Source organism: Chlorobium ferrooxidans DSM 13031, assembly GCF_000168715.1.
In the GTDB taxonomy this organism is placed as follows: Bacteria; Bacteroidota; Chlorobiia; order Chlorobiales; family Chlorobiaceae; genus Chlorobium; species Chlorobium ferrooxidans.
In genome coordinates, this window is sequence record NZ_AASE01000004.1 from 112,859 (window position 1) to 158,802 (window position 45,944).

Annotated in this window: 44 protein-coding genes (1 of these 44 cut by a window edge); 35 read left to right on the forward strand and 9 right to left on the reverse strand. The window is 49.2% G+C overall.

All coding sequences use genetic code 11. The annotated features are described in order from the left end of the window. Positions 1-1,074, forward strand: partial view of a DNA recombination protein RmuC gene (locus tag CFERDRAFT_RS03865; RefSeq protein ID WP_006365903.1) — the 3' portion only. 240 nt of this gene lie to the left of the window's left edge; the window shows 1,074 of its 1,314 coding nt (coding positions 241-1,314); its start codon lies beyond the left edge, outside the window; it ends in the stop codon at positions 1,072-1,074. Positions 1,075-1,081: 7 nt separating this feature from the next. Here CFERDRAFT_RS03865 and CFERDRAFT_RS03870 read toward each other — a convergent pair whose 3' ends face one another. Further along, positions 1,082-1,390, reverse strand: a complete 309-nt coding sequence (locus tag CFERDRAFT_RS03870) for a HigA family addiction module antitoxin (RefSeq protein WP_006365904.1) — start codon at positions 1,388-1,390, stop codon at positions 1,082-1,084. A 406-nt stretch (positions 1,391-1,796) separates the two neighbouring features. Between CFERDRAFT_RS03870 and CFERDRAFT_RS03875 the strand changes: the two genes are divergently transcribed. The 4 genes from CFERDRAFT_RS03875 (at position 1,797) to CFERDRAFT_RS03890 (ending at position 8,066) form a co-directional block, all read left to right on the forward strand. After that, a complete protein-coding gene (locus CFERDRAFT_RS03875; protein WP_006365905.1) occupies positions 1,797-3,446 on the forward strand; it encodes an Ig-like domain-containing protein in 1,650 nt (549 codons plus the stop codon). 19 nt (positions 3,447-3,465) lie between these two features. After that, positions 3,466-3,873 (forward strand): hypothetical protein, encoded by a 408-nt coding sequence (locus CFERDRAFT_RS03880; RefSeq protein ID WP_006365906.1) that lies wholly within the window; start codon positions 3,466-3,468, stop codon positions 3,871-3,873. Between the two features lie 279 nt (positions 3,874-4,152). Next, positions 4,153-5,412, forward strand: a complete 1,260-nt coding sequence (locus CFERDRAFT_RS03885) for a metallophosphoesterase family protein (RefSeq protein WP_006365907.1) — start codon at positions 4,153-4,155, stop codon at positions 5,410-5,412. A 212-nt stretch (positions 5,413-5,624) separates the two neighbouring features. Further along, positions 5,625-8,066, forward strand: coding sequence for an AAA family ATPase (locus CFERDRAFT_RS03890; protein ID WP_006365908.1), 2,442 nt, complete (start codon positions 5,625-5,627; stop codon positions 8,064-8,066). 50 nt (positions 8,067-8,116) lie between these two features. Here CFERDRAFT_RS03890 and CFERDRAFT_RS03895 read toward each other — a convergent pair whose 3' ends face one another. From CFERDRAFT_RS03895 to CFERDRAFT_RS03905, 3 genes are all read right to left on the reverse strand, one after another. Continuing rightward, entirely contained in the window at positions 8,117-8,827 is a 711-nt protein-coding gene (locus CFERDRAFT_RS03895; RefSeq protein WP_006365909.1) for a cytochrome c biogenesis CcdA family protein, read from the reverse strand. A gap of 120 nt (positions 8,828-8,947) precedes the next feature. Next, positions 8,948-9,373 (reverse strand): thioredoxin family protein, encoded by a 426-nt coding sequence (locus tag CFERDRAFT_RS11655; RefSeq protein WP_198002391.1) that lies wholly within the window; start codon positions 9,371-9,373, stop codon positions 8,948-8,950. 231 nt (positions 9,374-9,604) lie between these two features. After that, the gene (locus CFERDRAFT_RS03905; RefSeq protein WP_006365911.1) at positions 9,605-10,195 is read right to left on the reverse strand and encodes a YdcF family protein; all 591 of its coding nucleotides are present in this window, start codon (positions 10,193-10,195) and stop codon (positions 9,605-9,607) included. A gap of 558 nt (positions 10,196-10,753) precedes the next feature. On the opposite strand from CFERDRAFT_RS03905, the gene CFERDRAFT_RS03910 reads away from it, so the two are divergent. The 6 genes from CFERDRAFT_RS03910 (at position 10,754) to CFERDRAFT_RS03935 (ending at position 19,619) form a co-directional block, all read left to right on the forward strand. Beyond that, entirely contained in the window at positions 10,754-12,838 is a 2,085-nt protein-coding gene (locus CFERDRAFT_RS03910) for a GAF domain-containing protein (protein ID WP_198002392.1), read from the forward strand. A gap of 367 nt (positions 12,839-13,205) precedes the next feature. Next, positions 13,206-14,945, forward strand: coding sequence for a type I secretion system permease/ATPase (locus tag CFERDRAFT_RS03915; RefSeq protein WP_006365913.1), 1,740 nt, complete (start codon positions 13,206-13,208; stop codon positions 14,943-14,945). A 29-nt stretch (positions 14,946-14,974) separates the two neighbouring features. After that, positions 14,975-16,687 carry a type I secretion system permease/ATPase gene (locus tag CFERDRAFT_RS03920; protein ID WP_006365914.1) on the forward strand — a complete coding sequence of 571 codons (1,713 nt, stop codon included), beginning with the start codon at positions 14,975-14,977 and terminating at the stop codon, positions 16,685-16,687. A 46-nt stretch (positions 16,688-16,733) separates the two neighbouring features. Then, positions 16,734-17,912, forward strand: coding sequence for an HlyD family efflux transporter periplasmic adaptor subunit (locus CFERDRAFT_RS03925; protein ID WP_006365915.1), 1,179 nt, complete (start codon positions 16,734-16,736; stop codon positions 17,910-17,912). 55 nt (positions 17,913-17,967) lie between these two features. After that, entirely contained in the window at positions 17,968-19,311 is a 1,344-nt protein-coding gene (locus CFERDRAFT_RS03930; RefSeq protein ID WP_232209754.1) for a TolC family outer membrane protein, read from the forward strand. Between the two features lie 62 nt (positions 19,312-19,373). Next, positions 19,374-19,619: a hypothetical protein gene (locus CFERDRAFT_RS03935; protein ID WP_006365917.1), complete on the forward strand. Its 246-nt coding sequence runs from the start codon at positions 19,374-19,376 to the stop codon at positions 19,617-19,619. 77 nt (positions 19,620-19,696) lie between these two features. Here the strand turns inward: CFERDRAFT_RS03935 and cysK are convergent, their stop codons facing one another. Next, complete coding sequence (cysK, locus tag CFERDRAFT_RS03940) at positions 19,697-20,650, reverse strand: cysteine synthase A (RefSeq protein WP_006365918.1); 954 nt, start codon at positions 20,648-20,650, stop codon at positions 19,697-19,699. 440 nt (positions 20,651-21,090) lie between these two features. On the opposite strand from cysK, the gene CFERDRAFT_RS03950 reads away from it, so the two are divergent. Beyond that, positions 21,091-21,324 (forward strand): hypothetical protein, encoded by a 234-nt coding sequence (locus CFERDRAFT_RS03950; RefSeq protein WP_006365919.1) that lies wholly within the window; start codon positions 21,091-21,093, stop codon positions 21,322-21,324. A gap of 91 nt (positions 21,325-21,415) precedes the next feature. Here CFERDRAFT_RS03950 and CFERDRAFT_RS03955 read toward each other — a convergent pair whose 3' ends face one another. Further along, positions 21,416-22,003 carry a PTS sugar transporter subunit IIA gene (locus CFERDRAFT_RS03955; protein ID WP_198002393.1) on the reverse strand — a complete coding sequence of 196 codons (588 nt, stop codon included), beginning with the start codon at positions 22,001-22,003 and terminating at the stop codon, positions 21,416-21,418. 96 nt (positions 22,004-22,099) lie between these two features. Further along, the gene (locus tag CFERDRAFT_RS03960) at positions 22,100-22,279 is read right to left on the reverse strand and encodes a hypothetical protein (RefSeq protein ID WP_006365921.1); all 180 of its coding nucleotides are present in this window, start codon (positions 22,277-22,279) and stop codon (positions 22,100-22,102) included. 245 nt (positions 22,280-22,524) lie between these two features. Here CFERDRAFT_RS03960 and CFERDRAFT_RS03965 point away from each other — a divergent pair, with 245 nt between their 5' ends. The 12 genes from CFERDRAFT_RS03965 to CFERDRAFT_RS04015 all read left to right on the forward strand — a co-directional run bounded on the left by CFERDRAFT_RS03965 (position 22,525) and on the right by CFERDRAFT_RS04015 (position 32,532). Further along, entirely contained in the window at positions 22,525-23,670 is a 1,146-nt protein-coding gene (locus CFERDRAFT_RS03965) for an ABC transporter substrate-binding protein (protein WP_006365922.1), read from the forward strand. 69 nt (positions 23,671-23,739) lie between these two features. Continuing rightward, positions 23,740-24,609 carry a branched-chain amino acid ABC transporter permease gene (locus tag CFERDRAFT_RS03970; RefSeq protein WP_006365923.1) on the forward strand — a complete coding sequence of 290 codons (870 nt, stop codon included), beginning with the start codon at positions 23,740-23,742 and terminating at the stop codon, positions 24,607-24,609. Continuing rightward, the gene (locus tag CFERDRAFT_RS03975; RefSeq protein ID WP_006365924.1) at positions 24,609-25,607 is read left to right on the forward strand and encodes a branched-chain amino acid ABC transporter permease; all 999 of its coding nucleotides are present in this window, start codon (positions 24,609-24,611) and stop codon (positions 25,605-25,607) included. Before CFERDRAFT_RS03970 ends, CFERDRAFT_RS03975 begins: the two co-directional genes overlap by 1 nt. After that, positions 25,604-26,332 (forward strand): ABC transporter ATP-binding protein, encoded by a 729-nt coding sequence (locus tag CFERDRAFT_RS03980; RefSeq protein ID WP_006365925.1) that lies wholly within the window; start codon positions 25,604-25,606, stop codon positions 26,330-26,332. The genes CFERDRAFT_RS03975 and CFERDRAFT_RS03980 overlap by 4 nt, the downstream gene beginning before the upstream one ends. Beyond that, positions 26,325-27,020, forward strand: coding sequence for an ABC transporter ATP-binding protein (locus tag CFERDRAFT_RS03985; protein WP_006365926.1), 696 nt, complete (start codon positions 26,325-26,327; stop codon positions 27,018-27,020). Before CFERDRAFT_RS03980 ends, CFERDRAFT_RS03985 begins: the two co-directional genes overlap by 8 nt. A gap of 63 nt (positions 27,021-27,083) precedes the next feature. After that, the gene (locus CFERDRAFT_RS03990) at positions 27,084-27,968 is read left to right on the forward strand and encodes an HlyD family secretion protein (RefSeq protein ID WP_232209755.1); all 885 of its coding nucleotides are present in this window, start codon (positions 27,084-27,086) and stop codon (positions 27,966-27,968) included. A gap of 130 nt (positions 27,969-28,098) precedes the next feature. After that, a complete protein-coding gene (locus tag CFERDRAFT_RS12305) occupies positions 28,099-28,245 on the forward strand; it encodes a hypothetical protein (protein WP_156777987.1) in 147 nt (48 codons plus the stop codon). After that, positions 28,242-29,183: an ABC transporter ATP-binding protein gene (locus CFERDRAFT_RS03995; protein WP_006365928.1), complete on the forward strand. Its 942-nt coding sequence runs from the start codon at positions 28,242-28,244 to the stop codon at positions 29,181-29,183. The genes CFERDRAFT_RS12305 and CFERDRAFT_RS03995 overlap by 4 nt, the downstream gene beginning before the upstream one ends. Next, positions 29,176-29,916: an ABC transporter ATP-binding protein gene (locus CFERDRAFT_RS04000; RefSeq protein WP_006365929.1), complete on the forward strand. Its 741-nt coding sequence runs from the start codon at positions 29,176-29,178 to the stop codon at positions 29,914-29,916. Before CFERDRAFT_RS03995 ends, CFERDRAFT_RS04000 begins: the two co-directional genes overlap by 8 nt. After that, on the forward strand, positions 29,916-31,022 hold the full coding sequence (locus CFERDRAFT_RS04005; protein ID WP_006365930.1) for an ABC transporter permease: 1,107 nt from the start codon (positions 29,916-29,918) through the stop codon (positions 31,020-31,022). The genes CFERDRAFT_RS04000 and CFERDRAFT_RS04005 overlap by 1 nt, the downstream gene beginning before the upstream one ends. 47 nt (positions 31,023-31,069) lie before the next feature. After that, complete coding sequence (locus CFERDRAFT_RS04010) at positions 31,070-32,191, forward strand: ABC transporter permease (protein ID WP_006365931.1); 1,122 nt, start codon at positions 31,070-31,072, stop codon at positions 32,189-32,191. Positions 32,192-32,340: 149 nt separating this feature from the next. Next, the gene (locus CFERDRAFT_RS04015; RefSeq protein ID WP_006365932.1) at positions 32,341-32,532 is read left to right on the forward strand and encodes a hypothetical protein; all 192 of its coding nucleotides are present in this window, start codon (positions 32,341-32,343) and stop codon (positions 32,530-32,532) included. Positions 32,533-32,623: 91 nt separating this feature from the next. Here the strand turns inward: CFERDRAFT_RS04015 and CFERDRAFT_RS04020 are convergent, their stop codons facing one another. Continuing rightward, positions 32,624-33,211, reverse strand: coding sequence for a chemotaxis protein CheB (locus tag CFERDRAFT_RS04020; RefSeq protein ID WP_006365933.1), 588 nt, complete (start codon positions 33,209-33,211; stop codon positions 32,624-32,626). Positions 33,212-33,259: 48 nt separating this feature from the next. Further along, positions 33,260-34,465 carry an ATP-binding protein gene (locus CFERDRAFT_RS04025; protein WP_006365934.1) on the reverse strand — a complete coding sequence of 402 codons (1,206 nt, stop codon included), beginning with the start codon at positions 34,463-34,465 and terminating at the stop codon, positions 33,260-33,262. A 490-nt stretch (positions 34,466-34,955) separates the two neighbouring features. Between CFERDRAFT_RS04025 and CFERDRAFT_RS04030 the strand changes: the two genes are divergently transcribed. The 11 genes from CFERDRAFT_RS04030 to CFERDRAFT_RS04085 form a co-directional block, all read left to right on the forward strand. Continuing rightward, positions 34,956-35,129 (forward strand): hypothetical protein, encoded by a 174-nt coding sequence (locus CFERDRAFT_RS04030; RefSeq protein WP_232209756.1) that lies wholly within the window; start codon positions 34,956-34,958, stop codon positions 35,127-35,129. Beyond that, entirely contained in the window at positions 35,126-35,332 is a 207-nt protein-coding gene (locus CFERDRAFT_RS12560) for a PIN domain-containing protein (RefSeq protein ID WP_040433071.1), read from the forward strand. The genes CFERDRAFT_RS04030 and CFERDRAFT_RS12560 overlap by 4 nt, the downstream gene beginning before the upstream one ends. A 66-nt stretch (positions 35,333-35,398) precedes the next feature. Next, positions 35,399-35,707, forward strand: coding sequence for a BrnT family toxin (locus CFERDRAFT_RS04040; RefSeq protein WP_006365944.1), 309 nt, complete (start codon positions 35,399-35,401; stop codon positions 35,705-35,707). Further along, the gene (locus CFERDRAFT_RS04045) at positions 35,679-35,951 is read left to right on the forward strand and encodes a BrnA antitoxin family protein (protein ID WP_006365935.1); all 273 of its coding nucleotides are present in this window, start codon (positions 35,679-35,681) and stop codon (positions 35,949-35,951) included. The genes CFERDRAFT_RS04040 and CFERDRAFT_RS04045 overlap by 29 nt, the downstream gene beginning before the upstream one ends. Positions 35,952-36,149: 198 nt before the next feature. Next, positions 36,150-38,555: an HsdM family class I SAM-dependent methyltransferase gene (locus CFERDRAFT_RS04050; RefSeq protein ID WP_040433072.1), complete on the forward strand. Its 2,406-nt coding sequence runs from the start codon at positions 36,150-36,152 to the stop codon at positions 38,553-38,555. Beyond that, positions 38,546-39,757, forward strand: coding sequence for a restriction endonuclease subunit S (locus CFERDRAFT_RS11880; protein WP_006365937.1), 1,212 nt, complete (start codon positions 38,546-38,548; stop codon positions 39,755-39,757). Before CFERDRAFT_RS04050 ends, CFERDRAFT_RS11880 begins: the two co-directional genes overlap by 10 nt. Before the next feature lie 539 nt (positions 39,758-40,296). Beyond that, a complete protein-coding gene (locus CFERDRAFT_RS12720; RefSeq protein ID WP_456297591.1) occupies positions 40,297-40,683 on the forward strand; it encodes an endonuclease NucS domain-containing protein in 387 nt (128 codons plus the stop codon). Between the two features lie 281 nt (positions 40,684-40,964). After that, positions 40,965-42,656, forward strand: a complete 1,692-nt coding sequence (locus tag CFERDRAFT_RS12310) for a cytidine/deoxycytidylate deaminase family protein (RefSeq protein WP_050770623.1) — start codon at positions 40,965-40,967, stop codon at positions 42,654-42,656. Positions 42,657-42,806: 150 nt separating this feature from the next. Next, positions 42,807-44,240 carry a hypothetical protein gene (locus CFERDRAFT_RS04075; protein ID WP_006365945.1) on the forward strand — a complete coding sequence of 478 codons (1,434 nt, stop codon included), beginning with the start codon at positions 42,807-42,809 and terminating at the stop codon, positions 44,238-44,240. Between the two features lie 487 nt (positions 44,241-44,727). Continuing rightward, on the forward strand, positions 44,728-45,168 hold the full coding sequence (locus CFERDRAFT_RS04080) for a winged helix-turn-helix transcriptional regulator (RefSeq protein ID WP_040433074.1): 441 nt from the start codon (positions 44,728-44,730) through the stop codon (positions 45,166-45,168). Between the two features lie 105 nt (positions 45,169-45,273). Then, on the forward strand, positions 45,274-45,944 hold a 671-nt coding region (locus CFERDRAFT_RS04085; RefSeq protein ID WP_040433075.1), incomplete at its 3' end, for a hypothetical protein.

Here is a 45,944-nt window from a genome sequence, read left to right on the forward strand (position 1 = left end):
GAAAAAACAGCGCTTATGCAGGAGTCGGAAGTTCGCCTGAAAAGTGAGTTTGAACATCTCTCGAACAGGATATTCGAGGAACGTGGACGGGCTTTCGGCCAGGAGAACCGTGAGCGTCTTGAGACGCTTTTACAGCCGCTCCGCGAGCAGCTTGATGCATTTCGCAAGCGGGTTGATGAGGTGCACTCTTCCGATACCGAACTGTCGGGACGCCTGATCGAACAGGTTCGTCAGCTCCAGGAGCTGAGCGGTCGGGTGAGCGATGAGGCCAACACACTGGCAAAGGCGATCAAGGGGGACTCAAAAACGCAGGGAGACTGGGGTGAGTTGATTATCGAACGGATATTTGAAGCTTCCGGTCTTGAAAAAGGGCGTGAGTATGTGGTGCAGGAGAGCTTTCGACAGGAGGATGGTCAGTTGAAACGACCCGATTTTCTGGTTATGCTTCCCGGCAACAAAGCGGTGATTGTCGATTCAAAAGTCTCCCTTACGGCGTACGAGCGATACTGCGCGCTTGATGACGAGCCGCAACGGGCTCAGGCACTCAGGGAGCATACACAATCGGTGCTTCGTCATATCGCCGAACTTCAATCAAAGGAGTACAGCGCTCTTGGCGGTAACCGGACACTTGATTTTGTTATCATGTGTATTCCCCTCGAACCCGCATGGCAGGCTGTGATGAAGGCTGACCCGGAGCTGATGTATGGTCTTGCCGGAAAGAACGTTGTGTTGTGCGGTCCGGCCACACTGATGATAACGCTCAAGCTCATTGCCCAGATCTGGCGTCGGGAGAACGAGAACCGTAACGCCGAGCTTATTGCGGAAAAAGCTGGCAGAATCTACGATCAGGTCCTGCTTGTGCTTGAGGCAGTAATGGATGGACGAAAAAAGCTCTCAGCACTCTCGGACTCCTTTGACCTTGCTCTCAAGCGGCTGAAAGAGGGGAGGGGTAATCTTGTCGGAAGGGTGGAGGAGATCCGGAAGCTTGGAGCAAAGGTCACTCGCCAGATACCTTCAGAGCTTGCGGTCGATGCTGAAACTGAAAGAGAAAACCGTGATGAAGAGAGCCGCTGACAGTCTTTTATGGCCTTGAGTCGTCATAAGCCTGGATATCACGGGCAATAATCGGCCCCATGCTGTTCATGGCTGTTTTAAGATCATAGTCCATCTGCAGGCCAAACCAGAACTGCGGAGGGGTTCCGAAATAGCGGGCAAGCCGCAACGAGGTCTCTGCGGTGATGCTTCGTTTTCCTGCGATGATTTCGTTAATGCGCCATACAGGAATATGGATATCCTCGGCTATCCGGCCTTCAGTCAGATTCATGGGAGTAATGTACTCCTCAAACAGAACCGTTCCGGGATGAAGCGGCAACATTATTTTGTCATTCATGGCTGAAAATTCCTCATGGTAAACCTGCATTGGACATCATGGAAGCGTAGAGGCAGATTACCATTATTTTATCGATTTCGCTGTTTTTATTCTTCTCTTTCCGCTTTTTGCCCCTCCTCTTTTCTTATAAACTCCAGGCACGGCAAGATCATGACCGGGTAACCGGTCAATAGTCATTTCCTTTTGCGGTATCCACTACCCGTCGCGATGATCTGATCGGGAGGAGGTAATTGCTGTTGGAAAGCGGTGAAGTGAAAAATCCGTAACCGCCTGTTTACAGTATTCTTACAGGCGTTGATGCATTGAATGGAACTTTTTTTAGCTTGTGCTTTACGGCAAACAGCGCTTTGCCGGGAGTGTGGTATTCGACAGCCTCCGTCTCCTTGATTGAACTATAGACGCCCTTATGCCGAGTCCCTCAACATCTTCTGCCATAAGTATATTCAGCGCGAGCGGTGTCAGTACGGTTGATCCGCTGCTCAATGAAGATCATGTGAAATGGCGTGCCGGATCCAGCGGTGTTGTATCGCTCTCCTACAGCTTTCCCTGGATCGATGGAGCAACAGCCTATTGGCAGAGTGATTACTCCAGAACAAACGAACCGGATGCATCATCGCATTTCGCTCTGACGGCAACCCAGATTGCTGCCGCGGGCAGTGTGTTTCAGTTATGGGCCGCAGTTGCCAATCTCTCCTTCACACAGGTTGCTGATACCGCAGGAAGTGTCGGTGACTTTCGTCTGGCATTTTCCTCCGCCGTAAGCGGATCCTGGGGATGGTGCTATTATCCGGATGACTACTGGGCCTCGGCCGCCGATGTCTGGATCAATCCCGCTTATGCCACCGGCAGTTCGTGGACGAACAGCTCCTTCAACTACTACTCACTGATTCATGAAATCGGTCATGGACTTGGTCTGAAACACCCGGGAAACTACTCCGGAACCAGCTCTTCCGGGCCCTATCTTCCTGCAAATCTTGATTACAGGCTCTATTCGGTTATGTCCTATAACGACTGGCATAAATGGTATGTGGATGCCAGTCAAACCATTGCCGTACTTCCTGAAACCCCTATGGTGTATGATATTGCCGCTATCCAGTATCTGTACGGGGCAAACAACAGCTACCAGACCGGTAACAATACCTACACCTTCGATCCCGCGGTTCCCTTTTACAAAACCATCTGGGATGCCGGAGGGACCGACACCATTGATATTTCGAACTTCACGACCGATTGCACGGTTGATCTGAGAGCGGGGAGCTACTCCTCACTTCACTACGTCAACAGGGGAAATTCGTCGAATTATGACGGTTCAAATAACCTTGGCATTGCTTTCGGAGTCACGCTTGAAAATGTCAAGGGAGGTACCGGCAGTGACACCATTACCGGTAACAGTGCGGCCAACACCATAACGGGCGGTGGAGGCAACGATACCATCAATGGCGGTGATGGATCGGATACAGCAATCTTCAGCGGTAACAGCAGTGACTATACCATCACCTATGATGCCTCAAGCGGAGTGTACACCATTACGGACAAGAGAGCCGGAGGTGAAGGCTCGGATCATCTGAGCGGCGTTGAACACTTCCAGTTTGCCGATACAACGCAGATCAATACCAACATTCCGACGGTTACCCTTTTCAGCCCCAATGACGGGGCGGTGGATGTCGGTCTTTCGGATGATATTGTCATCACCTTCAATGAAACGATACAGAAGGGAACCGGCAGTGCTGCTATTCATATCAATTCAGCGACAGGGACTCTTTTTGAAGCGGCCTATGAGATTTCGACAAGCTCAAACCTTGCGGTTTCCGGGAGCCGCCTTACGATAAACCCGACCTCATCGTTTGCATCCGGCACGCACTACTATGTTACCCTGGATGGCGGAGTGGTCAGGGACAGTGACGGAAACAGCTCCGAGGGCATTCAGACCTATGACTTTACTACAGCAAATCCCTATGTTGAGAGTGCGGCTGAAAGTTCCGGTTCCGGCTCGGGTGGAGCTGCTGTCGTCGCCGGGGTTGCCTCAATCGGCATTCTTGCCTGGGTCATACTCTAACAATAACTGCACGTAAGAGATGAAACAGTCGGTACACTCACTCAAGTTGTTCGGACTCTATATGAATCTGCTTGGCGCAGCCCTTATCGTGGTACCGAATCTCCTGCTCTCACTCTTCGGGATAGCGCCGACCTCGGAGGTCTGGGTCCGGGTTGCGGGCGTTCTTGTTTTCAATCTCGGTATCTACTACCGCTTTGCCCTGAAAAATCCTGACAAAGCCTTTATTCAGGCCTCGATTTATGCCCGAATGTTTGTACTGGCTGCATTTATTGCCTTTATTCTCTTCGGGTTCGCCACTCCCGTTTTTCTGCTCTTTGGTGCTGTAGATGCTGCCGGAGCGCTCTGGACCTGGATAGCCCTGAGAGGAGAAGAGAGAGAAGAAAGTGGACTCAGTGGACAGGGAAATGGTGGACAGAAGTGGACGTAGTGGAGAGGATTGAAACGATTTTGAGTTTTTGAATGACGAGGAAGATTATTGACCACGAAACACACGAAATCTCACAAAAAGAAGAGGTTGAAAAATTTTTAATGCTTGATTTTGGATTAAAAACAAGATAGTAAGGGCTTTTTTCTTAAAACGGCAGAGATGTCTCTCTTTGTTCGACATGACACCTTGCAGCGCGATTCCTGATTGTAAATTATTTTTCGTCCTTGTAGTCCCTGATATCCTTATTGTCCTTGCTTATTTTATCAGTTTCATGCTCTTATGACCATCCGCTTTATCCATACGGCTGACCTTCATCTCGGCAAAACCTATCGAACCGCATCCGCCGAGTCTCTGCGGTATGAAGATTTTTTTGTCATGCTTGATTCCATTGTGAAGCATGCCATTGATGAAGCTGTTGATTTTGTCCTGATTGCGGGTGACCTTTTCCACACCGGTCAGATACTCCCGCGCACCTTCGCCCGCACCATCGAGAGCCTTCAGCCCCTGAAGGAGGCCTCTATACCCTGTATTGCAGTTGAAGGAAACCATGACTGGATCCATCGCCGTGAGAGCATCTCCTGGATGGAGGCGCTCTCGGAGATGGGCTATATCCGCCTTCTTCGACCATCCCGGACCGAATCGGGCGGATACCGGTTTGAACCCTTCAGGAGTGAAGAGGGGATCGGAGGCTACATCGAAATAAAGGGGTTACATATCTACGGGCTCGGTTATATCGGTACACAGGCGGGCAGCCATGTTGAGCGTATCTGTGAATCGATTGCCACAACCGGAAATATCCTTCTCTTTCATGTCGGTATCTGGAGCTACTCTCCGGTGGAAATCGGCAACATGAAGCCCGAAGAGGCGCTGCCGCTCTCGGCAAAATTTGATTATGTCGCTCTTGGTCATGGACACAAGCCCTATGTTGTCGAGCGTGCTGATGGTCAGCCCTATGCCTATAATCCGGGCTCCCCTGAGTGTGTGAACTTCGGTGAAGAGCGGTTCGACAAGGGATATTACCTTGTTACCGTCGATGAAGGCATCTATCGGCACGAATTCCGTCAAACCTCTCCCCGGCCTATGATGGTGACCACCATCAATCTGGATGGAGCTGAAAATGCAGATGAAGCGCTTCGGCGTCTTTCAGAAGCGATACGCCCGAAACTTTTCAGGGGAGTTGATGACCGCAAGCTGCTTCTTGAGCTGAAATTGACCGGACGGGTCCGTTTTCATCCTTTTGAGCTTGGCAGGGAGCGGTTGCGCCTTCTGCTTGATGAACTCTGTCACCCTCTGCATGTCGAGATTAAAAACCATCTCTCACTCTTCACCAGGGAGGGAGGTCAGGAGCGGGAGCAGAAACATCTGGGGGAGATTGAAAAAGAGGTGGTTCGGGAGTTGATCACTGCCCGAAGCGAGTTCAAGGGAAGAGAGGAGGAGCTGCTCAGGCTTGCTCTTGCCATCAGGGATCAGGTAATGAAGGGGGAGTGTGAGGGGGACGATCTTCTTGGTATGCTCACGGCACCACAAAATCATCAATAAAAGATATGGGCACCTCTATTAATTGTCGTGAGCGGTTTGAAGATTTTTGAACCACGAAACAGACGAAATTACAAGAAATTATGCACAAAAAAACCATCAAGCTGTTCTTTTCGTCCTTGTAGTCCCTACAGTCCTTGTTGTCCTTGTTCTCTTTTCAGAGCACCGCCCAACGAAGCAATCAAATCGCGGAATAAATTAATAGAGATGCCAAGATGCAGATACTTTCCATACATCTCACTGACATAAAATCACATCGTGATACGGAACTCTCTTTTTCGTCAGGGATCAATGTGCTGTCGGGAGCAAACGGATCAGGCAAGAGTACCGTTTTTGAAGCGATAGGCTATGCGCTGTTTGGTGTCGATGCCCGTGACTTCGTCTCCAATGTTGATCGTTTCATTTCAATAGGTTCGAAAAGGGGAAGAATTTCAGTCACCTTCAAAAGTGATGATGGCCGGGAGTGGCAGGTGAGCAGAACGGTAGGCCCCGCATCAAAATGGCTGCTGGCAGAACGCAAGGGCGACACCTTTGAAGTTGAGGAACATTCGGGGATTGCCGAGACCGAAACCCGTATTGCCCAGCTGCTCGGGCTTCTCAATGGACGTTCTCTTTCCGAGCAGTTCAAGCTGGTTATCGGTCCCTTCCAGAACGATTTTCTCGGTCCTTTCATTATCCGTCAACCGACAAAACGCCAGGAGGCGTTCGATGAGATTCTTGGTATCGATACCTGGAGAAAAACGTACAAAGGAACTGCCTCGCTGCTTGCGCTTGTGCAGGAGAAGGTGAAAATTCTTGAGGTAGAGGTTGAGGGGCTTGAAGGTGTAGTGGCAATTCTTCCGGAAAAAGAGGCGGAGTTTGCTGCTACAGGAGCGCATGTTGAAGTGCAACAGCGTGTTTTGGCCGAAAGGAGTGCGGCGCTCTTTGATCTTGAAGCTCTCCTGAAAGATTTTGAGAGCAGGCAAAAGAGCATAACCACACTCGCCACTCAAATTCAGCTTCTTGAGGGGCGTATCCGGGACGGAGGGGAGAAGATCGCCACCCAGAAGCAGCGAGTCGATGAGGCGCTTCATGCCTTTGCTCTTGTTGAGGCCTCCCGATCAGGCAAGGAGTCCTTTGAGCAGGCCGAAGAGCAGCTGAGCGAACTTCGTAACATGGAGCTGATGCGAAGGGCGATTGAGCAGGATATTGCCAAGCTGGAGGTAAAAGCCCGCCTGCTCTCACAAGCGCTTGATCATGAAGAGCAGGAGATCGCAAAGGTTGATCGGGAGCAGGCGCTTGAAGATCGTCTTATTGGACAGACAAGGGAGGATATTCTGCTCAATAGCGCAAGCTTCACTGCTGCAGAGCAGCTTCAGGAGCGACGAAATGCAGCTGACCGGCTCAGGGCAGAGCGCTCGCTCCTGGAAGGCCGACGTATTGCCCTTGTTGAGGGAGAGGATACTCTGGCGGAAGGAATCTGCCCTTTCTTTCAGGAGCAGTGCCTGAATGTTGCCGGTCTTGCACCGGCTGATCACTTTTCCATGAAAATCGGCGATCTCGACCGGGCTATGGCCGATTTTGACCGCCGGATCGGTGATGCCGCCCGAAAGGTCGCGGAGGCTGAAGATGCTGAAAAGGAGCAGCATGCAAACCGGGTACGGTTACAGGAACTTGACCGCCGGGCTGCCGCCCTTGAGGAGGGGCGCCGCAGAAATCATGAACGGTTTGAACGGCTTGAAGCCAGCAGGGAGGAACACTCCCGGGTGGCTGCGGAGGCGGCTCTCCGGCAGAACGATCTCCAGCGGTTCTCCTCTCTTGATGCAGAAATCGAAAGATGTGAAGGGGAGCGAAAGCGGTTTCAGGCTGATCGTGACACCTATACCGCACAGCTCAAAGATGCCCTTGATCTTGATAATCGGCGTCAAACGCTTGGCCTGTGGGAGCGGGGACTCCGGGATTTGCAGCAGGAGCTTGCTGCATTTACCGATGAGCTTGCAGAGCTGCGTTTGCACTATGAAGCAGCAAAACCTCAAGAGCTGCATGCCGCAAAAGAGCAGCTTCTCATTGATGTGGCAACCTCTCGCCAGCAGATTGAGGAGAGCGGAAGAACCCTTGAACGACTCGGCAAAGAGATTGATGAGCTCAAGAAGCATCAGCTTGTGATGGCAGAAAAGCGGGTGTTGATCAGCACATTCCAGGAAAAAGAGCGGCTGGTCAGGTTTTTGCGAAACCAGGTATTCCGGAGTGTCTCGGCGCAGCTGTCCGACCGGTTTCGGGAGGAGATAACTCTTCATGCCGATCGTATTTACCGAACCATTGCCGAGTCTGATGAAGAGCTCTGCTGGGGAGATAACTATCAGATAATCCTTCGGGATATGGATGCCGGTGTTCTCCGGGAGCGAAGCGATGACCAGTTGTCCGGCGGGCAGACCATGAGCGCCGTCGTTGCTCTTCGGCTTGCGCTTCTCCAGACGATAGGGGCAAGAGTTGCATTTTTTGATGAACCGACCTCCAACCTTGATCTATCCCGCCGCGAGAACCTTGCAAAGGCTTTTCGCGCCATTGAAGTTGGTCGTGAAGAGGTGACTGAACATTGGTATGATCAGCTCTTTCTCATCAGTCACGATGTGGCGTTCACTGAAATTACCAATCAGATGATACCGATCGGTGAGTGAGGGGTTGCACGTCTCTATTCAATGTACCAACGCATCGAAACAAGGCACAGTTATCCCTGCGTGAGGGCCGTGTAGAGAAAATAGAGTCCTGTACCGAGCAGCACAAGTCCGAAGAACCGCTTTACCTGCTTTATCGATCCTGAACCGGAGGTCCAGTTCAGGTAGCGCTGTACCAGATGAGTCATTGTGCCGGCAGCAGCGATTACTGCGGCGTGACCGATACCAAAGGCGGCAATCAGCAGCACAGCTTCAAGCCAGCTCTTTGCCCCGATGGTGAAGACAACCCCGAGCACCGGGGCAAGAAAGGCGAAGGTGCAGGGGCCGAGTCCGATACCGAAGAGAAGTCCGAGGAGAAAAGCGCCCCGCAATCCTCCGCGCGGTTCATCTGCCAGTGGAATCCTTTTCCACTTCAAGGGGAGCAGCTCCATGAGGTAGAGCCCCATCAGCATAAAGAGAAGGGCAATAACATAGTTACCCCAATTGCCGGTATCTCCGAGCATCATGCCCATTGACGCGGTTATCAACCCGATCAAGGCAATGGTGAAGAGCGTGCCAACAGCAAAAGAGAGGGCAAGCCAGAGTGACCGCTTTGTTTTTATCTCCCCGTGACTGCTTATATAACCGATGATCAAAGGGATTCCCGAAAGATGGCAGGGGCTGAGCAGTACACTCAGTACCCCCCAGATGAACGAGGCGAAAAGCGCGAGGCCGTAACTTTTCTCGAGGGCAAACGTAAGTTCTGAAAAGAGAGTTTCAACCATGGTCACCCCTTTTAAGTTGTTCCGCGCTTTGGTTACGTCGTTGGTCGATACTTGAAACCCTCTCCCGGCCCTGACTTTGTCGGGAGAGCGCTACCAATATTGAGGTGCCACCATCTCTCTTCAATTGGAGGTCAGCGGTTTCAATCCCTGTTTTTCAAGAAGCTGATTGATCGATGCTTCCGGAAAAAAACCCGAATGACGGAAAAACTCCTTTCCGCTACTGTCGAGAAAAACCTGTGTAGGGATTATCCGAATGGCATACTGTTTGGCGTACGGGTGATTTTCTGTTTTCCAGACGTCATAAAAGATGATTTTGAGCTGTGCACCGTATCGCGCCTGAACGGCCTCCATTACCGGCTGCATTTTTCGGCAGGGGATGCATTTTATGGAGCCGAGTTCAATAAAGGTGACCTGTGCCGGTGATGAGGAGCTGATTGCATACTCCCGGGGTTTGGTCCGGCTTTCAGTGGCGGCAGTGCTCCGGTTTTCTGCAAAAGCAGGAGCTGAAAAAAGAAAAAGGCAGAATCCTCCGAGCAAAGCGTACATGGTAAAAGCTTTTCGGGTGTATCCTTTGTTGCGGTCAACATACATGGCATCTCTTGTCTTGGCGTTATCATCAGGGGTCTTGATTGGCCCCTCTTCTCCTTCAAAAATTGCAATACAATCAGCTATCTATATCTCTCCTCTGCAATGATGAGGTTGTGCCGAGAGAGGAACAGCGTGACCGTTCTCGGTTGCAGCAAGAGTGAGGGGATTTGATCCAGCAGGGTATCATCATTAATAGTACATCACGGCGTAGTAAAGGTTTTTTTTGATCTCGTTAATGACAAACTGGTAACTTTTTTTGTTTTTCCACCAGACAAACGGGCGCCACCACTCCGGCTTTGTTGAAACAAGAATGAACCTTTTTGAGCTGCCTTTAAACGCCTTGCTCCATGTCTGGTGAAGCCGAAGCATGTGAGGCGGATCGCTGACGACAATGGCACTCTTCCACCCTTTTTTCTCCATGGTGTCCGCAGCATTTACAGCCTCTTCCCATGTTGTCGTCGATTGCGTGTCCACCCTGATTGCTTTTTTTGGCACGCCAAGCTTTATCATACGCCGTTCACGCCAGTTGGGATGAGCCGGACGATAAAAGCGTTCATCTATTCCGGTCAGGATAACATGCGAGGCATATCCTGAATTGTAGAGTTCAGCACCTTTACGGACACGGAGGCCACTGTCTCCTCCAAGCACAATGATAACATCTGTTTTTTCAGGATTGCCGGCATAGAGTGATACCAGAAAGCCGAGAGTTAAAAATATGGCAGAAGCGGCACCGCAAACAGAAAGAAGAGCAAAGAGTGTCAGTTTTAGAAAGAGTTTCATGGAATGGAGTGCGGGTTTTTTTGTCCTGCCAGGCAGATGCCTGATTATTTGGCAAATGATCACGTATCGTGACTCAGCAGCATGGCTTTTCAGCGCTTTCTGAACCAATAATAATCATTTTTTGAAATCTTGCCTCAGAATGGCTGATTGGTGACCGCAATAACTTGAAGGCGAGCTGAATAGTATTTCAAATGAGGTATATGGTTTCAGGGCCGAATGATTTTCTTTCAATCCGCCTTGTCCGAATTGAAATTCGGAAATATTTTACTCAATTTCGGTATATTGTTGAGACAGGGTATGCTCTGAAACGCCTATGTTCTTTGGTTATAATGTATTGATTAGTCTCAGTAACTCTTTTTGCGGGTTAGCGCTTCCAGAAGTAAAGTTACCTTCTCATCCTTTTTTGATACTTTATCGGTACTTTTTTTTTAACAACATGGTATTGTTATCCGATATTATGCTCTGAAAGCTGATGCATCGCCGCCTGATTTCAGGATGCCTTCAACGGAAGGGAAGCTTCTCATAATGACGGTTACAGTACACTCATCTCATAAATACATGAGTGAACAGAGCCAAAAGTGCCCGAAGCTTGATCGGAACCATAGTCCGAAATACGAGCAAATTTTCAGTAAGGCCATTATTGATCCTTTTCCGGGTTCATTTACCATCAACGATGCAAACGGCAGGATTGTCTGGTGGAACGCCTATTATCGTGATGTAATTCTCGGGTTACCGGAAAGCGAACTGGCAGGTTATGAAGCAATGAAGGTTTTTCATCCGGATGACCGAGCCCTTGCTTTCGAGAAAATGAGCAATATTCTGGCTCATGGTGTAGAGGAGACCGCCGAAGGTCGGGTGCTTCTGCACGGCGGACCGGAGTATCAATGGAGGATGCTTTCGGGGAGCCGGATCATGATCGAGGGTGAGCCCTTTGTTGTGGCTATAGGTATTGAAATTACTGAACGGAAACGATTTGAAGCAATCAATACATTTCGACTCAATCTGCTTGACAGAGCCGAAACCAGTTCAGTCGAGACCTTGCTGAGAGCTACGCTTGAAGAGGCTGAACGTCTGACAGAGAGCAGGATTGGTTTTTGCCACTTTACCGGAGACGATCAGCTTACCCTCTCCCGGCAGGTGCTTTCAGGAAAAATGTACAGGCAGTTTCAGGCCGTTGAGGAAGAGCCCGCACATCCGCCACTCAACACTCCGGAACTCTGGGCAGATGCGCTTTTGAACAGGAGTCCGGTGGTTCTCAACAATAATGCGGGTTTACGCCATCTTTTCAAGCTGCCGGCGGGCCATCCCGACATTCAGAGAACCCTTGTTGTTCCTGTCATGCGGGGAGATACGGTGCAGGCTATAGTTGGAGTGGCTGAGAAGCCCTACGATTACGATGACAATGATGTCCGGCTTGTTGGCACACTGGCCGATTTTGCCTGGGACATTGTCGCCCGCAAGCGGGCAGAGCTTTCGGAGCAGAAAATTCAGGAAGTGCTTCTTCAGGCCCAGAAAATGGAGTTGATCGGTCAGCTCGCCGGAGGTATTGCGCATGATTTCAACAATATGCTCGGAGTTATTCTTGGTAATGTTGAACTTGCCATGCTCCATCCGGCTCTTGATCAATCGCTGCAGAACAATCTGAAGATGATTCTGAAAGCGGTTGAGCGTTCAGCCGAACTTACCACCCAGCTCCTCGCCTTTTCCCGCAAGCAGGCAGTCATGCCTGTTGTGCTCGATCTGAACACAATGGTTGAGAGAATGCTCTCCATGCTCAGGGGGCTTGTCGGTGATCAGATTACCCTGGTCTGGATACCCGAAAGTCATAATACTCCGGTAAAGATTGATCCTGTCCAGATCGATCTTATCCTTGGCAACCTTACGGTTAACGCCCGCGATGCCATTACCGGATCCGGCAAAATCAGTATTGAAACCCGTAACATTTCCGTTGACAAACAGGCGTGTGCAGCCGGTCATCCCTGCAAGCTTCCGGGCGAATATGTCATGCTTGTCCTGACCGATACGGGATCCGGAATTGCAAAAAAGGATCTCCCTCATATATTTGAACCGTTTTTTACGACCAAGGAAAAAGATCAGGGCGCCGGAATGGGGCTCTCTACGGTCTATGGTATTATAAAACAGAACAAAGGCTTTATTGACTGCCAGAGTGAGCCGGGACAGGGGACAGCCTTCAACATCTATCTGCCGAAACATCGTGGTTATGCCGATCCTGATGACTCCTCAGTGCCGCTGCCATCCGAAAGCAGGGGGAAAGAGACGGTATTGATTGTTGAAGATGAACCGGATATTCTGAGTCTCTGCAAACTGATGCTCGAGAATAACGGATATGCAGTACTTACCGCTTCAACACCATTGGAAGCGATCCGTATTACCAGACAGTATGCCGAGAAGATTCATATCCTTATGACGGATGTTATCATGCCTGAAATGAACGGGTGTGAACTCGCCAGGAAGCTTCAGTTGATTCGACCGGATATTAAAACCCTTTATATGTCCGGATACACTTCCGATATTATTGCCCAGGAGGGTGTACTTGAGGAAGGTGTCGGATTTATCAGCAAGCCCTTCTCCCTCAGTGCGCTGACGAAAAAAGTTGATGAACTGCTTAGTGGAGAGGGTTAAGCGTGTTCAATTTTTCGTTACTCCCTCCTGATTACAGGATAGAGTATTGCAATTCCCTTCTTATATTTCACCCTGTAAGTGTATTTGCGAAACTGTACAGCCGCATAATGCGGCTGTATGGTGCACAGCACTGGTTGACGCCTGTTCACTGAAAAAGAGTGCTGGATCAAGCATGCTCTCTCAACCATGATACAGAAACCTTTTGTCTCTTGTGTCTGCCTGCATGTTTTACCGGTTTGTTCAGGGTATCCTGCCTCAGCCTGTTTTCATATCCACTTTTCGTTATACCGTTCAACTGTCCCTGTTGGCTGTTGCATCCCGGTGGTGATTAACGCTTTTTATTTTTTATGCCGATGAGTCAATGTGAATGCAACTCTTTCCCGCTGTGAAAAACACAAAAGAGAAATCTCCTTTGCGCGAGGCTCTTTTGCCCCTTATTCCTTCCGTACAGAAGACGTTTATTTTCAGTCTTTTTGTTAATCTGCTTGTCCTTGCTCCGAGCATGTACATGATGGAGGTCTATGACCGGGTGCTCAACAGCCGTAATAACAGGACGCTGTTGATGCTTACCATTCTTGTCATTTTTCTTTATCTGCTGCTCGAAGCGCTTGAATGGGTTCGAAGTCAGGTAATGCATGATGCCGGCATGCAGCTTGACAAGGGGCTCCGGGAGCAGGTATTCGGAGCGGTTGTCTCCGCACGCCTTTCCAATCTGCCCTTTTCAGGAGCAAATGCTTTTCGTGATCTGAAGTCCATTCGGGAATTTCTGCCCTCAAGGGCAATGCTTGCCATTATTGATGCGCCGCTTGCGCTGCTTATCCTGGTGATTCTTTTTCTGATGAGTCCCGCACTCGGGTGGTTTGCTCTGGCCGGAGCCGTTGTCCAGTTCGCGATAGGTTTTCTTAATGAACGCCGCACCCGTGAACCGCTTATTGCGGCAACCCGGAGCTCGAACAGTGCGCAAAGCTATGCGGAGGAGGTTATTCGCAATGCCCAGGTCATTGAATCGATGGGGATGCTCGGTAATATTCACAAGCGGTGGATGGTTCGCCAGCAGGAGTTCCTGATGCATCAGGCGATTGCTTCGGACCATGCGGGTACCAATGCAGCGCTTTCCAAACTTGTGCAAAGCCTGTTAAGCTCTCTTTTGCTTGGCATGGGTTGCTGGCTGATGCTTAAAGGTGCGCTTTTCGGATCAGGTATGATCGTCGGATCTATTCTTGGCGGCAGGGTACTTGCTCCGCTTGTACAGATAATCGGCAGCTGGCGTCAGGTTGAAGATACCCTTGAGGCCTCCAAACGCCTGAATGCCCTGCTCAGGGAGTTTCCTCTTCCGGAAAAAAAGATGTCGCTCCCTCCACCCGAAGGGTTTTTACTTGTTGAAGGTGTTGTTGCCGGTGCACCGAGAACCCAGATACCGATTCTCAAAGGGATCAGTTTCAGAATTCCTTCCGCCGGGTCGCTGGCGATAGTCGGGCCCTCTGCCTCCGGCAAAACCACGCTTGCCCGACTCCTTGTCGGTATCTGGCCGGCGATTCAGGGCAAGGTGCGTCTTGACGGAAACGATATCTATCAATGGGATAAGGAGGAGCTCGGGCAGTATATCGGTTATCTGCCCCAGAATGTGGAACTCTTTGAAGGAACCATTGCGGAAAATGTAGCACGCTTTGACGTTCCGGATCCTGTTAAAGTAAAAGAGGCTTGCCGGATGGTAGGGCTTGACGAGTTTATTGAAGGGTTGCCGGAAAAGTATGAGACCCAGATAGGCGATGACGGGTCGTTCCTCTCCGGGGGAGAGCGGCAACGGGTGGCGCTGGCCAGAGCGGTGTACGGCATGCCGAAATTTGTTGTTCTTGATGAACCCAATGCCAGTCTGGATGAAGCCGGAGATATCGCCCTGACCAATACGATGAAGACATTGCGGGCACAGGGGGCAACCGTGATCGTCATAACACATCGGATGAATATCCTTGGATTAATGGAGCATATTCTTGTGCTTGTTGACGGCCAGATTCAGCGGTTCGGCACAACCCAGGAGATACTTGCAGCAAAACAGGCGTCTGCTCATGAGGCCCAGAAGCAGGCGCCACAACCACAACGCAGTTAATTTTACCGGAACAGTGTATATGTCTACCTATGACGCCTGATTTTTTTAATCGCAGTATTCTCTCCCGTCAGCTCTGGACGTTTCGCCGTCTCTTTCTGTGGGTCGGTATTTTCAGCTTGATCGCCAACGTGCTGATGCTGGCGCCGACGCTCTATATGCTTCAGGTATACGGACGGGTAATGAAAAGCGGCAGTGAGTTGACCCTCTTCATGGTGACCCTGTTTCTGATTCTCTTTTATGTGGTGATGGCATTTGCCGAGTGGCTGCGTTCCCGTCTTCTGGTTCGTGCCGGAGTACAGCTTGATGAGGCGCTCAACTCGCTGGTCTTCAATGCGAGTTTTGAAGCCTTCCTTACCCGCAGCACGCATAAAATCAGCGAGGCTTTCCAGGATCTGGCCAATATCCGCCAGTTTCTCACGGCAAACGGTATCATTGCGTTTTTTGATACTCCCTGGACGCCGATCTATATTGCGGTCATTTTTCTGCTCAGTCCTATACTCGGGTCTCTCTCAATTATCTTTGCGATTATTCAGCTTCTCGTAACCCTGCAAAGCCATCTTCTGACCCGCAGAGAGATTGAACTTGCATCTGAAGCAGGTAATGAGAGTTACCGCTATGTGCAGAGCAAGCTTCGCAACATTGAACCGATCCATGCGATGGGTATGAGCGGGAACCTCATGAAACGCTGGTTTGTTCTCAACGAGGCCTCTCTGGAAAAGGCGGAGAGCTCCCATGACCGTCAGCATCGTCAGCAGGCCTGGGCAAAGTTTCTTCGTTACACCATGCAGTCTCTTACGCTTGGAGCCGGAGCCCTTCTCGTTGTTGACGGCAGGATGTCGGCCGGATCAATGATTGCGGCAAATGTCCTGATGTCGAGAGCTCTTCAGCCGCTTGATCTTGTTGTGGCCACCTGGAAGCCGTTTGTTCACTCCCTTACCGCGTTTACCCGTCTGGAAAAACTGCTTGAAGAGTTTCCGGAGCAGCAGCAGGGAGGAGTGCATCAGGATCCTTTCGGCGAAATCCGGATCGAGTCTCTTACCGTTCGTGTTGAGGGTCGTAAAACACCCATTCTGGATAATATTCAGGTGATGTTTCCTGCCGGAAAGGTTGTGGTCGTGCTCGGCCCTTCAGGATCAGGAAAATCAACCCTTGCCCGCTGTATCGTCGGAGTCTGGCCTCATCCCGAGGGAGCGGTACTCATAGACGGAGATCCTGTTGAGAGCTGGGAGAGAGCGGAGCTGGGGCCGCATCTGGGATATCTGCCGCAGGATATAGAGCTCTTTGATGGCTCTATTGCTGAAAATATCGCCCGGTTTGCCGAAATTGATTCACTCAAGGTGATTGAAGCTGCACGCCGTACCGGTATTCATGAGATGATTTTGAGTTTTCCCCGTGGTTATGATACCCAGATAGGTGAAGCTGGAGGCATGCTTTCGGGCGGTCAGCGCCAGAGGCTCGGGCTTGCCCGTGCCATCTACGGCAATCCGGCTATTCTTGTTCTTGATGAGCCGAACGCCAATCTTGATGAAGCCGGTGAGCGTTCACTGCTTCAGGCGGTCGGGGATATGAAAGCCGCAGGTAAAACCGTCATTCTGATTACCCACCGCCCAAGCATACTCGGTGCAGCCGATCTTGTTGCGGTGATGAAAGCCGGACGGATCGAACGCTGCGGGCCGCGCGAAGAGGTTATCGCTGCCATGCGTCCGGCAGCGGCATCAACATCAGCAGTCCAGGCATCCTGAACTGAATTTTTCAGAAGTGTAAAAGGTAATGGAGATCAAGGATACTATGGAAGAGATACAAGCCGTAAAACAGGAAGATGACGCAAAGGCTTTGCAACTGGCCAGAAACAAGGAGAAATACCGTGATACCAGAAGCCCTGTAAGGCTTGGTATCTGGATACTGCTTGTCGGTTTCGGCGGGTTTCTGCTGTGGGCAGCATTTGCTCCCCTTGACGAGGGTGTACCCTGTCAGGGGATCGTGAGTATTGCAACAAAACGGAAGGTTGTTGAGCACCTGAGGGGAGGCAGTATCGAGAAGGTTCATGTGCGTGAGGGCCAGATGGTGCGTCAGGGCGACCTGCTTGTAACGCTTGAGCGCCAGACGGCAAAAGCCCGCTTTGATGAAGCGCATCAGCACTATCTTGGCATTCGGGCAACAGCCGACAGGCTTCATGCAGAGCTTCGTGGAGCCCGTTCAATCACCTTTCATCCGGATCTCCTCAATGACCCTGACCGGGAGCTGGCTCAACGAAATATGAGCAATGAACGGCAGCTCTTCATCTCCCGTCAGACGACACTCAACCTGCTCAATGCCCAGCTTGCGGGTATAACCTCCCTGGTCAAGGAGGGTTACGCCCCGATGAGCCAGCAGCGGGAACTGGAGTTGAAGATATCGGAGTTCAAGTCGGCAACCGCATCCCAGCTCGCCCAGATGCTGCTTGAAGTGGAGGCAGATGCAGTAAAGAGTAAAGTGCTTGCCGCAGAGCTGGCGGATACCGAGATTCGATCACCAGCCTCCGGACAGGTGGTCGGGCTTCAGGTTCAGACGGTGGGAGCTGTTGTTCAGCCGGGCCAGAAAATTATGGATATTGTCCCGAGTAATGAAGGGCTGCTTATTGATGCAAAGGTGGCACCCCATCTTATTGACAGTATTCAAAAAGGTCTGCCGGTTGATGTCAGTTTCTCCTCATTTTCCCACTCGCCCCAGCTTGTTGTGCAGGGTGTGGTTGAATCGGTCTCAAAAGATATTATAACCGAACCCCAGATGAACCCCATGCAGCCGGGAGCAACCTACTATCTTGCCAGGGTTACGGTAACTCCCCAGGGGATGCGATCACTCGGCCATCGCCAGATGCAGCCCGGAATGCCGGTTATTGTTGTTGTCAAGACCGGTGAACGTTCACTTCTGGTCTATCTGATCGATCCATTGATCAAGAAGATCATGGTTTCAATGAAGGAGGAGTAGGTTCAGGGCTCAGGGTTTGTTGAACAAAATGGTTTCATGGATAACGAATATTGACGTGAATGAAGCGATGATGAAGCAGTTTTCCCGATTGATGGTTATAGGAGCGCTCTTTGCGTCCGGAACGGTATCAGCTGCGCCGATTGACCTCTCGACGGCCTACCGGAAGGCCCTCGATTACGATGCCAAGTTGCGTGTTGCCAGGGCCGATAATATGATCTTCCGGGAGGAGATCGGAAAGTCGAGATCCAAGTTGCGTCCCAATATCCGCTGGAGTGGTTCGCGGGGCCGAAGTTCAACGCAACATGGTATTCAGGGCCGCTTTACACCGGTGGATTATTACAATACCATAAGCTACGGAGTAACGATTCGTCAGCCGCTGCTCAACCTCTCCAATATTGCGGAGTATCAGCAGTCCAAGTCTATTGCCTCCAAGAGTGATGCTGAACTTCAGAGTGAAGAGGTTGGCCTGATTGTCCGAGTGACCGAGGCCTATTGCAATGCTCTTTTTGCCGAGGATAACCTCAATTTCAGTCAGGCGCACACCAGGGCGATGCTGGAGCAGCTTCGCCAGGCCAGGCGCCGTTTTGATAACGGTTACGGTACGATTACCGAAATCAATGAGGCGCAGGCGAGTTACGATATCGCGCTCGCTGAGGGTGTTGATATTGTGAGTTCTGTCGAATTCAGCCGCAGGGAGCTGGAGGACCTGATCGGGATCTATCCTGACGAGCTTTCCCGGCTGGACCCTGCCCGGCTTGCACTCCAGAATCCGCAACCAAAAGGGGTTGAAGAGTGGATTGCCATGGCAATCCTGTCAAATCCGGCACTTGCAGCAGCCCGCCAGGAAATTCAGATTGCAAAACACGAGATTGACAAACAGCGATGGGCCCGTTACCCGACGATTGATCTTGTCGGCTCAAAGAGTTATTCCGAGAGTGAAAACAACTACTCGATCGGTTCAACCTATAATACCTATTCGATCAGTCTGCAGTTGAGCGTTCCGACCTATACCGGCGGTTTTGCCAGTGCAGCAATTCGTCAGGCCCATGCCAAGCGGCTTAAATCCGTTGAAGATCTCAGCAGCAAGGAGCGTGCAGTTGAATCCGAGATTCGCAAATACTATAACGGTGTAATCACCACTATTGCCCAGATTCATGCCTACGAACAGGCGGTTAAATCAGGAGAAATTGTGCTGATCGGAACAAAAAAGGGGTTCGGGGCCGGAATTCGAAGCAATGTCGACGTTCTTGATGCGGAGTGGAAGCTCTTTACAAGCAGGCGTGATCTGGCCAAACTGCGCTATCAGTATATTCTTAACACCCTGTTGCTTAAACAGCGAGCAGGGGTACTCTCTGAAAAAGAGATTGAACAGTTTAACGGCTCTCTTGTTCGGGGCTGAATACGTTCACGCTATTTTATTGTAATACTTTTCATAACCACTATAACAAGGAAAAACAAAGCATGCAGACCATCTACGCCGACGGAATCGCCAACATCACGCTTATTGATGGCATTATTCGTTTTGATATTGTCAATATTATGCAGATTGAAGATGAGAAGGCAAACATCCGTCCTGTCGGAGCACTCGCTCTATCGGTTCCGGCGCTGTTGAGAACACACGATCAGCTCTCAAAGGCAATCGAAAAACTTGTTGCCGATGGCATTGTGACAAAAACAGACACACCGGTCTCTCTGGATCAAAATTGACACTGGAGCTGGTCACAAGAGGAAGCGTGAATGTTTATGCTTCCTCTTGACCATAAGGGCTTTTGCGGGCAAGCAGCCTAAAGATTGTTCTCTTCAGGATCGAACTGGTAGAGCAGTGTCGAGAGGTAGCGTTCGCCGGTATCGGGCAGGATAACGACAATATTTTTACCCCTGTTCTCCTCACGCTGAGCAAGTTGCAGGGCTGCGTACGCCGCAGCTCCCGATGAGATGCCGACAATGAGTCCCTCTGTACGGGCAAGGGTACGGCCGGTTCGAAGGGCGTCCTCGTTTTTCACCAGAATAATCTCGTCAATAAGAGCGGTATTGAGGATATCAGGAATGAATCCTGCGCCGATTCCCTGTATTTTGTGCGGGCCGGGCTTTCCGCCGGAGATAACCGGGGAGTCGAAGGGCTCAACGGCAACAATTTTCACACCCGGGTTCCGCTGCTTCAGCACCTCACCGACACCGGTGATAGTGCCGCCGGTACCTACTCCGCTGACAAAGAAATCGACCTTGCCGTCGGTATCCTTCCAGATCTCCTCGGCTGTGGTTCTGCGGTGAATATCAGGGTTGGCCGGGTTTTTGAACTGCTGAGGAAGAAAGGAGTTCGAATATTTCAGATGCAGCTCTTCAGCTTTTCTGATCGCCCCGGGCATACCTTCCGGTCCTGGAGTCAGAACCAGTTCGGCTCCAAGAGCCTTGAGCAGGTTGCGGCGTTCAATACTCATGGTTTCAGGCATGGTGAGCATCAGGCGGTACCCTTTGGCCGCGGCAATGAAGGCAAGAGCAATCCCGGTATTACCGCTGGTCGGTTCAATGATGACGGTATCCCTGTTGAGCAGACCCTTTTTCTCGGCATCTTCGATCATCGAAAAACCGATACGGTCCTTGACACTGCCGCCGGGGTTGAAATATTCGAGTTTGGCGATGATCGATGCTGCAGCATCAAACTCACGACTGAAATTCCCAAGCTCAAGCAGGGGGGTGTTACCGATAAGGTCGGTCAGTTTTTTTGCAATTCGTCCCATAGTGTATTTCTGTTTATTTGTGGTGTTTTTTTGAAAATAACAATTGTTAATGCTTTTTTTAAAGGATACAAAAACAGGTATTTACCCCTTTTTAGCCCATTGAGCAAATGAATCAATGCGAAGCGCGCGTCTCCTTTTTGATTGCCATACAGGCAAAGTACTTGAACCTTCTTCATGAAACGGCATGTATAGAAGAAAAAAAATGAATGAACACTTGCCGTAATGAATAAAAAAATATTGTTCAATAAACCTACTAACTATAAACTAATAAATAAGTAAAGCCTCTTTTCCATCTGCATTGCCCGGTATTTTATTTCAGGAAATGCGTAATAATGAATTAGTTGTATTCAATGAATTATTTTAAATTATATGTAAAACCTATATACAGTATAGAGGAATTGCTTTTCCACTACATCTCCATAACATAAACCAATACAGCTATGTCAAACGGATCAAACGTAAACGTTGATTTCTCAGGCACTATCGGCAATATTGCTGATTCTGTAGGTAAACTTTTTCAGTTCCAGATCGATACCCTGAACAGCGGTATCAAAACGGTTTCTCAGTATGTTGAGCCGCTTGCCAAGACGACAACTGATTTGGCTACCAATCTTGCCGGCACACTGAACAATGTGCTTCAGAGCGTTTCATCAGCTTTTGCTCCTAAAAAGTAATCGGTTTTAACGCTGAAAAGAGAGCACCCTTTGCTGAACGCAGAGGGTGCTTTTTTTTTGACCGATGCTAATCAGGCCTTCATGGTTGCAATCAACCCCGGTTGCCGCCGGCCTCACGGATTGTTTTTGCCCGCCACTCTTTGTCGGATGCCATTCTGGTGATAACCCCGAGCATTCTGATATGGCTGTTCGGATCGGAAGCGGGTGTCAGGAGGAGGAAGATGATCCGGGCACTGTTGCCGGACTGCCGGTCAACAACACCCTTTTTGCTCACACCGATAACCAGTTCCGGCCTTTGGATCTTCTCCAGTCTCGCATGGGGAATGGCAATATCGGAACCGACAAATGTTGCGCCCTGCGATTCACGTTCAAGCAGGCTTTTGAAGGTGCTCTGTTCGTCAATATCCGGATTTGCACTACAGCACCTATGCAGGAGCAGCTGAAAGGCGCTCTCTTTTTCTGCCGATTCTTCCAGAAGCATAACAGGCGCATGCATGACCAGCTCTTTCCACTCATTTGGAGGCTGAGCGGTAACGGCTTCACCCACGCCATTGCCGGCAGGGGTGTTTTTTTTCCTGAAGAGTGCTGAACAAAGATCCTTTGTACGGTCAACGGCGGAGGCCAGCAACCCCTTTCCGGAGTCATTCTGCTGGTGGTTGTTCCTGAGTGGTTTGTTCATGGAGCGCATGCCCGTCAGAATAGTAAAATCTCCGGAGCGAGAACATCCTGAATAAAGCAGGATTGCTTTTCCAGGCAAATCCTGCAGGAGAGAGGTTTAGGGCGCCGGTTCCCAGAAACAGCGCTTTGGCGACACGATCAGCCCTTCATCCTTGAGTGCCTTCATAGCCTTGTCGACCTCTTTGCGGTCCAGTCCGCTCTTTTCGGTGATCAGTCCGGCGTTCATGGGGGCGGCCTCTTTTTTCATGACTTCCAGTACCTTCTTTTTTGCATCCATCTGTCTGATTGTTTGATTAGGTGATAGCGCTTCGGGCTATGCTGAATAAATGTACAAATTTTTGAAATAATATTAGTGCAGGCCGGGGTGGTGAGGAGTTCCATACCGGAAAGCGGACTCTATTTATAACGTTTTTTACATATTGTATTGTAATTTTAAAGGTTGGCTTCCGGAAATGAATTTTGATTGTAGGGCAGCAGCTTTGTCGAGAAGGTTGAACAACTTAATCCAAAGGAGTGCAATACATGAAGAAACTACTACTCTCTCTTGCCACAGCCGTTCTCCTGGCTCTTCCGCTTGCCGGAGAGGCTGCACCGCTGAAAATCGGATTTATCAACTCCATTACCGGGAAAGAGGCGCAGATTGGTGAAAATCTCACCAACGGCGCAGCTCTGGCGATTGAGGATCTGCGCTCAAAAGGTGTTCAGGTCGATTTTGTCAGGGAGGATGACGGAGGCGATCCCAAGAATGCACTTGCCGCCTATGAAAAGCTTGTTACCCGTGACGGGGTGATCGGAGTGGTGGGACCCTACACCTCGGGATGTGCCAATGTCGTGGCATCAAGGGCAGACCAGTACCAGGTTCCGCTGCTTGTTCCCGCTGCCGCCAAGGAGGAGATTACCCGCAACGGTTACAAGAATGTGTTCCGCCTCAATGCACCGGCTGATGTCTATTCCAGGGTTTTGCTGAGCGCCGTGGCCCCATACAAACCGAAAACCATAGCCTACGTCTATGCCGCAACTGATTTCGGGGTTTCAACGGTAAAAACAGCTCAGGTCAATGCTGCAAGTATGGGCTTGAAAGAGGTAGCCAATGAGAAGTACCAGCAGGGTCAGCCGGACTACCGGGCAACGCTCTCCAAAGTCAAGGCGGCAAATCCCGATCTTGTTTTTCTTGTCTCCTATGATGCCGATGCCATTCTTCTGATGCGTCAGGCCAAGGAGATCGGGCTTGCACCGAAAGCATTTCTCGGTGCGGGAGCCGGGTACACCACGGCCCAGTTTGCCCAGCAGAAGGAGATATCCAATCTTGTCATCTCCGCCACCCAGTGGACGGATGATGTCAACTGGCCGGGAGCTGCAAATTTTGCAAAACGCTATCAGGCAAAGTTTGCCAAAGAGCCATCCTACCATGCAGCCTGTGCCTATGAAGCCGTCCGGATTATGGTTGATACGGCTGCCAAAACCAGAACAGCCGCAAAACTTCGCGCAGGCCTGAAAGCAGGGAGCTGGAACGGTATCATGGGCCCGGTAAAATTTGCCGATTACAGCGGCTTTACCAATCAGAACAACCACCCCATGCTGGTTCAGCAGCTCCAGAACGGTAAAACCGAAACGGTCTATCCCGCACAGTTCAGTAAAAAGAGACTGGTTTACCCTTTCAAACGGTAAGAGGGATTTCATTGTGGGGGCGAAAAACAGTTCGCCCTCACTGACAACCATTTCAGACGGAGCATCCTGATGTTATTCCTGCAAGCCCTCGTATCCGGTATTCTCTCAGGCGGGGTCTATGCCCTGGCCGGTATCGGTATGTCACTGGTTTTCGGTGTCATGAACATAAGCAACTTTGCCCACGGCGACCTGATGATGCTTGGCATGTATCTGGCCTATTTTGCCTTTACCCTGTTGCACATTGATCCCTATCTTGCACTGCTGCTGATCATTCCGGTATCGTTTCTCTTCGGTTTTATTCTGGAAAAGGTATTTATCCACCGGGTTATCGATCATCCTCATCAGAACCAGATTCTCCTTACCATAGGCCTCGGTCTGATCATGAGCAATACCGCACTGCTCGCCTTTACCAGCGATCCGAAGATACTCACCACAACCTATTCGAGCAGCGCCATCAATACAGCCTCGGGACTCTCCATCTCCGTTCCGCTCCTGCTCTCATTTGTTATCACCTCCGTGATTACGGCGGTTCTCTACCTCTTTCTGGCAAAAAGCAGCACAGGGATGGCTCTCAGGGCGACAAGCCAGAACCGTGAAGCGGCACAGTTGATGGGTATCAACGTGGCTAAAATGAGTGCCATTGCATTCGGCATCGGTACCGCCCTTGCGGCAACTGCCGGGGCTCTGATTGCACCGACCTACTATATTCATCCGCTGGCCGGTCACAGTTTTCTTTTGAAATCCTTCACCATCTGCGTGCTTGGCGGTCTCGGCTCGGTAGTCGGGGCCGGAGTCGGGGGGATCATCATCGGAGTGGTTGAGTCGATGGCTGCCACCTATATCTCCACAGACTGGAAAGATGTGGTTGTCTTTGTGCTCTTTCTTACGGTTCTTCTGTTTCGTCCCCAGGGGCTCTTCGGTAAAAAGGGAGGGCAGTAATGAAACAGGCACTCATCATCGCTCTCTTTGCGGCCTTTACGGCACTGCTGCCTCTCTTTATCGGTGAAGAGAACCCCTATATCATCGGCATCATGATCTCCGTGCTCATGATGGCGGCACTCTCATCGGCATGGAACATCATCGGCGGATTTGCCGGGCAGTTCAGCTTCGGTCATGCAGCCTACTTCGGTGCCGGAGCCTATACCACATTGATTCTGATCTACTCATTTGAACTCAATCCGCTTATCGGCGCAGCGGCAGGTATGGTTGTCGCCGCTCTGATTGCCCTTATCACCGGGAGCATTGTTTTCGGACTGCGCGGTCACTACTTTGCGCTTGCCTCAATAGCCGTAGCCGAGATCATCCGGCTCTCTGTGCTTAATTTTGAGTTTACCGGAGGGGCCCAGGGGATTTTGCTTGCAAATGTCACGCTCTGGGGGCTCGATCTCAACAGCAAAACTCCTTTTTACTACGGCATGCTCCTGCTTCTCGTTGTAACGCTCACCGTAACGGAGTATCTGCGCAAGTCGAAAACCGGATACTATCTGCAGGCTATCCGTGAAGACCAGGATGCGGCCTCATCACTCGGTATCAATCTCGCGCTCTACAAAAACCGGGCACTCCTGATATCCGCACTCCTGACCTCCGTTGCCGGCAGCCTCTATGCGCTCTATATCCGCTTCATTGATACCTCCGCCGTGCTCGACCTCCGGCTCTCCATCGAAATTATCCTGACCGCGATAATCGGCGGAGTAGGGACGCTCTGGGGTCCGGTTCTCGGTGCACTCCTGCTTGTGCCTCTTGCAGAGGCGCTCCGCTCCAACATGATCGGTGACGCGCTGGTCAAGCTTGGTCTGGTATCGGAAACCTCTTCAGTCGGCATTTTTTTGAACGATAATCTTGCTCATGCCCATGTTCTCGTCTATGGCATCATTACGGTGCTCTGCATACTCTACCTGCCAAAAGGGATTCTCGGGCTCTTCAGGAGGGTGAAATGAGCGAACCTATCCTCAAAATCAATAAGGTGAGCAAGCATTTCGGCGGTAACATTGCCGTGTCGGATGTCACCTTTGCGGTAGAAAAGAACCGGATATTCGGGCTTATCGGGCCGAACGGTGCCGGAAAAACAACCCTGTTCAACTGTATGACCGGTTTTGTGCCGATCACTTCAGGTGAGGTGATCTTCAATAACCGGAAGATCAATAACCTGCGACCTGACGCAGTATGCCGGATCGGTATGGTTCGAACCTGGCAGAGGGTCAAACCGCTCTCAAGCCTGAGTGTTCTTGACAATGTGATGGTCGGGGCCTTTGCCATAACCGGGTCAGCCGGGGCAGCAAGGAAGATAGCGGTGGAGAAGCTTGCGCAGGTTGGTCTGGCCGATTACTCCGCAAAGCTGGCAGGTTCGCTCTCCATCGGACTGAAAAAAAAGCTTGAACTTGCCCGTGTTCTGGCCACCCGTCCTGAAATGCTCCTGCTTGACGAGATCTGTGGAGGATTGAACCACACCGAAACAGCCTCCATTCTTCAACTCATCCGTGATGTCCGGGAAGAGGGCACAACGATTCTCTTTATCGAGCATGATATGAAAGCGGTTACATCAATCTGTGAGCGTATTGTTGTTCTGAACTCCGGCGTGAAGCTTGCCGAAGGCACTCCGGCCGAGATTACGAGTAATCCCGAAGTTATTGCAGCATATCTGGGAGGTGGATTCGATGCTTAAAATAGAAAATCTTCAGGCCGGATACGGCGAAATGGTTGTGTTGCGCAACATCAACATCTCGCTCAGCGAAGGGGAGATAGTCTCGGTTGTCGGCAGCAACGGTGCAGGGAAATCAACCCTGCTCAAGGCTATTTCAGGCATCATCAGGTCATCCGGTACGATCACCTTCAATCATCACTCCCTCACTGCACTTCAGGCGCACCGGATTGTTGAGCGGGGAGTGGTGCATGTTCCGGAAGGACGCAAGATATTTTCTGAAATGACCGTCTTTGAGAATCTGATGATGGGAGGATTTCTCTGCCAGAAAGATCGGACGGAGAATCTTGAGCGGGTCTATGCCCTCTTTCCCATACTTGCCGAACGCCGCAAACAACTTGGAGGCACCATGTCAGGCGGCGAACAGCAGATGCTCGCAATCGGCAGGGGGCTTATGGCGAGTCCCAAACTCTTTCTGCTCGATGAACCGAGCCTTGGACTCTCGCCGCTTTTCACTGATGTGGTTTTCAAAGCGATTCGAGCTATCAATAAAAGCGGTGTAACCGTTCTGCTGGTTGAGCAGAATGTCTACCAGTCACTGAAAATAAGCCATCGCGGTTATGTCATTGAGACCGGCTCCATCGTTCTCTCCGGTACCGGAGAAGAGCTGCTCAATAATCCTGAGGTAAAAAAAGCCTTTCTCGGGATGTGAAACTATGTGAAATATTTAACTATCCTGTTACTCTTTAAAATGTTACGACTTGATCGACCGGTAATGCGAGTTTCCATCTCTCTGCTTTTCATGCTTCTCTTCTCCGGATGTCACCGTAACGACAAGGCTGACGGGTACGGTAATTTTGAGGCTACTGAAATCATTGTTTCGGCTGAATCGAGCGGCAGGCTGCTGCGTTTCGATGCTGAGGAGGGAGCCACCCTGCAGAAAGGGATGGTCACGGCGGTTATTGATACCACACAGTTGCACTACTCGAAGATGCAGCTCAAGGCGGAGCGGGAGGCTCTTGAGGCCAAACAACCAGGACTCGGAGCAAAGATCAGTGTACTGCAGGCAGAGCGCTCAAACCTGATGCGCGACCGCGCCCGATACCGGAGGCTGCTCAGCGAGGGGGCCGTACCCTCACGGCAGCTTGAGGAGTTTGAAAACCGGATCACGGTTCTTGACCGGCAGATAGGCTCTCTCGAAACCGAGTATCCCGGACTATCTGGTGATATACGGGCAAGATCGGCGCGTCTGGCACAGATTGATGACCAGATAATAAAAAGTGTTGTTAAAAACCCGGTCACAGGCGTGGTGCTCGCCAGATATGCCGAACCGGGAGAGCTTGCCTCGTCAGGAAAAGCGTTGTACCGGATCGCCGATCTTGAGCGCATCTACCTCAGGGTCTATCTCAGCGGAGCCCAGCTTTCGGGTGTGAAGATCGGTCAGCAGGTTGAGGTGGAGGTGGACGGGGCGCAGGGCGCCGGAACGGTGCTGCATGGCACCATCTCCTGGATCTCTGCTAAGGCGGAGTTCACCCCGAAAATAATCCAGACCAAAGAGGAGCGGGTCAGCATGGTCTATGCGGTCAAGGTGCTGGTCCCGAACCGCGACGGCCTGCTCAGGATCGGTATGCCGGGTGAAGTACGGCTGCAGAAGCGGTGATGGTGACCGGTCGTATTGAATCAGAAAGTGTTATAAATCTTACTATTGCAGCTTCCTCACGATATCTTTCCCTGCATCTCCTGTGTGTGGATGAGGTACGTTTTCAGTAACTATAATCACGGATGGTATCATGTCAACAGCAGAGTCAAGTGAATTCGATAAACTGAAGGAGATCGTCAACGAAGAGGAGCGTGCAGAGCCGGTGGAGGAAAAGAGTCCGGAGGAGGAGGAACTGGAAACTCTGCCCGCGGGCAAAGCAGGGGGAAAGGGGGGGTGAAGGCAGAGAAACAGGCAGTTCAGCTCTTTGCCCTCGCAAAGCGGTTCGGCAAAGTCGAAGCGCTTCAGGAGATGACACTCTCTGTCGGCGAGGGGGAGCTCTTCGGTTTTATCGGTGCGGACGGGGCAGGCAAAACAACCCTGCTCCGGATTCTTGCAACCCTGCTGCTGCCGGGCGGGGGCAGGGCAGAAGTGCTCGGTCTTGACGTGGTCGCCTCCTACCGCGACATCCGCCGCAGGATCGGTTACATGCCCGGCCGCTTTTCGCTCTACCAGGATCTCACGGTTGAGGAGAACCTCCGCTTTTTTGCCACCATATTCGGTACCACCATTGCTGAGAATTACGACCTTATCCGCGATATCTATATCCAGCTTGAGCCCTTCAAAGAGCGGAGGGCAGGCAAACTCTCCGGAGGCATGAAGCAGAAGCTCGCGCTCTGTTGTGCGCTGGTGCACCGACCCGAACTGCTCCTGCTTGATGAGCCGACTACCGGAGTCGATGCAGTTTCGCGTGCGGAGTTCTGGCAGATGCTTGGCCGCCTGAAAGAGCAGGGGATTACCACGCTTGTCTCCACCCCCTACATGGATGAGGCAGCGCTCTGCGACCGCATAGCCTTCATGCAGGAGGGGCGTCTTCTTGCTGTTGAAACTCCCGACGCCATCACCACCCTCTTCCGTAAACCGCTTTTTGCCATTCGTGCCCGCCAAACCTGGCCGCTCATAACATGGCTCCGCTCCACCCCCGATGCGCACTCGGTCTATGCCTTTGGCCGAGCCGTGCACTATACCGACAACCGTTTATCGGCAAGCAGGGATGAGCTGCTCCTATCCCTTCAGCGGCAGGGTTTTACGGATGTCGAGGTGCAGCAGATAAAGCCAGGAATCGAGGATACCTTTATGGCGTTGATGGAGCCTGAACGTGGAGAGCGTCATGGGTGAACCGGTTATTCAAACTGACAAGCTTACCCGCCGTTTCGGTGACTTTGTGGCGGTGGACGCGCTCACTTTTGCGGTCGGCAGGGGAGAGATATTCGGCTTTCTCGGCGCAAACGGTGCGGGTAAAACAACGGCGATCAGGATGCTGACCGGGCTGCTCACACCCTCAACAGGCTCGGCTTCTGTTGCGGGATTTGACCTCTACACCGAGTCCGAGAAGGTCAAGCGGAACATCGGTTACATGAGCCAGCGTTTTTCGCTCTACGATGACCTGACGGTAAAGGAGAACATCCGCTTTTTTGCCGGTATCTACGGCCTCTCCGACACGGCAATCAAAGAGAAGAGTGCGAAGCTGCTTAAGAAGCTTGATTTGCAGCATGCAGCCAATGCACGCCTTCGCTCACTGCCGCTCGGCTGGAAGCAGAAGCTCGCTTTTTCCGTAGCCATTCTGCATGAACCGAAAATAGTCTTTCTTGACGAGCCGACCGGAGGGGTTGATCCGGTAACCCGGCGACGCTTCTGGGATATGATATACGAAGCCTCGGAGAGGGGTATAACCGTTTTTGTAACAACACACTACATGGATGAGGCCGAGTATTGTGACCGCATCTCCATCATGGTTGACGGCCGGGTTGCTGCACTCGACACCCCTGAAGCATTGAAACGGCAATACCGAGCAGAGAGCATGAATGAGGTGTTTCTTCATCTGGCGAGAGCGAAACCGGAGGCGGGCTGATGAACAGTTTCAGAGGGTTTCTCCGGAAGGAGTTCCTCCACATCTTCCGCGACCGCCGGACTGCGGTCATACTCTTCGGCATGCCGCTCATTCAGCTGCTCATTTTCGGTTTTGCCATCCGCAACGAGATCCAGGATGTCAAACTCGGGGTGTACGACAAATCCCGCGATGCGGTTACACGCGCAATTATCAGCAAGTTCGCCTCTTCGGGGTACTTTATTCTCTCCCGTGAGGTGCACTCGGAGAGGGAGATTGAGGAGGCCTTCTCCTCCGGCAGTATAACCGAAGTGCTTGTCTTCGAGCCGGATTTCGCCCGCCGCCTGCAGCGTGATGGCCGGGGTGAGGTGCAGGTGATTACCGACGGCTCAAATCCCAATCTGTCGCGCATTGTATCCGGCTATACGGCCGCTGTGCTGCATGACTACCAGGAGAGTGCAGTGCCGGGAGGAGGGCGGGAGGCCGGAGTGGTTGCGGTTCCCCTCATGCTCTTCAATCCTGAGCTGAAAAGCGTTGATCTCTTTGTACCGGGGCTGATGGCGCTCATTCTCATGCTGGTCTCCGCGCTGATGACCTCGATCAGCATCACGCGGGAGAAAGAGAGCGGTACCATGGAGGTACTGCTGGTCTCGTCGCTGCGCCCTGCCCAGATCATTATCGGCAAAGTGGTGCCCTACTTTCTGCTCTCCTTTATCAATGTGGTGACCATCATCGCTGTTGCCTCTCTTGTATTCGGTGTGCCGTGCAGGGGGAGCCTTCTCTTGCTGCTTCTTGAATCACTGCTCTTTATTGTCACCGCTCTCTCGCTCGGTATCTTCATCTCATCGGTAACCGCATCACAGCAGGTAGCCATGATGATCGCCCTTGCCGGGCTGCTGCTTCCGACCATCCTGCTCTCGGGCTTCATCTTTCCGGTAGCGAGCATGCCGCTGCCGCTGCGCATGATCAGCAACATCATCCCTGCCAGGTGGTATCTCATCATTGTTCGAGGAATCATGCTGAAAGGAGCCGGATTCAGCTACATCTGGAAGGAGACGCTGGTACTGGTGGCGATGAGCACCGTTTTGATGGCGGCAAGTGTAAAGAAATTTAAAATCAGACTTCAATAGAAGCTCCGTAGGAGCGCGATAAAAAAATTATTGAGGCAGATCAGCCGATGAGAACAATCCTTTTTATCCTCCAGAAGGAGTTTCTGCAGATTTTCCGCAACAGGGGGATGCTGCCGATTATCTTTGTGCTGCCCTTCATCCAGCTCGTCATTCTCTCCTATGCGGCCACCTTTGACGTCTCCCAGGTGCCCTTTCACCTGCAGGACAGGGACCGGTCGGTAACTTCGCGGAGGTTTGCCGAAAAGTTCACCGCCTCCGGCTACTTCAACCTGACCGGCACCTCATCTTCGGACCTTCAGAGCCAGAGCGAGCTTGTTCGGCGCAATGCCGATCTTGTGCTGGTTATACCCGTCGGTTTTGAACGCGACCTTGTAACCACCGGTCACGCTCAGGTGCAGCTCATGATCAACGCCGAGGATGGCTTCTCGGCAGGAGTAGTCCAGACCTATGCCAGTGAGATTGTAACCGCCTTCAATCGCGGAGAGCTGAAGCGGCTGATTCCGGGAGGTGAAGTTACAGCAGCGGGGGAGATAAGCATGGTTCCCTCAAGCTGGTACAATCCCGAGCTGAAGTACACCCACTACATGGTACCGGGCATCATTGTCATTCTGGTCACCCTGATCGGTCTCTTTCTCTCCGGTATGAATGTTGTACGGGAGCGGGAGATCGGCACCATCGATCAGATCAATGTCACCCCGATCAAGCGCTACCAGTTCATCACCGGCAAACTGCTTCCGCTCTGGATTATCGGTATAGGTGAGCTGAGCGTCGGGCTGGTGATTGCCCGGCTTCTGTTTCATGTGCCAATGCTTGGCAGCTACGCGCTTGTCTATCTTGTTGCAGGAATCTACCTGCTGGTTGTGCTCGGCATGGGGCTCCTCATCTCAACCGTCACCGAAACCCAGCAGCAGGCCATGTTTATTGCCTGGTTCTTCATGGTTATCTTCACCCTTCTCTCCGGCCTCTTCACCTCCATCGAAAGCATGCCCGAGTGGGCACAGCGCATGACCATGCTCAACCCCGTCCGCCACTTTGTCGACATCATGCGCCGCGTTATGCTCAAAGGCTCCGGTATAGCCGAAATCGCGAGCCCGCTTCTGATTCTCACCGCCTTTGCCGCACTCATGCTCGCCCTCGCAGTCAACCGTTACCGCAAGGTTTCGGAGTGAGAAAATGAAATAATTGCCCCGCAAGCATCAGATATGCGCCGCACATGTACCGCACATGTACCGCACAAGCAGGGAGCATATTGGTATTCAAAATTTCCTTTTTAAAGCCCCGTATGGGGGCGAAACATTGGTAGCAAATACAGAAAATCATGAACGTCTCGTCGGGCGCGGGTTGGCGTATTGAGCACTTCCACAAAGAGTTGTCTCTTTATGACTGTGCAAAGGGCACCGTGAGGTTTCCGCTGGGAAAGCCTGTTCCGCTTGACCTGATAAGCCGGATTGTGCAGTTCAGGGCAGCAGAGAATCATGCAAAAGCAGCAGCCAAAGGGAGAGCGGGATAGCCTTTCTCATACCCAAATATATTTAGTAAGGAGGGTCACCGTAGTTGATGTTTGCCCGCTGCATATAAAGCTTTCTATGCGTGAGGTGACACTAAATTGATCGTGCGATTCTGGCGATTTCCCTGGCGATACTCTCAGGAGCGAGGATGAAGTCAATGCACCCGGTCTCTATTGCGCTTTCGGGCATGTCTGGCTGTATCGCTGTGTCAAGCTTCTGGGCGATGGTGATGCCGCCCACCTCCTTGATACCGCAGAGCGCCGCCGCCCCGTCACCGTCATAGCCGGAGACGATAACGGCGATAAGCTTCCCGTCCCAGTTGTTCGTAAGTGAACGCAGGAAGACCGTAATCACATCAGGCCATCCCCGGGGCTTGGAGATCGGCTCAAGGCGGAATTCGCCATCAAGAACATGCAGGTCACGATTCTCCGGGATGATAAAGACGTGGTTTGGCTCAATGAGCAGGTCGTCGGTGATCAGCTCAACTGGCATCTTCGTGTAGTTCGGGAGAATCTCGGGCAATCGTGTAGCCACGTTTCTGAGGTGGTTGACGATGACGATGGCGACCCCCAGGTCAGCCGGCAGGTTCTGCAGCAGCCGAATGTATGCATCAAGACCACCAGCCGAACCTCCTACGCATACAACAGGGAAGTCCCTGGTCGCACTCTTCCTGGTTTTCATTGAGAATCACTCCTCCTTCTGGTCATGATGTTAGCGCAACCTGGTGTTTCAGGAACCGACGGCTTCGAACTGGTCGAACATTGAGTTGTCAGGCTGATTAATACACTTCTCGATTCCCTTGAACAGATCCGATAGAGTCACGACGGTTATTCCTGGTTTTATCTGGTAGCTTTGTGATAGAGGAGCGACAACAAACGTGTGCATTGGCGCAATATCCTCTATTGCAGAATAACTTCCTCTTGAAAGCACAGGCGCCACGGAAGACTTGCACTCAATGGCAATTGTTTTTCCTGAATGCTGGAGCAGGATGTCGATTTCTGTTCCGTTTGAGGTTCTGTAAAATGAGAGATCTGCACGCGGAAATATCCCCTTGAGGTTGCTGATCACCAGGCTCTCCCATAATGATCCGACAACCGGATGGCCAACAACCTGATTGAAATCGCTCAAGCCAAGCAGGGCAGTAATGATTCCGGTGTCAGAAATATAGACTTTGGGTGTTTTGACGACGCGTTTTCCGGTATTGGATATGAACGGCGGCAGAATATGCACCATAAATGTATCCTGCAACAGGTCAAGGTAATTTCTCACGGTTGTATGGCTGATTCCGAGTGATCCGCCGATCGTCGAGAGGTTCACCGTTTGCCCGTTGTTGTGGGCCAGCATCAGCCATAATCTCCTCATGGTTTGTGGCGAAAACCCGCGCCATTGAAGCAGATCGCGCTCAAGGAAGGTTGCAATAAAATCTTCACGCCACTGATATGAGACCTCCGGTATTTTTTGCAGCAGACTGCGCGGAAACCCGCCAGCCGTGAGATAGTGCTCATAGGAGAGATGATCCTTGACCTCCTCCCACAAAAACGGGGTCAACTGCTTGTAGGTAATGCGTCCGGCAAGTGATTCCGAACTCTGTCGGAGGAGATCACGGGAGGCTGTGCCGAGAATCAGAAAATGGCCATTCTCACCCCACTCATCCACCATGCTGCGGATAAGTGGAAAGAGATCGGGTTTTCGCTGTACCTCATCAATGCAGATCAGCTTCTCTTTCTGGGAGATAAAAAACCATTCCGGCTCTTCGAGTTTTCGCAGGTCGGAAGGCTTTTCAAGATCGAGATAGAGGAAAGGACGATCATAGGTGAGAAGATGCCTCGTCAGTGTCGATTTGCCGCACTGCCGTGGCCCGGTGACTGCGGTAACAGGGGAGTGTTTGAGCCCATCTTCAACCTCTGATGTTATCAATCGCCTAAGATATTTCATGTTATTAAGTATGTAAATTGAATCATTTATTTTCAATTTACATACTTAATTCCGATAAACACAACACTCTTTCTGTCTCTGATCCTCACCGCCTTCGCAGTACTCATGTCTGCCTTTGCCGTTAATTGCTACCTCAAGAGTTCGGAGTGAGACGATGAAATAAGTGCCCAGCCCTCTTTAATCGACCCGTCGGGCTCAGAGGGGGGAATGTGACTCTTGAAGGCTCGGAAGTAGAGGGGAATCAACCGGCCACATCTCCTCTGGCGAGACGTGAGCGGATAGTCTCAAACATTTTGCGAATCCGGCAATTGATTTCAAAGTTCCTGTTTTATCGGCAACCTCTGCTGATGTATATTTTCACGAATAGCAGATATGCAGAGGTATTGAGTGGTTTTGGGTGTGAGTGGTAACAAAACAATACGGAACGGGGATTACTATGTATGCAGAACGATTGATATTGGAGACAGATCTATCCGGTAACCTGAAAAAAATGCCCAAGTTACCGCCAAACAAACAGGTAGAGGCTATTTTTCTGGTTATTTCAGAGAGCACATCTTCAGTGCCCGTTCGCAGAACTCCTCATCCTGATATCGCTGGAAAGGTTGTTATTAAAGGCGATATCATAAGCAGTGCTCCCTCTTCAAGCTGGGCATTGTCCGAGTGATTATTCTTGATACTCACATCTGGCTCTGGTGGATTAACGGGGATACCCGTAATCTTGACCAGAGCAGAATCGATCAGATAGTCTCTGCCGATGAGGTTGCGGTATCGGCAATAAGCTGTTTTGAATATCTTCTTTTTTCCCGCTTCTCAACGGGCAGTTGTCAGTTGAAGAATTCAGGCTTTTTTCCATACAGAATAATCTGATATCTGACTCAAGCGCTTTGCTGAATTTGCAGTGTTCTGTATATTGCATAAATATACAATATTTCTATGACCATTTTTGAGGGTATCTCTGGATTTCAGTGGGACAAGGGAAATTCGACCAAGAACTGGGAGAAACACCGGGTATCAATGTCTGAATGTGAAGAGATTTTTTTTAATCAGCCTTTGATTGTGGCTGATGACAAAAAACATTCTGGATTGGAAAAACGTTTTTTTGCATTGGGTAAAACGGAGAGAGGAAAACCTCTTTTTCTGGTTTTTACTGTTCGTAAAGATCAGATAAGAGTTATTTCGGCACGCAGTATGAACAAAAATGAGCAGGATATTTATGAAAAACGGGAAAACAGCGATTCCTGAATTCAGGAGTGAAGCGGAGGAGCAGGAGTTCTGGTCAATACATGATTCAACTGAATTCGTGGATTGGAAAAAGGCCGGAAAGGCACTGTTTCCGAATCTGAAGCCAACCATGAAAACCATATCACTCCGGTTGCCGGAACCGATGCTCAATCATCTCAAGGTGCTTGCCAATGAGCGCGATGTACCCTATCAGTCTCTTCTGAAGATGTTTCTCAAGGAACGTCTCGACCAGGAATTTTCGTAAGGAATGGTCCTCGGGTTCAGCACTCTCCGTAGGCACCCGACATGTAACCGTCATGCACCCGACATGTACCGCACAAGCAGGGAGCATATCGGAATTCAACATCACCCTGTTCAGGCCCCTTTGAAGGCGAAATATTGGTGACAAATACAGAAAATCATGAACGTCCCCTCGGGCTCCGAGGAAGTACCAAAAATATCTATGGCTCTCAAGAAATCAGAACTTTATTCCTCTCTCTGGCAAAGCTGTGACGAACTGCGTGGCGGTATGGATGCCAGTCAGTACAAGGACTACGTCCTCGTCCTGCTTTTTGTGAAGTATGTGAGTGACAAGTATGCCGGTGTCAGGTTTGCTGAAATAACGGTACCGCCCGGTGCAAGTTTCAGTGACATGGTTGCCCTCAAAGGCAAAACCGACATTGGCGACCAGATCAACAAAAAGATTCTCGGGCCGCTGGCGAGTGCCAACAAGCTCTCCGACATGCCGGATTTCAATGACGATACAAAGCTTGGGAGCGGAAAGGACAAGGTCGATACGCTGACCAACCTGATTGCGATTTTCGAGAATCCGGCACTTGACTTTTCAAAAAACCGGGCAGAGGGCGACGATATTCTCGGCGATGCCTACGAGTATCTGATGCGCCACTTTGCCACCGAGAGCGGCAAAAGCAAGGGGCAGTTCTATACTCCTGCCGAGGTAAGCCGCATCATGGCAAAGATTATCGGTATTCACAATGCGCCCACAACCAGCAACACAACGGTATATGATCCAACATGCGGCTCGGGTTCTCTCCTCCTGAAGGTGGGGGATGAGGCAGCGGCAAGGGTTACTCTCTACGGTCAGGAAAAGGATGCCGCCACCTCGGGCCTTGCCCGCATGAACATGATTTTGCACAACAATCCGACGGCCGAGATCAAACAGGGCAATACGCTGGCCAATCCGCTCTTTTTTGATGCTGACAGCGGTGATCTCAAGACCTTTGACTATGTCGTGGCCAATCCGCCCTTCAGCGACAAGAGCTGGAGCAAGGGAATTGATCCGTTTGATGATCCGTTTGGCCGGTTCCGGCATTTCGGTGTTCCGCCTGCCAAACAGGGTGATTATGCCTACCTGCTCCATATTATCCGCTCCCTCAAGAGCACCGGCAAAGGAGCCTGCATTCTGCCGCATGGTGTGCTCTTCCGGGGCAATGCTGAAGCTGATATTCGCAGCAAGCTTGTCATCATGAAGTATATCAAAGGAGTTATTGGGCTTCCGGCAAACCTTTTCTACGGTACGGGAATTCCTGCCTGCATTATTGTCATTGATAAAAAAGATGCTCATACCCGCAAAGGAATTTTCATGATTGACGCCAGTGCGGGTTTCATGAAGGATGGCCCCAAGAACCGCCTGCGCGACATGGATCTCCACAGGATTGTCGATGTTTTCAGCCGGGAACTTGAGATACCGAAATACTCCCGGATGGTTGGCATTGAGGAGATTGAGAAAAACGGATTCAACCTCAACCTTCCGCGTTACATCGACAACCAGGAGGCTGAGGATATTCAGGATATCGAGGGCCATCTTCGCGGTGGAATTCCGATTACCGATGTTGACGCACTTCAGCCCTACTGGGATGTCTGCCCCGAGCTTCGCCGGACGCTGTTCAAGGAGAATCGTCCCGGCTACCTTGACCTTGCCATTCCGAAGGGAGCTATCAAAAGCACCATCTACAACCATCCGGAGTTTGTCGCCTTTATCGGGAGCATGAACACCCTCTTTGCCCTGTGGCAGGAGCGAACCGCCCTCAGGCTTAAAACGCTGGAGAGCGGGTTTCATCCGAAAGCACTGATTCAGGAGCTTTCCGAGGAGTTGCTCTCGCACTACACCGGCAAGCCGCTGATCGACAACTATCACGTATACCAGCACCTGATGGACTACTGGACGGAGATTATGCAGGATGACTGCTACCTCATCGCCGCTGATGGTTGGAAGGCTGAAACCTCGCGTGTTCTGGTAAAGAACAGCAAAGGGAAGGAAGTGGACAAGGGGTGGCTCTGTGACCTTCTGCCCAAACCGCTCATTGTTGCCCGCTACTATTCGGGGGAGCAGGAGGCCATCACCAGGGGTGAAGCTGAACTGGAAAGCATCTCTTTGCGCATTGCCGAGCTTGAAGAGGAGTATGGTGGAGAAGATGGTATTTTCTCCGGACTCGACAAGGTGAACCGGGCGAGTGTTACGGCCCGGTTGAAGGAGATCAAAGGGGATAAGGATGCAGATGAGGAGCGGGATATCCTCATGGAGTGGCTGAAGCTTTCAGGCGATGAAGGCGATCTTAAAAAAATAATAAAGGAGGCTGAATCGGAAGTTGATGCGCTCGCCTATGCCAAATATCCTGCGCTTACCGAGGAAGAGGTTAAAGCGCTTGTGGTTGACGATAAATGGCTGGCAACAATCGCCGCAGCCATACACGACGAGATGGATCGCATCAGCCAGACCCTGACCCGTAGGGTAAAAGAGCTTGCCGAACGCTACGAAACTCCCCTCCCCGAAGTCACCGGCAAGGTTGCCGAGCTCGAAGCAAAGGTGAATGCACATCTCGAAAGAATGGGGTTCTCATGGAACTGAAGCCCGGATATAAACAGACCGAAGTCGGGGTGATTCCCGAGGATTGGGAGGTTATTCGGTTAGACTCACTAATAAGCGCGTTGGATGCTGGTGTAAGTGTTAATTCTGTTGAAACAGAAAAAGTAGGTTATGCGCATGAAGGATCAATCCTGAAAACTTCATGTGTTTATGGAGGAAAATTTGATTCAGAAGAGCATAAGAAAATACACCCTCGAGATATCAGAAGAGCAAAGTTGAATCCTCGAAAAAACTCCATTTTAATAAGCCGGATGAACACTCCGGCTCTTGTTGGGGAATGTGGTTTTATCGATCGAGATTACCCAAATCTTTTTTTGCCAGATAGGCTTTGGATGACACGGCATGAAGGCAAGCGGCCAACGTGTATCTTGTGGTTTTCATATTTGTTAAGTTTTGGATCGTTTAATCGAGCAATTAAGGAATCAGCTACAGGAACAAGTGGTAGTATGAAGAACATTTCGAAAGGATCTCTTTTTGTTCTTCAAGTTCCTTTGCCAAACAAAATCGAACAAGAAGCTATTGCTGAAGCCTTGAGCGATGCGGATGCCTTCATTGAATCTCTTGAGCAACTCATCTTCAAAAAACGCCAGATCAAACAGGGGGTGATGCAGGAACTGCTCACCGGCAAAAAGCGCCTGCCGGGTTTCAGCGGGGAGTGGATGGTGACTTCGCTTGGTGAGATTACGATAGCAACCAAAGGAAGTCAACTTCATGGTAGTGAATCAACCAAGGATGGTAAGTATCCTCATTTGAACGGCGGAATAGCTCCATCTGGCTATGCTGAAAAATCAAATACGCCAGCGAATACAATTGCAATCAGTGAAGGCGGTAACTCTTGTGGGTATGTACAATTGATGATCGTGCCATATTGGTGTGGAGGCCATTGTTATTCATTGATTTCGAAGTGTATTGATAACGGATTTTTGTATCAGGCACTTAAAGTTCAGCAGACTGCCATCATGGGGCTTCGTGTAGGTTCTGGTCTTCCGAATGTTCAGAAATCAGCATTACTTTCATTTAAACTTGAATATCCATCTGATGATTCCGAACAAACCGCCATTGCCGAAGTGCTTTCGGAAATGGATGATGAAATAGATGCACTGACAATAAAACTTGAAAAAGCTCGCCTACTCAAGCAAGCTATGATGCACAATCTTTTAACCGGAAAAATCAGACTGGTATGAAAAATTACTACCGGGTTATGCTGGGGCGCAAGAGTGCATACGCGTCGGAATGTTTCGCGGNTGGGTATATAGGTGCTGATTTTGGTATTGATGAAGATCTCAGCAGGAAACTTCCCGAAGAGTGGAAAGATTTCAACAAGCAGTTTATTCCTGTCTTTCTTGCCAATGAACCCAATAAAACAAAGATAGGTGCCGGTTTAGCTTGCGGTGCGCTCTGGACGGTATCGAAAGGCATCAAGCGGGGTGATATTGTTCTTTGTCCTGATGGCACAGGCTCATATAGAATCGGTGAGGTTATGGGTGACTATTATTATGTCTCTGGACAGGAGTTGCCTCATCGACGCAAGGTGCGTTGGCTTGAAAAGAGTATAGACCGTTCGGTCATGAGTGAAGCATTGCAGAACTCAACGGGTTCTATAGGAACTGTCAGTACTATTTCTGTCCATCGTGATGAAATTGAGCGTTTGATAGGGGAGGCTTCGTCTCAGTTAACTCTTTTATCTGCTGATCCAACAATTGAAGATCCTGTGGCATTTGCGATGGAGAAGCATCTTGAAGCTTTCCTTGTTGCTAACTGGAATCAAACCGATCTGAGTCAGGAATTCTTGATTTTCGAGGAGGACGGAGAAGCAGTAGGGCAACAATACGCTACCGATGCGGGACCGATTGATATCCTTGCAATCAGTAAAGATCGGAAGAAACTCCTGGTTGTTGAGTTGAAGAGGGGTCGAGCTACTGATGTTGTGGTTGGTCAGGTACTCAGGTATATGGGGTTCGTCAAAGAACAGATCGCGGAGTCAGACCAAACGGTTGAAGGTGTTATCATTGCACTTGAAGGCGATAAAAAAATGTGTTGGGCACTTATGTCTGTGCCGTCAATATCGTTCTATCGTTACCAGATCAGTTTTAAGCTTATAAAAGAATAATCAGAATCTCATCGTTCAATCAATACAAGAAATCACTTTGCGTGTTATTGCTTTGTATTTGAGCTAAACATGTTGATAAATATTTTAATTTGAAAATGTTGTTCCTAAATGAGTATAATATTCGAACTAGCTGGGTGATTAAGTGTGAAAAATTGCGCCGTATTTGATTTGTGTAGATTTTTTGAGGGTTGTTTAGGGGCCTATAAAATGAACCGAGGGAGATTTATAAAATAATTCTGCCAGCGATGCAATGTATTGCTGGATCAACACAGGAGAACGTAATGGCAGATTTAATAGGCCCTATTCAAAATACCAATTATTTAAAATCTGCCATTGCAAGGCTTTATGGCGAAGATGATGACCTCATTATAATTGGCCTTACTGGTAGAACGGGAAGTGGTTGTAGTACTGTCGCTAAACTTCTTCAATCAAATAAAAAAGACATACGACATAGCCTTTATTCTGGTTCGAATCCAAGCACTAATGATAAACGAAAGGAGCGTATTTTACTGCGTCATTTTGATGCGACATGGGCACCTTTTCTGTTAATTCAAGTTCGAGCTGTTATTACAACATTTCTTCTTGATCAAACTAATGAACTTGCAATAAGTTACTTTCAAGATCAAAATATTCTCACAGATCCTGAGAAAAAAACCGCGTTTTGTGAGATTCTTGATGATTTGCGAAAGCATTATCATGCTATACAGAATAAAGATAAGAATTTTGATGCCAAGATATATTATACGGTATACCTACCAACAAGATGCGAAACGCTTAAGAGCATTCTTGGTGAAAGTGAGTTTGTTCAGCTCTACCAAAAAATTGGAAAAAATATACGTTTGTCAGGAGATCCTTATAAAACTGTGCTAGTTGAAGGTCGGTTTTTCACTCTTGCGGAGCGTGTTAACGAGATTATTAAGAGCCTCCGTGTTTCCGAAAACAAGAAAAAACGCACTTACATTGTTATAGATGCAATTCGAAATCCGCTTGAGGCGGTATTTTTTCAAGATCGATACGCTTCTTTTTTTCTAATGGCAGTGTCTGCGCCTGAATTTGATAGGCAGAGTAGACTGAGGAAGAAAAAATATTCAGAGGCTGATATCAGTTTTATAGACACTATCGAATATACTCCAAAAGACCTCGATAATACCCAATATTATTCTGTACAAGACATTCAAGCTTGCTTACAGCGTGCAGATTTGTACGTCAGTAATCCGAATGTTTCTAACAGGGTTACTGAGTTTCACCAACTTGCCAATCAGATAATTAAGTTTATCTCACTTATTCGCCGGCCAGGTATTGTCACGCCTTCAGCTGTTGAACGTTGTATGCAAATTGCATACACTGCAAAGCTGAATTCTGGCTGTATTTCTCGTCAAGTTGGAGCTGCAGTGACTGACAAAAACTATTCAATACGATCAATAGGCTGGAACGATGCTCCACATGGTCACGTTCCATGTAACTTAAGGAATCGAGAGGATTTATCGCATGGTTCCGATACAGGCGCATACAGTAACTATGAAAAAAGTGATGTAAAGTATCTTAACTATTTCACCGAAAGCAGTAAGAGATTTATAGAAATACCTGAGGAAGGTAGAAATAATGCATTTTGTTTTAAGTCCGAGTATAACGTCTTCAAAAATGAGAAAAATCAGGTACATACAAGGTCACTTCACGCGGAAGAAAATGCGTTTTTACAGATGGCTAAGTATGGTTCTACGGGAATTGAAGGAGGTCTTCTTTTTACAACAGCCAGTCCCTGTGAACTTTGTGCTAAAAAAGCGTATCAACTGGGAATAACCCAGATTTATTACATAGATCCATATCCGGGTATAGCGCTTGAACATATTTTGATGGGAGGTTCGATGAATCCGGATTTAATTTTATTTTCAGGCGCTATTGGACGAGCATTTCACACACTATATTCTCCAATTGTAGCTTATAAGGACGAATTAAAAGCAATTACAAGCTAAATGTTTAGTAAATTATTTTACTATATATCTTTTATATTTAAAAATAAAAAAAAGACTTATGACTAGATCATTTATAAAAAAAGGAATATAGTATAGTTTGTTTATTTATTTTGACTCATTCATAATAATTGGTTTGCAAAGAAATAAATCATGCGTGTATCTCAGTATTTTCAGCTAAATCGAACACAACCTACTCTTGATTTTGTAGATATCGATATTCGAAATGATCTTCGTGTTTTTGTTGACCCTCGTGCACTTAAGCTTATTCCTTCTTCATGGGGTTCAGAATGCATCTCTCTTGTTCAGGATTATTTTCGAACGGTTATTCGTCATATTCGAGAGAACCGCGATTCAGAGGCTCAAGAACTATTAGCATCGCTTCATGAACCCAATGAGGTTCACTTAGGACTTTCAGTTGACTACTCCCAAGGTCGAGCACTCGGGAATGGTTCCGCTGTCAATGTATGGGATTCTCTGAGACAAAGTGAGGCTGTTCGAAGTGGATTGCTAGAAGATTTAGAAGATACAATTCTTATGGTCGAAGGAGTGAGCTCGGACATCGTGTCCGATATGCTCATCAACATCATACGAGAACCGTTAATCAATTACACTTTCTCAATGGCTGAACAATATGGCATTCCTCTGACTGACGGTATAGCATCAGGCCCTCTTTGGGATCCGATTCATCATTGCTGGTACCAAGAGTTTGTTCGTCTTCCGATGACTTCCCACGGTAAACTTATTTTGGTTCCAAAGTCAATCGTTCGTAAGAGAATGCTCTACAATCTCCAAGAATATTACAACTCATACATATTATCGGAACTTCAACAGCAAGAGCTTGCAGCAAATACTCAACTTGTTCAACTGCTTAGGAATGGTAATCGACGTGTTACGAAGAAAGATCTAAAAGAAAAATACGGTCAAAGTAAGAGTCTCGTCATTCAGGAGACCTTGAAGAATCCGGCTTTACTTCGACAGTACAGGGAGGATAAAAGAAACGTTTATCCTCCACCCATAGACCATCAATCTTTAGCAATTCTAGAAGATACTGATCCGCCGGATTGGGATAATCTTTTAACCGAAGCGATTTCTTTATCTCCAGGCAGAGATCAAGCTTGTACATACGAAGATCGGATTGAGCAACTATTAACAGCACTATTTTATCCACATCTTGATCACCCGCAGGTTCAACATCAGATTCATAATGGACGAAAACGGATTGATATAACGTATACTAATCTTGCTGTTGAAGGTTTTTTTAAGTGGTTGGGAAATAACTATCCCGCCATGCACGTATTTGTAGAATGTAAAAACTATTGCACTGATATAAGTAATCCAGAACTTGACCAAATATCCGGACGCTTTTCTCCTAGTCGAGGTCAGTTTGGATTGCTTGTATGTCGATCTTTTACCGACAAAAATCTTTTCATACAAAGATGCATTGACACAGCTCATGACCATCGTGGTTTTGTAATGCCATTTGACGACACTGATTTACAGGCTCTAATTGTTATAAGGAAGCGACGAAATGAGGACGCAGAGTTTCGGTTTTTTAAGGAAAAATTTGACCGTCTTATTATGTGAGAATAGTTAATGAAGAAGTTTATTGCTATCAAGTAAATGTTCGAAATCATTTCGGAGGAGATAATATTTAATAAGATTAGCTACTAATAATGAATTAAGATTTCATTTTATTATAGGATGGTATTTTCAATCTTTCAAAAGATGATCATCCATTGATGAGAAATCCATACGGCAAAACCGAGAAAATAGATGATGACTTATTTGCTTGTATCCATTGATGTATAGAGATGGATGCAATGTATAAACACTGTGATACGAAATCTATTCAGTGAATCACCGTTGAGTTAAATTGATCACGATTCACCCATATTGACGGGTTTGTTGTTTCGATATGAATAAAACAGCGCGTTTTGTTTTCCATCAAGAAAGTTATTGAGGAAACATCGGTGAAAACTCTTGATCGGATTCTTGAACTGTTTCAGGGAGATCCTGAATTGACACTGGTGGACGTTGCCATCGCAATTGATAAATCATCAATGATGCAATTTTGCAAGAGAACCAGCATATTGAGTGGAAGAAGTCGTGGCGGGATGAGTATCTGAAATGGATTTTTGTGGCCAATACATTCTTTCGTGCAGGCATGATTGAAGCATGCGGCCGGGGTATTGAGCGAATCATGCAAGAGTGTACCGCGGCAGGGGTTTCTGCACCGAAATTGCGCTATGAGCAGACCGGGTTGTGGACGGTGTTTCACTTCCTGGCAGAGCATGTTTTGGGGGGAGACGCCGGTGAAACTTCCCTAATAACTACCCCAGAAAAAATTCTTGCTCTGCTAAGGGCTCAATCTTCGATTTCGAGTAGGGAGATTGCGGCAAGTATAGGCTTAAACAGGGATGGGGTTAAATATTATCTTGGAAAAATGATATCCAATGGCGTTATCAGGCATATTGGTCCGTCAAGAGGAGGTCACAGGGTGGTGTTACAATGAGCATCTTCGAACTGGGTGAAGTCGTTAGATTACTATTGATTTTGCTTACAGAGTAACGAAATAAGTATACAATTATCTTTAACTGTTGTTAAATGGAATATTAGTATGGCAAATAAAGATATACTTGACCTTTTATGCATTGATCATGATAACAGGTTTAATGAGATGAGAGATCATATGACGCGGTATAACAATCAAGTTGGTGTCGTTTATATTTTTATATCAATAATTTCTGCAGTGATAACATACTTGTTTTCAGAAAGTGGTGGTAAGTTATTTAGTGCGTTTTTACCTATAAATGTTAAGTGTGCTTATGCTTTTTTACTTATAATTATTTCGGCGATATTATACTATTTAATTGCATCGATGATGGATGCTCTTTTTATGATTTATGCTAATGGTGTTCGAATGAGTCAAATAGAGAGAAGGATTAATAGTATTGTTGGGGAAGACGTTTGGATTTGGGATACGAAAATAATTAAAGAAGTACATGGTATTAATTCATGGTATTATGATGGTTGGGTTAAAACTAATTATGTTCTTGCAATATGGATTGCACTAATTATCATTTCCGCGACGGCTGTGTTGGTTTTGGTTTGGCAAGTATTTGTGGCGAGTTATGTGTTTGTGTATGGAGGGATTATGTTGGTGCTACTAATCTTTCATATTTTACAGTGGTATTTTTTACAGACAAAAGCGGTTTTGTATTTAGATAAAGTTTCCGAAAAAGCTACGTGCTTAAATGATGCAGATCGTTCCGAAGATGAGTATGCGAG

What these genes read in the sequence shown, in the direction of transcription:
- CFERDRAFT_RS03965 (WP_006365922.1), top strand. Translation starts at nt 22,525, where the DNA reads ATGAAGAAACTACTACTCTCTCTTGCCACAGCCGTTCTCCTGGCTCTT.
- CFERDRAFT_RS03880 (WP_006365906.1), top strand. Translation starts at nt 3,466, where the DNA reads ATGAAACAGTCGGTACACTCACTCAAGTTGTTCGGACTCTATATGAAT.
- CFERDRAFT_RS04075 (WP_006365945.1), top strand. Translation starts at nt 42,807, where the DNA reads ATGCGTGTATCTCAGTATTTTCAGCTAAATCGAACACAACCTACTCTT.
- CFERDRAFT_RS03970 (WP_006365923.1), top strand. Translation starts at nt 23,740, where the DNA reads ATGTTATTCCTGCAAGCCCTCGTATCCGGTATTCTCTCAGGCGGGGTC.
- CFERDRAFT_RS12720 (WP_456297591.1), top strand. Translation starts at nt 40,297, where the DNA reads ATGGAGAAGCATCTTGAAGCTTTCCTTGTTGCTAACTGGAATCAAACC.
- CFERDRAFT_RS11880 (WP_006365937.1), top strand. Translation starts at nt 38,546, where the DNA reads ATGGAACTGAAGCCCGGATATAAACAGACCGAAGTCGGGGTGATTCCC.
- CFERDRAFT_RS04025 (WP_006365934.1), bottom strand. Translation starts at nt 34,465, where the DNA reads ATGAAATATCTTAGGCGATTGATAACATCAGAGGTTGAAGATGGGCTC.
- CFERDRAFT_RS04005 (WP_006365930.1), top strand. Translation starts at nt 29,916, where the DNA reads ATGAACAGTTTCAGAGGGTTTCTCCGGAAGGAGTTCCTCCACATCTTC.
- CFERDRAFT_RS03925 (WP_006365915.1), top strand. Translation starts at nt 16,734, where the DNA reads ATGGAAGAGATACAAGCCGTAAAACAGGAAGATGACGCAAAGGCTTTG.
- CFERDRAFT_RS04020 (WP_006365933.1), bottom strand. Translation starts at nt 33,211, where the DNA reads ATGAAAACCAGGAAGAGTGCGACCAGGGACTTCCCTGTTGTATGCGTA.
- CFERDRAFT_RS03985 (WP_006365926.1), top strand. Translation starts at nt 26,325, where the DNA reads ATGCTTAAAATAGAAAATCTTCAGGCCGGATACGGCGAAATGGTTGTG.
- CFERDRAFT_RS04040 (WP_006365944.1), top strand. Translation starts at nt 35,399, where the DNA reads ATGACCATTTTTGAGGGTATCTCTGGATTTCAGTGGGACAAGGGAAAT.
- CFERDRAFT_RS03950 (WP_006365919.1), top strand. Translation starts at nt 21,091, where the DNA reads ATGTCAAACGGATCAAACGTAAACGTTGATTTCTCAGGCACTATCGGC.
- CFERDRAFT_RS04030 (WP_232209756.1), top strand. Translation starts at nt 34,956, where the DNA reads ATGCCCAAGTTACCGCCAAACAAACAGGTAGAGGCTATTTTTCTGGTT.
- CFERDRAFT_RS03890 (WP_006365908.1), top strand. Translation starts at nt 5,625, where the DNA reads ATGCAGATACTTTCCATACATCTCACTGACATAAAATCACATCGTGAT.
- CFERDRAFT_RS11655 (WP_198002391.1), bottom strand. Translation starts at nt 9,373, where the DNA reads ATGTACGCTTTGCTCGGAGGATTCTGCCTTTTTCTTTTTTCAGCTCCT.
- CFERDRAFT_RS03960 (WP_006365921.1), bottom strand. Translation starts at nt 22,279, where the DNA reads ATGGATGCAAAAAAGAAGGTACTGGAAGTCATGAAAAAAGAGGCCGCC.
- CFERDRAFT_RS03915 (WP_006365913.1), top strand. Translation starts at nt 13,206, where the DNA reads ATGCAACTCTTTCCCGCTGTGAAAAACACAAAAGAGAAATCTCCTTTG.
- CFERDRAFT_RS03975 (WP_006365924.1), top strand. Translation starts at nt 24,609, where the DNA reads ATGAAACAGGCACTCATCATCGCTCTCTTTGCGGCCTTTACGGCACTG.
- CFERDRAFT_RS03875 (WP_006365905.1), top strand. Translation starts at nt 1,797, where the DNA reads ATGCCGAGTCCCTCAACATCTTCTGCCATAAGTATATTCAGCGCGAGC.
- CFERDRAFT_RS12305 (WP_156777987.1), top strand. Translation starts at nt 28,099, where the DNA reads ATGTCAACAGCAGAGTCAAGTGAATTCGATAAACTGAAGGAGATCGTC.
- CFERDRAFT_RS12310 (WP_050770623.1), top strand. Translation starts at nt 40,965, where the DNA reads ATGGCAGATTTAATAGGCCCTATTCAAAATACCAATTATTTAAAATCT.
- CFERDRAFT_RS03885 (WP_006365907.1), top strand. Translation starts at nt 4,153, where the DNA reads ATGACCATCCGCTTTATCCATACGGCTGACCTTCATCTCGGCAAAACC.
- CFERDRAFT_RS03920 (WP_006365914.1), top strand. Translation starts at nt 14,975, where the DNA reads ATGACGCCTGATTTTTTTAATCGCAGTATTCTCTCCCGTCAGCTCTGG.
- CFERDRAFT_RS03905 (WP_006365911.1), bottom strand. Translation starts at nt 10,195, where the DNA reads ATGAAACTCTTTCTAAAACTGACACTCTTTGCTCTTCTTTCTGTTTGC.
- cysK (WP_006365918.1), bottom strand. Translation starts at nt 20,650, where the DNA reads ATGGGACGAATTGCAAAAAAACTGACCGACCTTATCGGTAACACCCCC.
- CFERDRAFT_RS03895 (WP_006365909.1), bottom strand. Translation starts at nt 8,827, where the DNA reads ATGGTTGAAACTCTCTTTTCAGAACTTACGTTTGCCCTCGAGAAAAGT.
- CFERDRAFT_RS03990 (WP_232209755.1), top strand. Translation starts at nt 27,084, where the DNA reads ATGCGAGTTTCCATCTCTCTGCTTTTCATGCTTCTCTTCTCCGGATGT.
- CFERDRAFT_RS04050 (WP_040433072.1), top strand. Translation starts at nt 36,150, where the DNA reads ATGGCTCTCAAGAAATCAGAACTTTATTCCTCTCTCTGGCAAAGCTGT.
- CFERDRAFT_RS03870 (WP_006365904.1), bottom strand. Translation starts at nt 1,390, where the DNA reads ATGAATGACAAAATAATGTTGCCGCTTCATCCCGGAACGGTTCTGTTT.
- CFERDRAFT_RS03910 (WP_198002392.1), top strand. Translation starts at nt 10,754, where the DNA reads ATGAGTGAACAGAGCCAAAAGTGCCCGAAGCTTGATCGGAACCATAGT.
- CFERDRAFT_RS04010 (WP_006365931.1), top strand. Translation starts at nt 31,070, where the DNA reads ATGAGAACAATCCTTTTTATCCTCCAGAAGGAGTTTCTGCAGATTTTC.
- CFERDRAFT_RS03955 (WP_198002393.1), bottom strand. Translation starts at nt 22,003, where the DNA reads ATGAACAAACCACTCAGGAACAACCACCAGCAGAATGACTCCGGAAAG.
- CFERDRAFT_RS04045 (WP_006365935.1), top strand. Translation starts at nt 35,679, where the DNA reads ATGAAAAACGGGAAAACAGCGATTCCTGAATTCAGGAGTGAAGCGGAG.
- CFERDRAFT_RS03935 (WP_006365917.1), top strand. Translation starts at nt 19,374, where the DNA reads ATGCAGACCATCTACGCCGACGGAATCGCCAACATCACGCTTATTGAT.
- CFERDRAFT_RS04000 (WP_006365929.1), top strand. Translation starts at nt 29,176, where the DNA reads ATGGGTGAACCGGTTATTCAAACTGACAAGCTTACCCGCCGTTTCGGT.
- CFERDRAFT_RS03980 (WP_006365925.1), top strand. Translation starts at nt 25,604, where the DNA reads ATGAGCGAACCTATCCTCAAAATCAATAAGGTGAGCAAGCATTTCGGC.
- CFERDRAFT_RS04015 (WP_006365932.1), top strand. Translation starts at nt 32,341, where the DNA reads ATGAACGTCTCGTCGGGCGCGGGTTGGCGTATTGAGCACTTCCACAAA.